The 48,789-nt window shown below is 60.8% G+C and carries 42 protein-coding genes and 4 tRNA genes (1 of these 46 running past the window's edge); 12 read left to right on the forward strand and 34 right to left on the reverse strand.

What is annotated here, in order from left to right; all coding sequences use genetic code 11:
- The 18 genes from HY896_07655 to HY896_07740 all read right to left on the reverse strand — a co-directional run.
- Positions 1 to 437 carry the start of an efflux RND transporter periplasmic adaptor subunit gene (locus HY896_07655; GenBank protein ID MBI5576226.1) on the reverse strand. It extends 733 nt beyond the left edge of the window, so the window shows 437 of its 1,170 coding nt (coding positions 1-437); it begins with the start codon at positions 435 to 437; its stop codon lies beyond the left edge, outside the window.
- On the reverse strand, positions 434 to 1,159 hold the full coding sequence (locus HY896_07660; GenBank protein MBI5576227.1) for a TetR/AcrR family transcriptional regulator: 726 nt from the start codon (positions 1,157 to 1,159) through the stop codon (positions 434 to 436). The genes HY896_07655 and HY896_07660 overlap by 4 nt, the downstream gene beginning before the upstream one ends.
- A gap of 177 nt (positions 1,160 to 1,336) precedes the next feature.
- Positions 1,337 to 1,756: a thioesterase family protein gene (locus HY896_07665; protein MBI5576228.1), complete on the reverse strand. Its 420-nt coding sequence runs from the start codon at positions 1,754 to 1,756 to the stop codon at positions 1,337 to 1,339.
- A 138-nt stretch (positions 1,757 to 1,894) separates the two neighbouring features.
- Positions 1,895 to 3,151, reverse strand: a complete 1,257-nt coding sequence (locus HY896_07670) for a DEAD/DEAH box helicase (protein MBI5576229.1) — start codon at positions 3,149 to 3,151, stop codon at positions 1,895 to 1,897.
- 167 nt (positions 3,152 to 3,318) lie between these two features.
- Complete coding sequence (locus tag HY896_07675) at positions 3,319 to 3,840, reverse strand: ATPase (GenBank protein ID MBI5576230.1); 522 nt, start codon at positions 3,838 to 3,840, stop codon at positions 3,319 to 3,321.
- A gap of 95 nt (positions 3,841 to 3,935) precedes the next feature.
- A complete protein-coding gene (locus HY896_07680) occupies positions 3,936 to 6,314 on the reverse strand; it encodes an ATP-dependent Clp protease ATP-binding subunit (GenBank protein MBI5576231.1) in 2,379 nt (792 codons plus the stop codon).
- 433 nt (positions 6,315 to 6,747) lie between these two features.
- Positions 6,748 to 9,687: a Cache 3/Cache 2 fusion domain-containing protein gene (locus HY896_07685; GenBank protein MBI5576232.1), complete on the reverse strand. Its 2,940-nt coding sequence runs from the start codon at positions 9,685 to 9,687 to the stop codon at positions 6,748 to 6,750.
- A 315-nt stretch (positions 9,688 to 10,002) separates the two neighbouring features.
- Positions 10,003 to 10,914, reverse strand: a complete 912-nt coding sequence (locus tag HY896_07690; protein ID MBI5576233.1) for a sugar kinase — start codon at positions 10,912 to 10,914, stop codon at positions 10,003 to 10,005.
- 143 nt (positions 10,915 to 11,057) lie between these two features.
- Positions 11,058 to 11,966: a protoheme IX farnesyltransferase gene (cyoE, locus tag HY896_07695; protein MBI5576234.1), complete on the reverse strand. Its 909-nt coding sequence runs from the start codon at positions 11,964 to 11,966 to the stop codon at positions 11,058 to 11,060.
- Positions 11,954 to 12,823, reverse strand: a complete 870-nt coding sequence (locus HY896_07700) for a heme A synthase (protein MBI5576235.1) — start codon at positions 12,821 to 12,823, stop codon at positions 11,954 to 11,956. Before HY896_07700 ends, cyoE begins: the two co-directional genes overlap by 13 nt.
- Before the next feature lie 28 nt (positions 12,824 to 12,851).
- Positions 12,852 to 13,130 carry a cytochrome C oxidase subunit IV family protein gene (locus HY896_07705; protein MBI5576236.1) on the reverse strand — a complete coding sequence of 93 codons (279 nt, stop codon included), beginning with the start codon at positions 13,128 to 13,130 and terminating at the stop codon, positions 12,852 to 12,854.
- Positions 13,131 to 13,137: 7 nt separating this feature from the next.
- Positions 13,138 to 13,749, reverse strand: a complete 612-nt coding sequence (locus HY896_07710) for a cytochrome c oxidase subunit 3 family protein (GenBank protein ID MBI5576237.1) — start codon at positions 13,747 to 13,749, stop codon at positions 13,138 to 13,140.
- 4 nt (positions 13,750 to 13,753) lie between these two features.
- Positions 13,754 to 15,364 (reverse strand): cytochrome c oxidase subunit I, encoded by a 1,611-nt coding sequence (gene ctaD, locus HY896_07715; protein MBI5576238.1) that lies wholly within the window; start codon positions 15,362 to 15,364, stop codon positions 13,754 to 13,756.
- A 111-nt stretch (positions 15,365 to 15,475) separates the two neighbouring features.
- Complete coding sequence (gene coxB / locus HY896_07720) at positions 15,476 to 16,417, reverse strand: cytochrome c oxidase subunit II (GenBank protein ID MBI5576239.1); 942 nt, start codon at positions 16,415 to 16,417, stop codon at positions 15,476 to 15,478.
- Positions 16,418 to 16,452: 35 nt separating this feature from the next.
- Entirely contained in the window at positions 16,453 to 17,280 is an 828-nt protein-coding gene (locus HY896_07725) for an SCO family protein (protein MBI5576240.1), read from the reverse strand.
- A gap of 83 nt (positions 17,281 to 17,363) precedes the next feature.
- Positions 17,364 to 17,861 (reverse strand): VOC family protein, encoded by a 498-nt coding sequence (locus HY896_07730; protein ID MBI5576241.1) that lies wholly within the window; start codon positions 17,859 to 17,861, stop codon positions 17,364 to 17,366.
- A 91-nt stretch (positions 17,862 to 17,952) separates the two neighbouring features.
- Positions 17,953 to 19,353: an MBL fold metallo-hydrolase gene (locus tag HY896_07735; protein MBI5576242.1), complete on the reverse strand. Its 1,401-nt coding sequence runs from the start codon at positions 19,351 to 19,353 to the stop codon at positions 17,953 to 17,955.
- Positions 19,350 to 19,688 (reverse strand): phage holin family protein, encoded by a 339-nt coding sequence (locus HY896_07740; GenBank protein ID MBI5576243.1) that lies wholly within the window; start codon positions 19,686 to 19,688, stop codon positions 19,350 to 19,352. Before HY896_07740 ends, HY896_07735 begins: the two co-directional genes overlap by 4 nt.
- 104 nt (positions 19,689 to 19,792) lie before the next feature.
- Between HY896_07740 and HY896_07745 the strand changes: the two genes are divergently transcribed.
- Positions 19,793 to 20,011 (forward strand): hypothetical protein, encoded by a 219-nt coding sequence (locus tag HY896_07745; GenBank protein MBI5576244.1) that lies wholly within the window; start codon positions 19,793 to 19,795, stop codon positions 20,009 to 20,011.
- 104 nt (positions 20,012 to 20,115) lie between these two features.
- Here the strand turns inward: HY896_07745 and HY896_07750 are convergent, their stop codons facing one another.
- On the reverse strand, positions 20,116 to 21,387 hold the full coding sequence (locus HY896_07750; protein ID MBI5576245.1) for an OFA family MFS transporter: 1,272 nt from the start codon (positions 21,385 to 21,387) through the stop codon (positions 20,116 to 20,118).
- Between the two features lie 328 nt (positions 21,388 to 21,715).
- Here HY896_07750 and HY896_07755 point away from each other — a divergent pair, with 328 nt between their 5' ends.
- A complete protein-coding gene (locus tag HY896_07755; protein ID MBI5576246.1) occupies positions 21,716 to 22,414 on the forward strand; it encodes a Crp/Fnr family transcriptional regulator in 699 nt (232 codons plus the stop codon).
- Positions 22,415 to 22,429: 15 nt separating this feature from the next.
- Here HY896_07755 and HY896_07760 read toward each other — a convergent pair whose 3' ends face one another.
- Positions 22,430 to 23,671, reverse strand: coding sequence for a ChaN family lipoprotein (locus HY896_07760; GenBank protein MBI5576247.1), 1,242 nt, complete (start codon positions 23,669 to 23,671; stop codon positions 22,430 to 22,432).
- 125 nt (positions 23,672 to 23,796) lie between these two features.
- Here HY896_07760 and HY896_07765 point away from each other — a divergent pair, with 125 nt between their 5' ends.
- A complete protein-coding gene (locus HY896_07765; protein MBI5576248.1) occupies positions 23,797 to 25,512 on the forward strand; it encodes a PAS domain S-box protein in 1,716 nt (571 codons plus the stop codon).
- Positions 25,513 to 25,669: 157 nt separating this feature from the next.
- Here the strand turns inward: HY896_07765 and HY896_07770 are convergent, their stop codons facing one another.
- Positions 25,670 to 26,596, reverse strand: a complete 927-nt coding sequence (locus HY896_07770; GenBank protein MBI5576249.1) for a lysophospholipid acyltransferase family protein — start codon at positions 26,594 to 26,596, stop codon at positions 25,670 to 25,672.
- Between the two features lie 132 nt (positions 26,597 to 26,728).
- Between HY896_07770 and HY896_07775 the strand changes: the two genes are divergently transcribed.
- Positions 26,729 to 27,886, forward strand: a complete 1,158-nt coding sequence (locus HY896_07775; protein ID MBI5576250.1) for an FIST C-terminal domain-containing protein — start codon at positions 26,729 to 26,731, stop codon at positions 27,884 to 27,886.
- 1 nt (position 27,887) lies between these two features.
- The gene (locus tag HY896_07780) at positions 27,888 to 29,501 is read left to right on the forward strand and encodes a response regulator (protein ID MBI5576251.1); all 1,614 of its coding nucleotides are present in this window, start codon (positions 27,888 to 27,890) and stop codon (positions 29,499 to 29,501) included.
- Positions 29,502 to 29,760: 259 nt separating this feature from the next.
- Here HY896_07780 and HY896_07785 read toward each other — a convergent pair.
- Together HY896_07785 and HY896_07790 are read right to left on the reverse strand one after the other, a co-directional pair.
- Positions 29,761 to 29,836 (reverse strand) — tRNA-Arg (locus tag HY896_07785).
- A gap of 44 nt (positions 29,837 to 29,880) precedes the next feature.
- Positions 29,881 to 30,276, reverse strand: a complete 396-nt coding sequence (locus HY896_07790) for a nuclear transport factor 2 family protein (protein MBI5576252.1) — start codon at positions 30,274 to 30,276, stop codon at positions 29,881 to 29,883.
- A gap of 100 nt (positions 30,277 to 30,376) precedes the next feature.
- Here HY896_07790 and HY896_07795 point away from each other — a divergent pair, with 100 nt between their 5' ends.
- Genes HY896_07795 through HY896_07805 form a run of 3 tightly spaced genes read left to right on the forward strand, consistent with a single transcriptional unit; the run spans position 30,377 to position 34,550 of the window.
- Positions 30,377 to 32,131 carry an aldehyde ferredoxin oxidoreductase family protein gene (locus tag HY896_07795; GenBank protein ID MBI5576253.1) on the forward strand — a complete coding sequence of 585 codons (1,755 nt, stop codon included), beginning with the start codon at positions 30,377 to 30,379 and terminating at the stop codon, positions 32,129 to 32,131.
- Positions 32,128 to 33,297, forward strand: coding sequence for a class II aldolase/adducin family protein (locus tag HY896_07800; GenBank protein ID MBI5576254.1), 1,170 nt, complete (start codon positions 32,128 to 32,130; stop codon positions 33,295 to 33,297). The genes HY896_07795 and HY896_07800 overlap by 4 nt, the downstream gene beginning before the upstream one ends.
- Entirely contained in the window at positions 33,294 to 34,550 is a 1,257-nt protein-coding gene (locus HY896_07805) for an AmpG family muropeptide MFS transporter (GenBank protein MBI5576255.1), read from the forward strand. Before HY896_07800 ends, HY896_07805 begins: the two co-directional genes overlap by 4 nt.
- A gap of 55 nt (positions 34,551 to 34,605) precedes the next feature.
- On the opposite strand, the gene infA is transcribed toward HY896_07805, so the two are convergent.
- Positions 34,606 to 34,827, reverse strand: a complete 222-nt coding sequence (gene infA / locus HY896_07810) for a translation initiation factor IF-1 (GenBank protein MBI5576256.1) — start codon at positions 34,825 to 34,827, stop codon at positions 34,606 to 34,608.
- Between the two features lie 230 nt (positions 34,828 to 35,057).
- Here infA and HY896_07815 point away from each other — a divergent pair, with 230 nt between their 5' ends.
- On the forward strand, positions 35,058 to 35,837 hold the full coding sequence (locus tag HY896_07815) for an epoxyqueuosine reductase (protein MBI5576257.1): 780 nt from the start codon (positions 35,058 to 35,060) through the stop codon (positions 35,835 to 35,837).
- Here the strand turns inward: HY896_07815 and HY896_07820 are convergent.
- Positions 35,820 to 36,110, reverse strand: coding sequence for a hypothetical protein (locus HY896_07820; protein MBI5576258.1), 291 nt, complete (start codon positions 36,108 to 36,110; stop codon positions 35,820 to 35,822). The two genes, HY896_07815 and HY896_07820, sit on opposite strands and share 18 nt — an antisense overlap.
- 515 nt (positions 36,111 to 36,625) lie before the next feature.
- Here HY896_07820 and HY896_07825 point away from each other — a divergent pair.
- Together HY896_07825 and HY896_07830 are read left to right on the forward strand one after the other, a co-directional pair.
- Entirely contained in the window at positions 36,626 to 37,885 is a 1,260-nt protein-coding gene (locus HY896_07825; protein ID MBI5576259.1) for an ABC transporter substrate-binding protein, read from the forward strand.
- A 15-nt stretch (positions 37,886 to 37,900) separates the two neighbouring features.
- Positions 37,901 to 40,375: a hypothetical protein gene (locus HY896_07830; GenBank protein MBI5576260.1), complete on the forward strand. Its 2,475-nt coding sequence runs from the start codon at positions 37,901 to 37,903 to the stop codon at positions 40,373 to 40,375.
- Positions 40,376 to 40,465: 90 nt separating this feature from the next.
- Here the strand turns inward: HY896_07830 and HY896_07835 are convergent.
- From HY896_07835 to HY896_07845, 3 genes are all read right to left on the reverse strand, one after another.
- Positions 40,466 to 40,542, reverse strand: a tRNA-Lys gene (locus HY896_07835).
- A 203-nt stretch (positions 40,543 to 40,745) separates the two neighbouring features.
- Positions 40,746 to 40,820: transfer RNA gene (locus tag HY896_07840), tRNA-Arg, on the reverse strand.
- A gap of 7 nt (positions 40,821 to 40,827) precedes the next feature.
- Positions 40,828 to 40,903: transfer RNA gene (locus tag HY896_07845), tRNA-His, on the reverse strand.
- A 196-nt stretch (positions 40,904 to 41,099) separates the two neighbouring features.
- On the opposite strand from HY896_07845, the gene HY896_07850 reads away from it, so the two are divergent.
- Entirely contained in the window at positions 41,100 to 41,537 is a 438-nt protein-coding gene (locus tag HY896_07850; protein MBI5576261.1) for a ferritin-like domain-containing protein, read from the forward strand.
- A gap of 57 nt (positions 41,538 to 41,594) precedes the next feature.
- On the opposite strand, the gene HY896_07855 is transcribed toward HY896_07850, so the two are convergent.
- The 6 genes from HY896_07855 to HY896_07880 all read right to left on the reverse strand — a co-directional run bounded on the left by HY896_07855 (position 41,595) and on the right by HY896_07880 (position 48,653).
- A complete protein-coding gene (locus HY896_07855) occupies positions 41,595 to 42,248 on the reverse strand; it encodes a response regulator transcription factor (GenBank protein MBI5576262.1) in 654 nt (217 codons plus the stop codon).
- Positions 42,249 to 42,252: 4 nt separating this feature from the next.
- Positions 42,253 to 44,121, reverse strand: coding sequence for a HAMP domain-containing protein (locus HY896_07860; GenBank protein MBI5576263.1), 1,869 nt, complete (start codon positions 44,119 to 44,121; stop codon positions 42,253 to 42,255).
- A gap of 73 nt (positions 44,122 to 44,194) precedes the next feature.
- A complete protein-coding gene (locus HY896_07865) occupies positions 44,195 to 44,998 on the reverse strand; it encodes a cytochrome b/b6 domain-containing protein (protein ID MBI5576264.1) in 804 nt (267 codons plus the stop codon).
- 7 nt (positions 44,999 to 45,005) lie between these two features.
- Entirely contained in the window at positions 45,006 to 46,469 is a 1,464-nt protein-coding gene (locus HY896_07870) for a hypothetical protein (protein MBI5576265.1), read from the reverse strand.
- A 37-nt stretch (positions 46,470 to 46,506) separates the two neighbouring features.
- Positions 46,507 to 47,748 carry a polysulfide reductase NrfD gene (gene nrfD / locus HY896_07875; protein ID MBI5576266.1) on the reverse strand — a complete coding sequence of 414 codons (1,242 nt, stop codon included), beginning with the start codon at positions 47,746 to 47,748 and terminating at the stop codon, positions 46,507 to 46,509.
- On the reverse strand, positions 47,745 to 48,653 hold the full coding sequence (locus HY896_07880; protein ID MBI5576267.1) for a 4Fe-4S dicluster domain-containing protein: 909 nt from the start codon (positions 48,651 to 48,653) through the stop codon (positions 47,745 to 47,747). Before HY896_07880 ends, nrfD begins: the two co-directional genes overlap by 4 nt.
- Positions 48,654 to 48,789: the final 136 nt, after the last annotated feature.

Consider the following 48,789-nt stretch of genomic DNA (forward strand, 5'->3'; position numbering starts at 1 on the left):
TCCTTGAGTTTGCGCGCCCGCTCCAGCTCCCTTTCGGCGCGATTGGCCGCGGCCCGGGCCTCGAGGAGGCCCGCCTTCGCCATTTCGACGGAGGCCTCGGCCCTTTTCTTGAGAACCTCCGTCTCCCGTGCGTCGACCTTGGCAAGCGGCGCCCCCTTCTTCACGCGGACCCACTCCGCCACGTAGACGTCGGTAACGGTTCCGCCGACTTCGGACTTCACGTCGGACTGGAACCTCGCGGACAGGGCTCCAGTCACATCGATCCCTTCCACGAGGTCGGACGCCGCCGCACGGGTCGTCTCCACCGCCACGACGGGCTTCCCCGATTCCTTCCCCGGAGTCTTGCCGCCTTCCGCCCCCGCCCCTGTCCCCGAGCAGCCTGCCTGGCAAAGTGCGAACGACAGCAGGAAACTCCCCGCGATCAACGAACGTTTCATCTTGCCTCTCCCCGCCGAATTTTCTTCCGATCCCGCGACGCCGCTCTGCGGAGGAATTTCCCCCTGTCACCGGCGATTCCCGCGAAGATGACGTCCAGAACCCGGCCGAGCCCCTCTTTGCCGAGGGCGATCTCCGGGTGGCACAACTCCATCTCCATTGCGACATTGACCGCGCCGATGACGGCCCACGTCATGTCTCCCGCGTCCCCCTTGCGGAATTCGCCGGTTCGTATCCCCTCCTCGACCAATTCCTGGACGTTTTCCTGGAATTTGATGTGGTATGCGTCGAAGTCGAAAAACGGCGCCCCTTGAGGCGGGCCGTAATAGATGGCGTACATGAGCCGCGGCACCTCGATGTGCTCGCGGAAGAGCACGTACGCGCCTCCGCAAAGCCTGCGGATCCTCTCAGCGGCGCTCCCGCCCACGCCGCGCGAGGCCTCGAGGAGGGCGTCGAACCGGGAGAATTCCTCCCGCATCAAGTCGAGGTAGATACCTTCCTTGTTCCGGAAATAGTAGTAAAGGACCGGCTTGGAGACCCCGGCCGCCGCCACGATCTCGCGTACGCTGGCCGACGCATACCCTTTCCGGTTGAATAATCCGAGGGCGCTTTTCAGCAGCCGCTTCCGGGCCGCTACGTCCTGCGCCGCGGCCGGCGCCGCCGCCCCCGCCGCCGATTCCGTGGACGCCGCCTTCTTTCCCGCCGCATTCCGCTTTCCGCCCAAGAGATGACCTCCGGCTTGATTCTACCTACCGGTAAGTACACCAGGAAGAAGCGGCTGTCAAGAAAAACCTACCGGGCGGTAGGTAATCCGCTGCCGTCGGGCTTGCACGCCTCACGGGGTACCCCTTCGCGGGGCGTGCGAAGCCCGCGGGATGAAATGGTTGGCCGTACGGGCGGGTTACGCCCCGCCGGTCTTTTTGGCGAGCCGCGCGTTGAACTTGGCGAAATCGACGGAGAACCGCTCGTGGGTCCCCTTGCCGATCGCCTCGACCTCGTCCTTCGCCTCGATCTCCCAGACCGTCCGGCGGCCTTCCACGCCGATGCACCGGACCTGGACCGTCACTTCCATTCCAGGCGGGGTCGCGGCCGTGTGCGTCACGTTTATCAGGGTCCCTACACTGCCTTCCCCCGGATCCATGTGGGGGGCCATCGCCTCTATGCAGGCCCATTCCATCAGCCCCACCATGAAGCCGGTTGCGAACACTTTCGGCATCTCCTGGAACGCTTTGGACTCCGGGTAAAGATACGGTACCGTCTTGTTCTCCGGGACGCGGAACTTGTGGGTGTGCGTCAGGCCGGCTTTCAGCGTGTCTTTCATTTCGCTCTCCTTCGACCCCGAACCGGGATATAGATAGGCGCTACCCGAAAAGATAAACGATCCGGGCGCGGAGGTAAAACGAAAGAATAAGAACCGCTGTTCGGAACCGTGACCGGGAGAAGAAGGCCGCCCCTTTTATCAGACGGCCCGGAACAACTCCGTGGCGGGGATCATGAACCGTGCGTTGACTGGACGCGCGGGGCGGTTGTCCAGCCTCGTGGGGATGCCCGGCCTAAGGAAAGAACGGAAGGGATGGTCTTCGACCACCTTCAGGTGCTTGCGGATCATTCGCTCGATCGCGGTCAACAGCGCGCGCTCCTCTATTCCGCAGAAGGAGACGGCGGTCCCCGACGCGCCCGCACGGCCTGTCCGGCCGATCCGGTGCACGTAGTTTTCGGGCTCCGCCGGAAGGTCGAAATTGAACACGTGGGAAAGTTCGGCGATGTCCAGCCCCCTGGCCGCGACGTCGGTGGCCACAAGGACGCGCGTCGCTCCGCTCTTGAACTTCGCCAGTGCGCGTTCCCTGGCGCTCTGGGAGCGGTCTCCGTGAATGGCTTCGGAGCGAATGTTCGCCCGGACGAGCTGGTCGGCGAGCCGGTCGGCCCCTCTCTTCGTCCTGGTGAACACAAGTGCGTTGCGCGCGGCTCCTTCAGACAGCATGCGGCGAAGCAATTCCGCCTTGTCCTGCTTTTCGACGTAGTAGACGAGGTGCTCGACGTTTTCCGCAGCCGGGGATGAAGCCGACGAAACGGTAACGCGTACCGGGTCGCGCATTATCTTGCCCGCGAGCTTCAGGATCTCGCCGGGTATCGTGGCCGAGAACAGGAGAGTCTGGCGGTCTTCCGGAACCAGTGAAATGATCCTGCGTACGTCCGGCAGGAACCCCATGTCCAGCATCCGGTCCGCCTCGTCGAGGACGAGCGTGCCGACGGCGCCGAGATGCAGTATCTTCTGGGATTCCAGGTCCAGGAGCCGGCCCGGTGTGGCGACGAGTATGTCCACGCCGCGGCGAAGCGCCTCCTCCTGGCGGCTCTGGCTCACCCCGCCGTAAACGGCCGCCGTTTTCAGGCCGGTATGCTTTCCGTAGGCCGCGAAGCTTTCGGTGACCTGCCCGCAAAGCTCCCGGGTAGGGGTAAGCACCAGGACCCGTATTTGCCGGCGAGGTCCGCATTTCCTGCCGGTATTCCGCTGCGGCGCCGCCGGGATAAGCCGCTGAAGGATGGGAAGCGCGAAGGCCGCCGTTTTGCCGGTTCCAGTCCGGGCGCACCCGAGCAGGTCCCTGCCCTCCAGCAACCGGGGGATCGCCTCCTTTTGGACGGGCGTCGGCGTTTTGTGGTTCATGCCCTCGAGGGCGCGCAGTATTTCGGGGCGAAGCCCCAGATGTTCGAAACTCATACTTCTCCTTTTTCGGATTTTCACTTGTCGCAGCCCGGCGAAACCATACCGTCAACCGGGTTTGACTCTTCCTTCATGCAGGGAGGGTGTTTGCGATTCGTGAGGATTCAATATTTCAGGAATGTACCATGCCCGGCGCCGGGATGCAACAAAATACCTCCGTGCGCCTAATCTTCCTCTCTCGCCCAGTTTACCCGCAGCAGCTTCGAGTCTTCGGACCACTTGAACACAAGGGTGCCCCTGCAAGCCTTGCGCAGCTCGCGTCCGATCCGCTGGGCGAGTTTTTCGTCGGTCGTTGCGATTTCGATCTTTCCGTTCCCTTCCTCGATGGAAATGATGCGTTCAAGAGGATTGAACCCGATGGCCCGCTTTTCCTCGTTCCGAACGAGTTTCAGTATTTCGTCCCTGTGCTCCCGGAGATAACCCCCGCGAAGCAGCACGACCCCGGAGGGGAAGCCGTCCGCTATCTTCCTGCAGGCCGGGCAGCGCTCCGGGACCGCCGCGCCCCGCTTCCGGGTCAGCGCCGCGTATTCCTTTTCGTCCAGGTGCCAGCGCTTGTTCCGGCGTATGGCGTGGCATCGTGTGCATACACCGATGTCCGATGCGCTTTTCCGTGGAATATAGGGATCAGTCTCGTTGTCTACGTTCTTCCTGCTCGCGGGGCTGAAACGTCCGAGAAGGGCCATCATGTTTCCCACCTCCCGTTTCTATGGAACGGTTGGGTGCGGGTACCGCCCTACTCTTAGGATACTTCTTCCGGGAAAAAGTTCCCTCCCGGCGCGGATCAGAACAAACGGACTTCCTCCCCCTCCTTTCGCAGGACGAGGGGAATTCCCGAAAACGCCCGCCTTGCGAGCTCCCCCTCGGCGCTCAGGACGCCGATCGGTCCCCGCACATACCGGTCGACCACACGCCCGAGTTCGCGTATCCCGTATTCCGCGCTGTAGCCTGCGACGGCGAGCCAGTCCTTCGCGTCCGGCTCCACCAGAAGGCTGACACCGTTCACGTTCAGGAGATGTTCGACCAGCGCCGACAGGTGATGGTCGAGCACTTCGCGGACATCGTCCCGGGACAGGGGACGGAAGACTATCTGCTCGTCTATCCGGTTCAGGAACTCCGGCCGGAATCGCTTGCGGGCCTCCGTGAGCGCGCCGGCGGCGAGTGCGGCCCGGTCTCCCGCGTGGAAGCCCATTTCCTTGCCCACGCGGATATTCGCCGTCATGACGAAGACGGCGTTGCGGGCGTCCGCTGTGCGGCCCTGCCCGTCGGTTATCTTCCCCTCGTCGAAGAGCTGGAGGAACAGGTCGTATACCCGCGGCGCCGCCTTCTCCACTTCATCAAGGAGGACGACGGAGTACGGCGTCGTCCGGATGCGGGCGGTCAGCTGCCCGCCCTCCTCATAGCCGATATAGCCGGGCGAAGCGCCCACGAGGCGGGTGGCGCTGGAGTCCTCCTGGTATTCCGACATGTCGAGCCGGATGAAAGCGCGCTCGTCGGAAAAGAGGTACGCCGCCATCCGCCGCGCCAGTTCCGTCTTTCCGACGCCCGAGGGCCCGAGGAAGAGAAACACTCCCAGGGGGCGGCTGCGGTCCCCCAGCCCGGCGTGGGCGAGGAGAAGCCTGCGGCAAACCCGGGAAACGGCGTCCTTCTGGCCGACGATATGCCGGTTAAGGTACTCCTGCATTCCCCGTATCCTGGACTCTGTGATCCCGCCCATTCCGCCCCGCACCACTTCCATGGGGAGACTCATCTTTTCCGCGACCACTCTCGCCACCACATCGGGCTTGACCACGGCGACCCCCATGGGCCCCATCCCTTCGGACTCCACCACCCGTGAGAGCAGGGGCACGCGGCAATCGGCGCAGGCGCGGTCGAGGAGATCTATCGCCTTGTCCGGCATGTAGTGCATCGGGTCGAACCTTGTGGAGAGGTCGACCGCCGCTTCTACCGCCTCGTCCGTAATAGTGACGCCGAAGTGGGATTCGCGATGGGCGCGCAGCCCAAGGAGTATTTCCAGCGTTTCATCCCGGCTGGGCTCGTTGACCTGGATAGGCTGGAAGCGGCGCTCGAAGGCGGGATCCTTCTCGACGCTTCGGCGATACTCCGCGATCGTCGTCGCGCCGATGCAGCGCAGCTCCCCCCGGGCCAGGGCCGGCTTCATGATGTTCCCGGCGTCCATCGGCGCCCCTTCCGCGCGGCCGGCCCCCACAACGGTATGGAACTCGTCGATGAAAAGGATAACCTCGGGATGGCTCCTCACCTCATCGATGAGCCTGGTGAGCCGTTCCTCGAATTCTCCGCGGTATTTCGTTCCCGCCACCAGTTCCGCCATCGAAAGCTCCACAAGCCGCTTTCCTCCGAGCATCTGGCGGTCCCGGCCCATGGCGATGCGCTCCGCGAGAGCCTCCACGATCGCCGTCTTTCCGACGCCCGCTTCGCCCACGAGGACGGGATTGTTCTTCGTCGGCATCAGCAACACTTTCAGAAGCTGCCGCAGGGTATTGCGTGTGCGGTCGGAATCGACGAACGGCATAAGCCGCCCCTCTCGCGCCGCCCGCGTTATGTCCCTGCCGTACCGGTCCAGCATCGGCGTGTCGGAAGTGCGGGGCTCCTCCAGGGAAGCCACGCCGACGGCCTCCTCGCTGCCGACCTTCTGCTTGCTCTCCTCGCTGTCTCCCGATATGACTTCCTTCCCGAGCGTCGCCGGATCGATCCCCGCGCCTACCAGGACCGCGGATACGATAGGCCCGGGGTCCTCGAGTATGGCCCCCAGCAGGTGAGAGGCTCGTGTCTCTCCCTCGCCGGCACGCTCCGCCAGCTGATCGGCCCTGCGGAAGAACGCCTTGCATTTCTCGCTGCGGTGGACCGCCTGCTCGAATTGGTGGGCGTAGCCGGGCCTGAGCCTCGACCGGACCCCCCGGCGAAAGGACATCGAAGTTATCCCCATGCCGCCGATGATCCGCTCCACCCCGTCCGCCTCGCCGCGGATGGTTTCCGCGGGGAAGGACTCCGCTTTCGAGAACCGCAGAAATCCAAGCGCCTTGTGAAGGCTTAGGATTCCGATGACAAGGTGCTCCCGTTCGATGAACGGATGCCTTGCGGTTGCGGCCTCGGAAGCGGCGATCTGCCACGCCAGCCCTGCAGCGGCGGATAGTTTGGGCATTATCGTCTCCTAAAAGTAAAACGTCCGGAAAGGTCCACGGCGAGGGAAAATGGATATCCAAAATCGCGCATTTGAAATTTTATGCCCCCTTGAGCGATCGGGTCAAGAAAAGCTCTTCTTAAGATGCCGTCCACGGCATCGGTCACTCACGGAAATTCAGAATTGTCGCCGCTCATGCCGATCCAGGGACTCCGCCATTTAAAAAAAACGACGGCTCCGCGTGGAGGGGCGCGGCGCCGTCGTTCGAACCCGGAGGGAAGGGACGCCCCGGGGAATCGGCCATAGCCATTCGGCTATGTGATGCCGAAAATTCTAACAAGTTTCATGCAATTGATTCCAAGGGCGGAAAAACATTTGGATCAGGGGAGTTATCAGTATACAAAAAGAACCATCAAACGACGTTTGTCATATGCAATTGCAAATTTGTAATGCTTTACACCGTCTCGGTGGCATCAAGTACTTCGCGGATCTTTCGCACCAGGTCGCCGGGGCGGAAGGGCTTCTGCACGAAATGCATGCCCGGATCCAGAACCCCATGATGTATGATCGCATCTTCGGTGTAGCCGGAGATGTAGATCACCTTTATATCCGGCCTCGAAGCCAGCATCCGGCGAGCCAGTTCCCTCCCGTTCATCTGCGGCATCACCACGTCCGTTATAAGCAAATGGATCGGCCCTTCGTGCTTCTCGGCGATCCTCATGGCATCCACTCCATCATGGGCCGGGAGAACGGTATAGCCCGCCTGATTCAGGATCTCTATCACGAGTTCACGGACAAGGTCCTCATCCTCGGCCAGAAGAACCGTTTCCGCCCCCCCCTGCATGGCGGCGACGGCGCCCCGCGCGACATGGGGAAGTTCCATCTCCCCGGCAAGCACTCTCGGCAGGTATATCTTGAATGTCGTGCCCCTGTCCGGCTCGCTGTACGCCCAGATGTATCCCGAGCTCTGCTTTATGATTCCGTACACGGTGGACAGGCCGAGCCCCGTTCCCTTTCCGACCTCCTTGGTCGTGAAGAACGGCTCGAAGATCCGGGACCGGACGGACTCGTCCATCCCGCACCCCGTGTCGGTAATCGCAAGCATCATGTATGGGCCCGGCTTGACGTTCAGGTGCGTCTGCACGTATGTTTCGTCGAGCATGACGTTGTCGGTTTCGATGGTGAGCTTGCCGCCCTCCGGCATGGCGTCCCGTGCATTGACCACGGTATTTACGATAACCTGCTCGATCTGGGCGGGGTCGATCCGCACGTTCCAGAGATCCTCGCGCAACGATGTCTGCAGGTCGATGTCCTCGCCGATCAGCCTGCGCAGCATTCCGTCCAGGTTTGCCACGACGTCGTTCATGTCGACGTCCTTGAGCTGAAAAACCTGCTTGCGGCTGAACGCCAGGAGCTGCCGCGTCACCGCGGCCGCCCGGTCGGCCGCATTCTTGATCCCCTCTACTTCGTGCCGCCAGGGACCGTGTTTCGGGAGCCCGTACAGGATGAGGTCGCAGTAGCCCGTGATGACCGTCAGAAGGTTGTTGAAGTCATGGGCGACGCCCCCCGCAAGCTTCCCGATCGCCTCCATCTTCTGGGATTGGCGGAGCTGTTCCTCCATTTCGATCTCGTGTGTGAGGTCGCGTTTCACGGCGACGAAATTCACGATGCGCCCCGAGGCGTCCCGGACCGGGGAAATCACCGCAAACTCCTCGAACAGGTTCCCGTCCTTGCTCCTGTTGACGATTTTCCCCGACCAGACCTTGCCTTGCGTGAGGATGTTCCACATGGTCCCGTAAAAATCCTTGTCATGTTTTCCGCTCTTGAGGATTCGCGGGTTCTTCCCGAGGACCTCGTCGCGGCCGTAACCGGTAAGCCGCTCGAACGACGGATTGACGTACTGGATCGTGCCGTCGGCGTCCGTGATGACGACGGCTTCTCCCGCCTGCTCGACCGCCATGCCGAGCCGCGCGAGGTCTTCTTCCGCCTGCTTCCTGATAGTGATGTCCTGCGCAACGCAGACGACGCCCTCGAACCCGCCCGACGGACCGTACATCGGGGAAGCCGAGAGCAGCATGGGTATCTCCCGCCCGTCCGCGGTCCTGTAGGCGAGCTCCCGGTTACGCAGGAACCCTTGCCTGCGGACTTCCTCGACGATCGACCCCCGGCTTTTTCCGCTCTCCCCCAGGATCGACTCCACCGATTTTCCGATCAGGTCCCTCTCCTTGTATCCAAGGAGGGAACAGATGGCGGCATTGCAGTTCCGGATCGCGCCGTCCGGCGATACTATGAGCAGCGTATCGATCATGCTGTTCAATATGTTGTTTACATAGTTCTTGGACACGGTGGTGTTCTCGAGGTCGACGGCCAGCCTGTTGAAACTTTCCACGAGAAGAGCGACCTCGCCGCTTGCCTCCGCCTCGACCTGGGTGGAACGGTCCCCCCTCGCGAGCCTGTCGGCGGCGTCCGCAAGCTTGGTCACGGGCCCCAGCACTTTCCTCGAATAGGAATACATCGTCGCCAGGCCGAGCGTCATGCATCCGAGCAGGGCGGCCGCAGAGAACAGAACGATCGATTGAACGGGGGAGAAGCACTCCCGCGCGGGGACCTGGGAAACGACATACCAGTCCCACGGCTCGAAGTACTGCCAGGAAGCGATTATGTCCTGGCCATGCCGGGTATACCGGATCGAGCCTTCCCGTTTCTTAAGGATTTCCGCGACGGGCGCGATGCGGGAAGCGTCTTCCTCGGCATCGGCGTCGGGGTGGAACACGATCTTTCCGGCCGAGTCGATTACGTAGGTATAACCGGTCGTCCAGGCGCGCATCCCGGCAAGGACGTTGCGCAGCGAGCTCAAGTCCTGAAGCTTCACCCCGACGTACAGGCATCCGACAACCTTCCCGTCCACGAAAACGGGATCGTACTGGGTCGCGCACCAGTCGTTCACGACCTTGTTGCGGCCCTTGTAAGTTTTTCCCGCCTTCACCGCCTGGAAAACCGGGCTGTCGGAATCGATCGTCGTACCGACGGCCCGCGATCCGTCGTGCTTCCGGACGGTCGTGGCGACGCGCAGCATGAAGGTGTTGTGCATCCGGAAAATGGTGGCAAGGGAACCGGTCAGGTCGCTGGTGTGGTCCACGATGGAGAAGTCTTTCCCCTCTTCGGGGATGATTCTCCCGCCGTACTCGAACAGTTCCCGAAGCACCTTGGCATCCTGCCCGAGCTTACCCTGGGCGAACTCCTCGTTCATCCGGCACATCTGGACCACCTTGCCGGTGATCCCTGCCAGCCGGGCCTCGGCCTCCGCTTCCAGCGTCGCTTTCGCTTTAAGGGTAAGAAGGACCGCCGTGACGACCAGCGGTATTATGATGGCAAGCCCGCCGATGAGCACCATTCGACGGCTTATGGAACTTCGCCTTCCCCAAAAACCCACCGCGCACCCCCAATCAAGGCTGCAACAGGCGATCCATAACCGCGAATGGGCAAACGACAGTAAAGCTGCCTCTATTAATTATCGGTAAAATGACGATAAAAATAAATCGCTTTATTGCGGGTCGGCAATTGTTTTGCGACCCTGATTTGCTTATGTTATCCGCCAGATATGGATTTATCCGACCGCGGCGAGCACTCATTCAAAAGAATATTTATTTGTTTCCTGCTTATTTAGTCGATAAAGATTCTTGTTGGCGGGAGAAATAACGATGATTAATCAGACCCGGAATTCGGTGAGCGCCCGGAAAGCGTCGACGCGCTCGGCGATTTCACCTGGGGAAAGATTCTGGAGCCGCTCCGTACTGAACGCTTCCACGGTGAAGGAGGCGATGGCGCTCCCGTACATCGTCGCCGTACGGTAATCCATGTCGGTAAGCTCCTCCCCGTCCCGGGAGGCGAGATAACCCATGAAGCCACCCGCGAAACTGTCGCCGGCCCCCGTCGGGTCGAAGATAGTCTCAAGCGGATAGGCGGGAGCGGCGAACATGGTCCCGTCCGAAAGGTGCAGAACCCCGTATTCACCGCGCTTGACGACCACCCTGGCCGGCCCCCAGCTCATGACGGCGCGCGCGGCCTTTACGAGGTTGTACTCCCCCGAGATTTCCCTTATCTCGCTCTCGTTGAAAACCACGATGTCCACCTTCGAGATCACCTCGCGCAACGGTCCCGGGCTGTTTTCGATCCAGTAGTTCATCGTGTCGAGCGCGACCAGCTTCGGATTACGCACCTGGCCGAGGATGTCCATCTGGAGCCCCGGAGCGATGTTCCCGAGAAACACGTACGGGCTGTCCCGGTACTCTTCAGGGAGAACGGGCGCAAACTCCTGGAATACGTTGAGTTCCGTCTTGACGGTGTGCGCGGTGTTCAGGTCGTACTCGTAATATCCTTTCCAGCGGAACGTTTCGCCGTCCGCGATCTTTAGCCCCCGGGTGTCGATGGCTCGGGCCGAGAGCATCCCGATGACGTTCTGCGGAAAGTCCTTTCCCACCACGGACACCAGCCGGACCGGCGCCAGGTAGCTGGCTGCCAGGGAAAAGTAGGTGGCGGATCCGCCGACCACCCGCTCCACCTCCCCGAAAGGGGACTTGATGCTGTCGAACGCCATCGAACCGACGACTAACAGGCTCATTTCCGCTCCTTGAATGCGCGTTTCATTAATTGATGATAATAACCCAACAAAAGCGTTGCTGCCATCGGGAGGGACGGCGAAGACCGGATTCTTGACGGGCTGCCGAGGCGGTGTGCCCCGCGAGGCGTGCCGAGCCCGCAGGGCTAGCCTGCGGCGACGTCGACGATGACCGAGAGGAGGAGGCCGAGGATGTAGATGATGGACGCGGCGAACGCCTTGCCGAACCGGCGGCTCGCGACGATATTACGGTAGCAGGATACAAGGAACCACGCGCCGAGGAACAGCGCGGCAGCGGCAAAATGCGGCGAGCAGAACCCAAGCCACCACAAACCGAGGGAAAGTGGCAGCAGTGCGGTCGCATAGAGAAAAACAAGAATCTTCGTATATGGCTCCCCCATGGCCACGGGGAGGACGGGGACGCCCGCCGCCCGGTAATCGTCCTGGCACTTCAGCGCCAGCGTCCAGAAGTGGGGGGGTTGCCATAGCAGCATCAGGAAGAAAAGCAGGAAGCCGTCCGCGCCGATGCGCGGCTCGATCGACGCGTAGCCGATGAGGACGGGAAGCGCCCCGGGGATTCCGCCGGGCACCGTTCCGTAGGGAGAGCGCCGCTTCAGATACAGGGTATACAAAAGGGCGTAGCCCGAGACCGCCCCAAGGAGAAGCAGCGTCGCCGTCGGGTTCAGGAATAGAACGGAAATCGCCAGGGATGCCGCGATCAGGCCCAAAGACAGGAAAAGCGCTCCGCGGCTGCCTACATTTTCCAGCGCCGCCTTTCTTGCCGCGACGCGGCTCATCCGCGAATCCATCTCCCGGTCCAGGATTCCGTTCAGGATTGCCGATCCGGATGCCGCCATGAGAATGCAGGAAAGGCAGATAAATCCGAAACCGGCCGGCGGAAGGCTCCGCCCCGCCAGCACCATGCCCGAAAACCCCGCAAGCGTAACGCCGCCCGCGATACCCGGTTTCGATATAAGCAGCGCGGATGCCGCAACGCCATCGGAGCGGGACTCCCTTCCGGCTACCGGTCTTGCATGGACCGTTACCGGTTCCACGGCAGCAATTCCTCCCTCTTGACCTCCCTGGCCCACATGTGGAAAAGAACGACCAGCATCCCCAGGGCTATCGCCATGTGCAAGGCTGTGGACAGGTAGTAAAGCTTCGTCAGGACCACCAGTCCACCGACGGCGACCTGTCCCGCGGCCAGCAGCAGGAGGGCCCGCGCAAGGCCCCTGCTCTCGTCGAGCCGCCGGTCGAGGACCACCGCTGCGTACAGGGCGATGACGGTGAGAAACACGAGGGCCGCCAGAACGCGGTGGGAAAAGTGGATCAATACGTGGCCCGTCAGAACCTTCGGAAAGAGCCCGTCCGCGCAGAGCGGCCATTCCGCACAGGCAAGCCCGGCGTCCGCGTGCCTCACGTAGGCTCCAAGGCCCGCCAGCAGGAAAACCAGGATGCCGATTCCGAAAAACAGCGCCGACCGCCCGGACAGGGAGAAGGCGGGAGGATACCGGACGCCGTCGAAGGATGCCATGTAGACCGCAAGCAGGAATACGGCGAGACCGAGCATGAAATGCACCGTCGTGAGCTGCACCGGTATGCCGAAGAGAACCACCGCGCCGCCGAGAACGACCTCCACCGCCAGGAACCCTGCCGCCAGGATGGGAACGGCCTTCGCCGAACCTCGATAGTCCCTGAAACGCCGAACGCAAAGGGCGATGAGCGAGATGCCCGCTACGGCGGCGATCACGCGGTGGAGGAATTCCATGTAGATGTCCAGCCGAAGGGGCGGCAGGACCTTTCCGTGGCACAGGGGCCAGTCCGGGCAGGCGAGTCCCGCCTTCAGGCCCGCCACGAGATTCCCCCAGACCAGGAGCAGGAACAACAGGCCGACCGTCATTCTGCCGCGCATCTTGCCCTCCGTTCGTACGGCATCCGCGCTAACGGAACAACGTGTCCGAAAGCGTCCCTGCGACTATAAGAAGGAGAAAGAGGACAGGCACCAGCGCGAACGTCCACACCAGCACGCCCTCGTGCTTCAGGTGCATGAAGAAAAGCGCGACCAGCGACGCTTTCACCGAGGCGATGAGCAGAGCCGTTGCTACATTCCAGAATCCGAGGTCGACATAGGAAACCGCGACGGTCGCGCCGGTCAGGACCAGCAGAGCCGCGAAGACCGCCAGGTAGACTGCATATCCCCCGCCGCGCCCCTTCATCATCGCTCCCCTATCCGATAAGGTAAAACAGCGGAAACAGGTAGATCCAGACGAGGTCCACGAAATGCCAGTATAGCCCCGAAATCTCGACCGGAGTATTGTAGCTCTCCGAGAACCTGCCCCGGCCCGCCAGGAAGAGCATCGCCCCGAGGACCGCAATCCCTCCCGCGACGTGCAACCCGTGCAGCCCCGTCATCATGAAATAGAGCGAGAAGAAGATGTCCGTCCCGGGGAACAGCCCGTGGGCGAACTTCTCCGTCCATTCGAAGTACTTGATCACAAGGAAGACGCCCGCCAGAAAGATGGTCAGGGACAGGAAAAGTTTCAGGAGCCTTTGCTCGCCCTTGCGTATCGATGCTATGGCCAGAGCCACCGTCAGGCTGCTGGCGATGAGCACGACCGTGTTGGCGGCCCCGAGAACGCGATCGAGATGCAGATAATCCCTGTGGAACATCTCAGGGAACTTGAGGCGGAACACGATGTACGTCGTGAACAGGCCGCCGAACAGGAGCACCTCGGTTGCGAGAAACGCCCAGATACCCAGCTTGGCGGCCTCGTACGCAACTGCGGGGCTTGCGTGCACGGACGGATGCCCGGCGCTTTCCGCCGCCGAATGGGCCATATGGTCAGCCATCGCCCGCCGGTTTCCTCTTTACGTACCCGTACGGCCAGTCGGTGACGACCGGCACTGTCCCGAAATTCTCCTCCGGCGGCGGCGAAGAGGTCTGCCACTCCAGGGTCAGCCCCTTCCAGGGGTTGGCGGGGGCCGGATCGCCCCGGAAAAGCCCACGGATGAAATTCGAAAACATGACGAGGATCCCCCCGGCGAGAATCCACGATCCCACCGTGGACACGATGTTCAGCGTCTGGTACTGGGGCGGGTACTCCGCCCACCGCCGCGGCATTCCCTTGAACCCGAGGTAGAACTGGACGAGAAAGGTGAGGTTGAAGCCGATGAAGGTCAGCAGCCATCCCCATCGCGCCGTCTTTTCGCTGAGCATCCTGCCTGTCATCTTGGGCCACCAGTAGTGCAGTCCGGCCAGGAGTCCCATCACCGTCCCCCCCATCATCGTGTAATGGAAGTGGGCGACGATGAAATAGGTGTCGTGGACGTGGACGTCCGTCGCCAACGCCCCGAGGAACATCCCGGTAAGCCCCCCGATGATGAACAGGGAGATGAAGGTGAGGGCGTACAGCATCGGCGACTCGAAGGTGATCGATCCCTTGTACATCGTTGCGATCCAGTTGAAGACCTTGACCGACGTCGGGACCGCCACGAAGAACGTCAGGAAGGAAAAGATGATGCTGGCCGTCTTCGACATCCCGCTGACGAACATGTGGTGGCCCCAGACAAGGAACCCGATGAATGCGATGGCCAGTGAGGAGTAGGCGATCGCCTTGTATCCGAAGATGGGCTTACGCGAGAAGACGGGTATCACCTCCGAGATGACCCCCATGGCGGGCAGTATCATCACATACACCACGGGATGCGAGTAGAACCAGAAGAAGTGCTGGAAGAGCAGCGGGTCCCCCCCCTTCGCGGGATCGAAAAACCCGATCCCGAAAACCCGTTCCATCGCGAGGAGCAGGAATGTGATTCCCACTACCGGAGTGGCCAGGACCTGGATGATGCTGGTGGCGTACATACCCCATATGAACAGGGGCATCCGGTGCCAGGTCATTCCCGGCGCCCTCAACTTGTGGACGGTGACGATGAAATTCAGCCCCGTCAGGATGGATGACATCCCCACAAGGAATATGCCGAAGGAAAGCAAGGCGATGTTCGCCCCGGTCTTCGCCGAATACGGGGTATAGAAGGTCCAGCCGGTGTCCATCGGCCTTATGAGCGAACCCAGGATGACCAGGATCCCCGCGACGAAGATCCAGTAGCTCGCAAGGTTCAGCCTGGGGAATGCGACGTCCCGCGCCCCAATCAGCAGGGGGATGAAAAAATTCCCCAGCCCCGAAGGGATACCCGGGATAATAAAGAGGAAAATCATCATGGAGCCGTGGAGGGTGAACAGGACGTTATACGTCTGGTTGCTGAAGATTGCCTGCCCTGGGTACATAAGCTTGATCCGGATCAGGAGACCGAAGATCCCGCCCAGCAGGAAGAAGAAGAGCGTCGTATAGAGATAAAGCGCCCCGATCCGTTTATGGTCCAGCGTCAAGGCCCAGGACCGGAAGCCCCTTGCCGCGAGGTACCCGCGGGAACGGCCGTTTTCCGGCAGCGCCATTCCGTTCGCTGTGGCTTCCGTCATTCCTCAACACCCCCGACACAATACCGCGTTCACCATTGCGATGATGTCGGGGGAGTCGAGGTTGCGCCTTTTCCGGTGTATGCTCCGCTATTTCTGCGTTTTGAGAAAAGCGACGATAGCCGCCATGTCGTCGTCCGAGACCGACCCCTTGAACGTCGGCATCGCGTTCGGGAATCCTTTCACGACTTTCGCCCCGGGATCCACGATGGACTCTCTTATGTATTCCTCGTCGGCTTTCGCTTCTCCACCCGCCTCAAGGAGCACCATCCTGCCGAACAGCCCTTTGAAGGTTGGGCCCACCTTGACGCTGCCGTCGACCGAATGGCACCCAAGGCAGCCGAACCTTTCCAGGAGCTCCTTTCCCTTCTCGAAAAGCGGCAACGCGGCTTTCGCGCCTTCCGCCTCCGCCTTCCAGGTGGAGTAGGCATCCGGGGACATCACGATCAGCTTTGCGCGCATGTTGGAATGGCCGACGCCGCAATACTGGGTGCAGAAGATGTCGAACGTCCCTTCCCGGTCCGGCTGGAAATAGAGATACGTGTACTGCCCCGGCAGAATGTCCTGCTTGATCCGGTATTCGGGGATGAAGAACCCGTGGATGACGTCCCTTGATGTCATTATCAGCTTCACCGGCGGGCCGATGGGCACGCGCAGCTCGTTCACCGCAGTGCGGCCGTCCGCGTACTTGAACTCGTAAAGGAACTGCCCCGCCGTTACGTTGACGTCGGAAGCCCCCGGCTGCGGAGCGGTAACGTCCCGGAAGACCACGTATCCGTAGGTGAAAAAAGCGAGAACCGCGAGCGACGGGACCAGTACCCAAACGATTTCGAGGAGGGTGTTGCTCCTTACGTCCGACAGGGCGGCATCCTCCGACGCCTTCCTCCTGCGATACCGGATCGCGAAATAGATCAGCAATCCCTCGACCAGGAGGAAGAAGAAGAGCGATACACAGGCGATGAAAAGAAAGACGGCGTCGATCTGCCAGGCCGACGGCGAGGCCGCGGCGCCCCCGGCGAATGCGTTCGTCATTTCACCCCCTGGACCCCTGGCCCCCTATCCAGACTTCATGATAGCTGCTCAGGCTTACGCCGCTTCATTATGGCGAAATATATCCCTCCGAGAAAGACAAGGGTCAACACGCCGCCCGCCTTCATGATGTTCCGGGCGTAAAGGGCGTATTTCCTCTGCACCGGGTCGTAATGGAAACAGAACAGGAGTGCGCGGTTAAACGCCGAAGAATCGCCTATCCGGCCTCCCGCCGCTTCGATGAGCGCAAGTTTCAGGTCACGCGGCTCCTGCTCGATCCCGTACAGGTAGCGGGAGATCCTCCCATCGGAAGTAAGGACGACGACGACGTTGGGATGGGCGAATTCTTTCCCGACTTTCGCATACCGGAAGCCGACGGCCTGCGCCAGCCTGTCGATTTCCTCGCGTTCCCCGAACAGGAAGGGCCATCGCGAAGCGGGTTCCTTCACCCCTTTCATCATCGCGTGCATCTCGCCAGCCCGGTCCCGGGCCGATTCGGGCCTATCATCCGGATCGATGCTGACCGTGACGATCCGGTAATCGCGTGAAATGGAGATCCCCCCCATCCGGTCCGCGGCCGCGAGGAGGTTCCGCAGGATCAGGGGGCAAAGCATGGGGCATGTGTAATAGTTGAGGGTCAGCAGTACCGGCCCTCCCCCGAAGAAATCCCCCAACCGGACGCGATTCCCCGCGGAGTCGGTGAAAAGAAGCCCGGGAGGCACTTGTCCTCCGGGCTTCTCGTCCACTCCGATGCGCTTCAGGACATCGTCCGGCGTTTCCCTTTCATGCCCGTACGAGGCTTGCGCCGGAAAGATCAGCGCGCAGACGGCTGCAATCGTAATCGTCAGGAACGCTTTTCGAGCCACCCGTCTCCACCGCCTCGGGATGGACCCATGAATAAGAAAGGCGGGCGGGTCCTCTCCCAAAACTCATGATGCGGGCGGGCCGGTCATTGTTTCCCGCCTTCCGCCTGTTTCCTGAAGAATTCCTCCGCCCCGCGGCGGATTTCCTCCTGCGTCAGGTCCTGCTTGCGGGTAGCCAGGCCCCATTCGTACCCGAACGGGTCCGCGACCTTGCCGTACCGGTCGCCCCAGAACATGTCCGCAACGGGCATCCGCACCTGCGCCCCAGCCACCACGGCGCGGTCGAATACGGCGTCCACGTCCTCGACGTAAAGGTGGACCGAAACGGGGGAGCCTCCGTATTTCTCGGGTGCGCCCGACCCCATTCCGGGAATCTCGTCCCCGAGGAACAGGAACGAATCGCCGATCCGGATCTGGGCATGGACGACGCTATTGCCGTCGGGGCCGGTCAACCGGTCCAGAAGTTCGGCGCCGAACGCCTTCTTGTAGAATTCGATGGCCCGGTCCGCGCCCCGGAACATCAGGCATGTAGTAACCGTGTGAAATCCCTTGGGGATCGATGCAACCCCATGGACAATCTTCATCTTTTTCGCCGCTTTCATCCCGGTTCTCCCTTCCTGAGATCTCCAATAGTAGATGAAAGGGATACCCAAAGGTTCCAGGGCCCGGCGGCGTTCAGATCTCCATCGGTTGCCCGGGGTCGGGAACGACGGCACTCCATCCGAAGCGGTCACGCAGAGTCTGCGCGAATCCGATGGAGACCGATTCCTCGCCGTGCGCCACGCATACCCTGGCGGGAGGGGTTCGGAAATTCCCGGCCCAGGCAAGCAGGTCGTCCCGGTCGGCATGGGCCGACAGGCCGCCTATCGTGTAGACGTCGGCGGCCACCGCGATGTCCTCCCCGAAAACGCGGACCCACTTCGCCCCGTCGACGATCCTGCGGCCGAGCGTTCCTTCCGCCTGGAACCCGACGATCACTATGCTGCACTCCTTGCGCCACAGGTTATGTTTCAGGTGGTGCTTGATCCGGCCGGCCTCGCACATGCCGCTTCCAGCCATGATGATCGCGCCCCCCCGGAGGGAATTCAGCGCCATCGACTCCTCGGTGCTCGTCGTGTAGACCACGCGCAGGGCTTCGGGATGCTCCTCCCTCCATTTCATCACGCTCAACGTCTCCTCGTCGAAGCACTCGGGGTGCCGCAGGGTGATCTGCGTGGCCTGCGCCGCCAGCGGCGAATCGATGTAAAGGGTAAGCCCTCTCAATCGCCCCTTGCGGGCAATGTCCGCAAGCAGGTACAGGATGTCCTGCGCGCGGCCGACAGCGAACGCGGGAATGATGACGTTGCCGCCCTTCCTTTGAAGCGTGTCCGTCAACGCATGAACGAACTCCTCGATCGAGTCTTCCATGTGCTTGTGCACCCGGTTTCCGTAGGTGGATTCCATGACGAGCAGATCGGCGTTCTCCACCGGCGCCGGATCCCGCACGATCGGAAGGCCTCGGTGGCCGAGGTCCCCCGTGAAGACGAGATTCCGCTCCCGGGCGCCGTCGCGGACGGCCACCGTCACGATCGCCGACCCGAGGATATGGCCCGCATCGAGGAAGCGTGCACGTATTCCCGGAGCAGGCTCGGCTTCGGCCCCGTATTGCGTCCGCTTCAAACGGGGCAGCACGGCCAGCGCGTCCTTTTCCGTATAGAGCGGCTCGCCGTTCCATCTTCCGGATCGCTGCGCCTTTTTCCTTCGCCACTCCGTCTCCCGCTCCTGGATATGCCCCGAGTCGGGAAGCATCACCCCCAGCAGGTCGGCGGTGGCCGGGGTGGCGTAGATCGGTCCCCGGAATCCGTCCCGGACGATCTTCGGCAGGAGCCCGGAATGGTCCAGGTGGGCATGCGTCTGGAGGATGAAATCGACCGAAGAAGGCGGGACCGGAAACGGCCTTGCGTTCTTCCTCTCGCTCTCCGATCCGCCCTGGAACATCCCGCAATCCACAAGAAAACGTTTCCCCGCGGTCTCGACGAGGATGCAGGAGCCGGTCACCTCCCGCACGCCGCCCAGGAACGTCACGGTGACGCTCATGGGACCGCTCTCGTAAGTATCCAGGATATGACGCTGATGAGAAGCGAGCCCGCCACCGCGCCCGGGAACCCGCTGACGTGGAATCCGGGGACGATGGAGGAGACAAGCAAGAGTAGCAGCCCGTTTACCACGAGGAGGAACAGACCAAGGGTCACAACCGTGACAGGTAACGTGAGAAGCACAAAGATCGGGCGGACGACCGCGTTGACCAGGCCCAGCACGAACGCCGCGGCGAGCGCAGCAAGCGCGCCGTCCGCCGACATGACAGACGGAAGCAGGTATGCGATCAGAAGGATGGCTATGGCGTTGGCGCCCATTCGGACCAGGAACGGCATGGGACAAGTATATCGCGGGAAAATTTCCAGTGTGAAAGGTTATACGGATGGCGGCGCGCCGCAGGCATAGAGTGAAATCAGAAGGGGAGAAGGAGGTGAGAGAGATGGAAGGAATCCTGCTTGAAATCGAGTCGATACTCTCTCCGTTCGCCGTCCTGTCCGGCCTTGCGCTTATCGTGGTCGGCGCATGCGGCATCCTCCTGGGCCACATGAGCGACGAGGAAGCGGAGGGAAGAAAGGTTTACTGGGCGGAATCGCCGTTCACCGACGTCAGTGAACCGACGGCGCGCGAGGAGACCGTCAAGTATCCGCGGGCCGCTTAACGGTCCCGCAAACCATATAAAACAACAGGGGCGCGGGAAACATCCCGCGTCCCCTTTTTTTGCCGCAGCCGGGGGGAAGGCCGTGAGCTGCGGGACCCCTTGCTTTATGCCGCCCGGGAAATCCTTCCCGGCTCTTCCGCGCCCGCAATGATCGGCGCAACCGGCCGCTTCGCGAGCAGCAGGCTCCCGAGCGCCACGACGCAGATCGCGGAGCCTACATAGAACGCGTTGGTGTAGTTCCCGAAAATATCGAACAGGCGGCCCGCGATGATCGGGCCGATGACGCCCGCTACGCCCCACGCCGTGAACACGAGGCCATAGTTAACACCGAGGTTCTTCGTGCCGAAGAAGTCGCCCGTCGTGGACGCGTACACGGAAAGCTGCGTCCCGTAGCAGTAATAAACGATGAAGACCATCGCGTACAGGGCCGCGACCCCTCCGATGTGCGGAAGGACCACGAAGGCGAGGATGGACACGCCCACCATGAGGCGCAGCGTCTGCAGCCGTCCGAACGCATCGGACAGCCATCCGGAGAATATCCGCCCGGACGCGTTCCCTACGGCGCCCACGGCGATGGCAAGGTTGGCGGCAGTTTCGACGATACCCAACTGCTGCCTTCCGAACGGGACCAACTGGCTGATGAGCATGAGACCGGCGCCTGTGGCCAGCGCATAAGCGATCCACATGAAATAAAACGTTGGAGTTCTCACCACTTCGCCAGGAGTGAATTCATGCCTGGTGGCGGTCACTTTCGCCGTCGCCGCCGCCGGCTCCCAACCCGCCGGCTTCCAGCCCGCAGGCGGATTCCGGAGGATGAAGGCCCCGATCATGGTAGCGATGAAGTATCCGATCCCGAGGTACAGGAAGGTGTCCCGCCAGCCGAAAGCCGTGAGCATCGGCTTACCTATAAGGGAGACTATGAACGATCCGCCGCCGTATCCGGCGACCGCCAGGCCGACCGCAAGACCCCGCCGGTCGGGGAACCATTTGGAAAGCACCGGGATCGGCGTCGCATATCCGAACCCGCTGCCGATGCCGAGGACGGCCCCCATGGTCAGGTAAAGGTACGTAAGGTTTCTGGTGTACGTAGCAAGTATCCATCCGAGGCTGAACAGGACCGAGCCGGTAACGGAAACCCAGAAAGGTCCCTTCTTGTCCTGTATCCGTCCCGCCGCGATGAAACTCAAGCCGAAAACGAACACCGCGATGGTAAACACCCATGAAGTCTGAGTCCGGCTCCAGCCGAACTCATTTTCCAGCGGCAGCACGAAGATGCTCCATGCGTACAGAGCGCCCAGGGGCAGGTTCATCAACAGGGCCCCGCCGACGCGCCACCACCGGTTCATCATTTTTTCTCCTGCGAACCCCGCTTCCATCGCATGCGCCTCCTTGTCGCTACAAATCTTTCGCCGATCGGGTTGAAAATGAATGCCCTCCCCCACGTTCATCGACACGATTTAATCGTAGAACCGCGTCCCGGATCGCTCTGTGAAACCTTTCACATTCGGTGTGAAACCTTTTACTCCGCGCCACTTTGCGGCCGCACCTCTCTGACTGTAAAAGCTTTCACGGATCTTTTTGACGGGGCCCTGCAACCTGAAATCGCAGTCAGGGAAGTCGAGACGCGATGACGAAGAACATGGGAAATGCGCCCGGGATCCCGCCTCGTTGATTCGGTGGGTGAGCCGGTTGTAGAGTAGGGGTATGCCCCTCTCCTACACCTCCGCCGACGAACTGTTCGAGGGGATCTCCGACGCAGAGGCGCAGAAGGTCGCGCACCTCTGCGTCGAACGGAGATACCGCAAGGGCGCTACGATCTTCTCCAAGGGTGATCCCGCGGATTCCCTCTATATATTGAAAGAAGGAAGGGTGCGCATGGTTTTCCTGTCGGGCAAGGGGGCAGAGACGATTCTGCACATACTCAAGCCAGACGCCGTATTCGGGGAGCTTCTGCTTTCGGAGGAGCGGCGGGCGCTTACCGCCATCGCGGGAACGGAAGTCATTGCCACCGCCCTTCCCAAACGCGGCCTGGTGGAGCTGTTGACCACCATTCCCGCAATTTCCAGGAACTTCCTCCGGATCCTGTCGAGGCGTCTTGCGAAAGTGGAAAAGGAATTCGGGGATTTCGGCCACACCTGGTCCTACCACCGGCTTGCGCAGATTCTGCTGCAGCTGGCCGACGAGCACGGCCAGGAAACGGCTCAGGGCACCGTCATATCCCTGCGCCTGACGCATGAGGACATCGCGAACCTGATCGGGACGACGCGTGAGACGGTCACGACACAACTGAACCGGTTCCGGCGTATGAAGCTTGTGGGAAGGCAAGGGAGTAGCATCGTCGTCCACCGGCGCCGATTGGAGGATTTCGCGTCATCGGTCGAGGCGCGGCGCCCCCTTCCCTGAGGCGAAAACCGCCTCCTATTCGTGCGGCTTCTTCCCCGGCAGAGGAAAGAACAGCACGTCGAGCTGCATCCTGATCCCGCCGCGCAGGACGGCCACCGCCGCCCGGTCGCCCTCCTTCTTCGCGCGAACTCGAAGGTAAACGTCCGACATGTCGGAAACCGGCTCCCCATCGATGTAGACGAGACGGTCCCCTTTAAGGATGCCGGCCTTCGCGGCAGGAGACCCTTCCCTCACGCCTTCCACGAGGACATCGTTATCCTTCGCGGAAAGGACGACGCCCAGAGCCATGCTCTTCCCTTCCAGGTCTTCGTAAGCGACCATCCAATGGAAATCGGCCGGCAATAGAGGTATTTCCGGGAGCTCGACCTTCATCAGGCGGTCCTTCTTGTCTTCGGGGATGCTGATTTCCTCCGGCATGACGATCGTGTACGACAACGGCATCCTTCGGAGAACCTTCTTCGGGATGCCGAACCCGTACCTGACGTGCCATCCGCCGGTAAGGGTCACCATCTTCTTCCCTTCCCCCCGACGGCTGCGCAGGTAGTCGACGACCCGCACCGCCATCGTCTCCTCCCACAAGAGCTGGACCCGGAAGAACGCGTCGAATTTCCCCTCGGTGGCGAGGTGCCCTCCATATACCCCCTTCATGGCCGCGCGCTGGTAGGGGTCGGGCTCGCCGACCACCGGCAGCTTCGCCTTCAGGGTTTCGGGAATGTTGTCCAGCCCCGCCTTGCGCACCTCCTGCTGCAACTCCCTCGATGGATTCAACGCGATGACGTCGATCCGGCGCTCACGGGCGAATTGCAGGATCTCCCGGTAGTATCCGAAATCGGAGCCCCAGTTCTCGTACCATTTCGTCGCCTTCAGGAACTCTATCTCCGTCATCTCCCCTTTCGTCCACCGGTCCAGCGCATCCTGGTCCGGCTCGCGGAACATCTCCATTCCGACGGCGACCTTGCCGGGGAAGCGCCTGTCGAGCTCCCGGATGATCGCCAGCTCCACGCGATGGGCGTTCATGTTGTCGTGCGTCTCGCCTATGCAGATCAGCCGCGCCGCCGAGATCATGTCCATCGCGCCGTCGAAGGAAAGCGCCAGCCCGGTGGGAAGATGGCGGATATCATCAGCCCTGGGCGGTTCCTTCGGAGGGTACGGCACGTCGATCCCACCCCTGTACGTCGCGTGCGTGCCGGCGCATCCCGCCATCGCAAGCATGAAATATGCCGACAAAATCATGAAACGGCCCCGAACGAAGATCATCCCGGCTTCCCCCGCTGCTTGTAGGATGTAAGGTTCCCGCCTTCCGTTACGATAACCCGATTATCGCCGGGAACGGACATCGAAATCCTGTGGCGGGAATCGACTTGAGGTATTATCATCGTACAATGACGAATAAATTCGAAGCGATGCCCGATTTCTTCTCTTCCATCCTCGATAACATCGTCGAGCAGATCAAGGTCGTGGATCCGCGCGATTGGAAGATTCTTTATGCGAATCGTTCCTACTTGAATGTTTTCGGTGAAACCCTCGAATCGGCATCGGGGAAAAGCTGCTACGGAACGACGCATAACAAGACGGAACCTTGTCATATGGCCGGGGAGGAATGTCCCGCGAAAATCGCGTTCGAAACCGGCAAACCAGCGTCGGTCGTCCATGCGCATGAAAACCAGGACGGGATGACGGAATATGTCCGGCTGAATGCCTACCCCGGCCGTGATCCGGACGGAGCAGTGGCTTATGTGATCGTCGTCTCTTCAGACATCACAGAGCAGATGCATCTGCACGAAGAACTCCAGAGAAAATCGGAGCTCTTCGAAATGATCCTGTTCACCAGCCCGGACGGCATCATCGGGAACGATAAAAAAGGGAATATCTTCCTGTTCAACGCGGGGGCGGAAAGCATATTCGGGTACTCCCGCGACGAGGTCATCGGCAAAATTCACGTTTCGCAAGTGTATCCTCCGGGGATTGCGGCGGAGGTCAAGCGTGCAGTCTATTCGGAGCATTACGGAGGCAGGGGGCAACTCCACGACTTCGAAACCGAGGTGATCCACAAGGACGGAAGGAGAATTCCCATCCGGCTTGCCGCCAACCTTCTGTACGACAACGGCAACGAGATCGGGACGATCGGGTTCTTCCACGACATATCGGTGAAGAAGGCGCTCCGGGAACTTCTGCTTGAATCCGAAGAAAGCTACCGTGGAATTTTCGAATCCGCAAAGGACGCGATACTTACTGTCGGGGAAGACCGGACAATCACGAAGGCAAACCGCGCCGCCGAGGACATGCTGGGATACGGGACGGGAGAACTTGCGGGAAAGAGCATAATCGACGTGCTGCCCGCCGAGTACATGGAACGCTGGGATTGCATCCGCGCCCTTACCCCCGGGAACGCGGCGGGATCGGGGCCGAATCACTCGGAATTGACGGCCACGAAGAAAAACGGGGAAAAGATCCCGGTTCACGTATCGCTGTCGGAAAACAGGACCCGAACGAAAAACATCGTCACGATCATCTTCCGGGACATATCCGAACGAATCGCCTTCGAAGAGGAGCTGCGGATCCTCTCGATAACCGACGCGCTGACGAAACTCTACAACCGGCGGCACTTCCACTCCCTCGCGGAAAAAGAAATTCTTCGGGCGAACCGGACGGGTGTTCCGTTCTCCATACTCCTGCTCGACCTGGACAGGTTCAAGGGTTACAACGACGCATACGGACACCACGAGGGGGACAAGCTGCTCGTCGCTTTCGCGGACCTGATCCGGGATTCTTTCCGGTCTATGGATGCAGGCTTCCGGTTCGGCGGCGAGGAATTCGTGATCCTCCTGCCGGACACCGATTCCATCGGCGCGATGATCGCGGCGGAACGGTTCCGCATCCGCCTTTCCGAAAAATCATTCACGCCGGGACCGTCGGGAATGCCCGTCACGGTGACGGCATCGATCGGCATCTCCGAATACCGGAAGGGCTATAGCCTCGACAAGCTGGTATGCTACGCGGACCTTGCCATGTACGCCGCGAAGAACGGCGGGAGGAACCGCAGCGTCAGCTACGAACAGCTGATCGCCCAAACCATGAAACCGTTCCCTCCAGAGTGATACGACGCCGAACCCTAGCCCGCATTTCTCACCAGGCTTCTACTGCGGCGGCGGAGACGGGCATGTCTACTGCGTTGCGCTCGGTCGCGACGCCTTGCATCTATACCCGTCTCCACCGCCTCGCTACGAACCCTGGTGAGAGATGCGGGCTTGCGGGCTACCGGCGGACCCCGTCGTACATCGCCCGCACTTCGGGATTGGACTTCCATTTCCTGTGGAACCAGAAGTACAGCTCGGGGGCTTCCCGCACCTTGGCCTCGAGACGGCGGGAATATTCGTCGAGCACTGCGCGCCCGGCTTCTTCCTGTGTTTTCGCGCCCGATAGATCGATCGGCGGCTGGATTTCGACGAAGGGTTTGCCGTCGACCCGGGTCGTGAACGCGGTGAGCGCGACGGCTCCCGTCCGGACGGCGAAGCGCGACGGGCCGGCGGGGATGGAGGTCTCCCGCCCGAAAAACACCGACCTGTACCCGTCGGGGCCGGCATCCTGGTCGTTCAGAACGACAACGATCCCCCCGCCCTTCAGGTGACGGAAGATTTTCATTCCTCCCGAGGAGTCGTTCTGCATGCTGCGGATAGGGATGATGGAGTTGCCGTACCGGGTATAGATCTTCTCCAGTTCGACCCGCATGGCGGGGTTGAAAACGGGCTTGGAGACATATGCAAGCGGATACCCCGCCCGCGCGATCAGGTATCCGCCGAGAACGTAGTTCCCGAGGTGGCCGGTGAATATTATGACGCCCTTCCCCTTTTCCACTCCCGCCCGAAGATGTTCGAGTCCGACGATCCCGGCGTATTCTCCCGGATTCCCGACGATTCTCTCCTCCCCCAGGATCTCGGCGATCAAACGCCCGTGCTCCCGATAGCAGCTGCGCGTCGCGGTCCTCACTTCCCGGTCCGTCGCCGTTCCTCCGAGCGCAACGCGCAGGTTCGTCGAAACGACGTGCCTCCGGAGCCCGAGAGCATGGAAAAGGTCCGCAAGTACCCGGAAAAAAACGTCCAGAAAGGAAAACGGCAACAGGCGTACCAGTCCGTAGATGGCCTTGAAGAGTCCGTATTCGATGTGGTAGCGGAGTTTCATCATTCCGTCCCTGTCCGACGAAATATTTATATCAGCGAAACCGATAAAGATGTCGGTTTTCGATCCGATATTATAAAGTAGAGACGGATCCCACCATGTATAAAACGCCATCGATATCCCACATCGGAGGCGAACATGCGCTACCGATCGGCAAGCAGCATCAGCACCGATGCCTACCTGGCGGGGCTCGAAATCGGTGAATCCCTCAAGGAAATATCCCCTGAGACCGTAATTTTTTTCGCCTCCATCAGCTACGAGAGGAATTTCGCGGAGCTGTTCGATGGAATGCGGGACGGCCTCGGCTCCGAGGATGCCGTCCTCTTCGGCGGAACGGGGGACGGATTCTACGAGACCTCGCAAACCGCGAATTACGGCGCATCCGCGCTGGGCATCCACAGCGGGGGGAAAATCAGATGGTCGGCCGCCTCGGCGGTCGGGGTCGAGGAGGATTCCTTCCTTGCCGCCAGGTCGTGCGCACTCGCCGCGGCAGCCGGGACAGGGAGTCCGCCCACCTTCGCATTCGTCCTTGCGGACGGCACGAAGGCCGACGGCAGCGGGATCGTCGCAGGCGTCGAGAGCGTGATCGGAGCCCCTTTCTTCGGCGGGCTGACGGGAGACGACCGCAAGTTCAAGCGAAGCCGGGTTCTGCTCAACGGAGCCGAACTCGAAAACGCCGTGGCCATACTGGCTGCATCCGGGGAAATCCCGTTCGCCGTGAACGCGGCGAGCGGCTGGACGCCGATCGGCGCGCCGGGAAACATAGAAGACGGCGAGAGCGGCACGATCCGCCGCATAAACGGGATGACCGCCCAGGCTTTCATGAAGGAGCAGCTCGGAAAACCGCTGGGCGAAGCCGACCTCGGAATCGTCCCGCTGGCCGCTTACAGGCAGGCCGACGACGAATATTTTTTCTTGAGAACGCCATCGCATCTCGATCGGGAATCCGGCGCCATCGCCACGTTCGGCAGCATCGAGGCCGGTACCGCCGTCCGGGTCTGCACGGCGACCCGCCCGGATGTTCTCGACGGGGTCCTGCGGGCCGCGGAAGGCGTGGAGGCGCGGGGGTTCACTCCCGCCGCCGCGCTGGTCGTAAGCTGCGCGGGGCGAAAGTGGCTGCTGAGCGATTCGGGAAAGGAAGAAGTCGACCTTGTCCTTTCGGCCTTCGGGGGCAAGATCCCGATGGCCGGTTTTCCCTCGTTCGGGGAAATCAGCCCGTTCCGGAAGCCGGGAGGTGCGTACACGCAAACGTTTTTCCACAACGTCACGTTCGTGGTCTGCCTCCTCGGAGAGTGAAGTGAAACACCCGCTTCTATCTCTTGCCGAAAACCCCCCACGGGGATTCGTGCACAAACCGGACCTGTCCCGGCGCGACGTACGGTCGAAGACGTTCGCCCTTTTCACCGGATCCGTCGGCGAAGCCGAACTTCGCCTCCGGGAATTGACGACACGTCCGAACGGCATCTTAGTGACGTGCTCCGGCGATTTCCTGTGGGAACGGCGTGAGGGCTCCCTCTTCCACATGGGCGTGCCCGAAGCATTGCGGGAATATATCCACCTGATCCTGCCCGTGTGCCTCGATCTTCTCGAGACGATCCATCGCCAGGCGGACAACGAGAAGAGACTTTACTTCGAACTGACGCGGGCCGTCGACGATCTCCGGATGTTGAGCGGCGATTTCAGCATGTCCCGGAAGAGTCTTCTCGAGGAAATTTCCGAGCGCAGGGCCGCGGAAGCCGCCCTGCGCGAATCCAGGGCGCAGCTTCTCCACGCACAGAAGATGGAGGCCGTCGGAACCCTCGCCGGGGGGATCGCGCACGACTTCAACAATCTACTCCAGGCGATCACCGGGTTCACCTCGCTGGCCCTTCTCGAAATTCCCGAAGGAAACGACAGCCGCCACTTGATCCGGAAAATCGGGATGGCGTCCGACCGGGCGTCCGAGCTGGTGAAGCGCCTCCTGACATTCAGCAGGATGGAGCCTCCGGAAAAGAGGCCTCTCGATCTGAACCGGGAAATTTCCCACACCGTGAGCCTTCTGGAGCGCGTCATCCCGAAGATGATCGGCATCGAAACCCGCCTGTATCCGAACCTTGTCCCGATCGAAGGCGATCCGACTCAGATCGAACAGGTAGTGATGAACCTCGGGGCGAACGCCAGGGACGCGATGCCGGAAGGCGGATGCCTGTTATTCGAAACGGAAATCACGGAGGTGACGGCCGGTGCAGTGCCGGAAACCGCGGATATGCCCCCGGGGGATTACGTATTGCTGCGCGTCAGCGACACAGGCGTCGGGATGAGCCCGGAAACCGTGAATCGCATTTTCGACCCCTTTTTCACGACGAAGGAGATCGGATCGGGAACGGGGCTCGGCCTCTCCACCGTCTACGGCATCGTACGGGGTCACGGAGGCTGGATCCGTTGCAATAGCTCCCCGGGTTCGGGCACGAGTTTCGAAATCTTCCTTCCGCCTTTCCGGTCGACTGATTTGATTACCGCCTTGGAGATCTCCCGGGGAATGGAGGTAGATCCTTCGGGCGGAACGGAATCGATCCTCATCGTCGACGATGAGTACATGGTAAGGGACGTCGCGAAAATCGTCCTCGAGGGACGCGGTTACACGGTCCGTTGCGCCAGGAGCGGTGAAAACGCGCTGGAGATGTTCCTCGCCGACGGGTGGAGCCCGGATCTGGTACTTCTCGACCTGGGCATGCCGGGCATGGGGGGCCGCAAGTGCCTCGCGGAAATACTCAAGCGGAAACCTGACACAAAGGTTCTGGTAGCCAGCGGCTATTCGACGGATCACCAGGCAGCCGGGATCGTGGACGCCGGCGCCCGCGGGTTCATCGGCAAGCCTTATAAAACCATCGAGCTGGTCCGTAAAGTGAGGGACATTCTCGACGGTCCCTGACGCCCCCCTGAATTTCGAAAACCGCGGCAAAGACATCAATGAAACTATTGGCGGCGCCTTGGAGTTCGAGTCCGGCCACGGCACGGCAACGAAAGAATGGCGCGCCCTGAGGGACTCGACCGGCTCGCGCTCGGGCATCCTTGCCCTCGCTCCGCCGGCGGCCGCGGCGCCTTACGCTGCCATCCATGGCAGCTCTTCCTCCCTGATCGGTCGGCGGCGCCTTGGGTTCGAGTCCGGCCACGGCACGGCAACGAAAGAATGGCGCGCCCTGAGGGACTCGAACCCCCAACCTTCTGATCCGAAGTCAGAAGCTCTATCCGTTGAGCTAAGGGCGCGCGCCCGTGACCGTTTTCATCACAAGGAAACGTTTGCGGTCCGATTATTCCTGGCAGCAATCGGAAAAGCAGCCGCCGGTCCCGGATTCCGGCAGCAGGGAATAATGCGCGGTTACGATCCGCGGCGATCCGTCGGAGATGGAAACCCACAGAGTGGCGCGGATCCGGGCCTCGGAGATCCCTTCCTCCTCGTCCTGCTCCTCGATCCTCTGCATCGCGTGGATCACCGCGAAATCGCCGAACCGGTCGCAGCGAAGGAGGTCGAACGACATCTCCGCCGTGGCGTCGAATACGGACTCAAGGATAGCCCGGTAATCGCCCCCGTCGAACAGCTTTCCGGAATAGTCCTCGAATACGGCGAACCTGTGGTCGTCGAGCGCGAAGAACGTGCGCAACGCCTCCGGGTCCCGGGCGTTATAGGCGTCCGCGTACTCCGCCAAGAATATCTGCGGATCGAATTCCATAGTATCGCAATTATCACACGTTTCTCCCCGCCATGCCACCGGAGGCAGACCCGCATTCTGCTATAGTGTAATATCGATGAACGGCTCCCCCACCATCGGCTGGCGCGGGAAACTCCTGCACATCGATCTTGCCCGCGGCACGGCGCGCACCGAGGATATTCCGCGCGATTTACTTCTCGGCTACCTTGGAGGCAGGGGGCTCGGCGTCCGCCTGCTTCGTGAAACGTATCACCTGGACCCTTTCCATCCCGGCATGCCGCTGGTGTTCGCCGTGGGCCCGCTCTGCGGCACGGCTGCCCCGACGTCCGCGCGCCTTGCAGCCGTTTCGCGCTCGCCGCTCACGGGGACCGTCTACGATTGCTCCGCCGGCGGCCGGTTCGCATATCGTTTGAAGGCGTCCGGTTACGACGCCGTGCGGATCGTGGGAAAAAGCCCCGTCCCCGCGATCCTGTCGATCACGCCCGCAGGCGCGGAATTGTCCGCCGCGGGCGCCTTGTGGGGGAAACCCATAGGCGAAACGGTACGGGCGCTGGAAGGCGGCGGAAGCGTCGCGGCGATCGGCCCCGCGGGCGAGAACCGGGTTCTCTTCGCCTGCATCATGATGGGCGAGGGCAATGCGATCGGGCGCGGCGGGCTGGGCGCGGTCATGGGCGGGAAAAACCTGAAAGCCGTCGTCGTGGACGGAGACCTGCCGGTAGCAGTCGCGGACAAAACCCGCTTCGGACGCGCGCGTCAGGACGTGATGCGCCTCTTCAGGGCCTCTCCCGTCATCTTCGGCGAACTGGGCATCGCGGAATTCGGCACGCCGGCGCTGGTGGACCTGATGCGGCAGCGCAGGATGGCTCCCACCGAAAATTTTCGCAGGACCGTCTTCGAGGGATCGGGGAATTATTCCGGCCCGGCGATCCGGAAAGCGTATCGGCCGAAAAAGGACGGCTGCTTCGGCTGCCCCATCCAGTGCAAGAAAAGCACGCAGGAGGGAATGCACCTCCCGGAATACGAGACCGTCTCCCATTTCGGAGCCCTGAACGGAATCGACGACCTGCACGCGATCGTGCGCTCGAACGCGCTTTGCAACGAACTTGGAATGGACACAATCTCCGCGGCCGCCACCCTTGCGGCGTGGGGAGAAGGAAGAGGCAGGTTCCCCGCCGCGGAAGAGGTGGAAGGGTTACTCGCCGACATGGGATACCGGAGAGGCGAAGGCGACCTGCTGGCGCAGGCATCGCGCCGCGTGGCCGAGGCGATGGGACATCCGGAGCTTTCCATGAGCGTCAAGTCGCTTGAGCTTCCCGCCTACGATCCGCGGGGGGCTTACGGAATGGCGCTCGCCTACTGCACCAGCAACCGCGGGGGGTGCCACTTGCGCGCCTACCCGATCTCCCACGAAATCCTGCGAAAGCCCGTGGCGACGGACCGCTTTTCCTTCTCCGGAAAAGCGCGCATCATCAAGATCGCGGAGGATACGAACGCCGCGGTCGATTCACTGGTCGCCTGCAAGTTTTCCTTTTTCGGGGCGACGCTCGAGGAATATGCCGAACTTCTCTCGGCGGTTACCGGCGAAGAGTACGGCCCTCAGATGCTGAAGGAAATCGGAGAGCGGATATACATGACCGAGCGGTTCTACAATTGCGCCAACGGGTTCGATGCGCGGGACGACCGGCTTCCCGCCCGCTTCTTCCGGGAGCCCGGCTCGGGCGGGGAGGGGATCGAAATCCCCCCGATCGACGAAAAACGGTTCGAGGAAGAACTGCTGAAGTATTACCGCATCCGTGGTCTCACGCCGGAAGGCGCGTTTTCCGATCCGGATTTCCTGGGGAAACTGCCGTGAGGGACCAGATCGAGAAATATGAGGCAAGGCTGCTCGCCGACCGGTCCGCGTTCCCCGGAAAGATAGCCTTCGCGGCGCAGGACGACACGCTGCTTGCGGACGGGAACCCGGAACTTGCCCGGCTTTGCGGGGATGTCCTTTCCTCCCTGTCGTGCCTCGGAATCGTTGCGGCCCGCCCGTCGCTTCCCTTCGCGGACTTCCTGGTTCGCCGCGCTCCTCGCACGGAATCCCGCATCGTACCGCGCGACACGGAAACCCGAACGTTCCTCCACGACATCCCTTTCCTGCGCCGCGAGGAACTCGGTGACGCCGCGGCGGAGAAAATCGCCTTGTTGCTCGGCAATCGCAAGGGAGTGATCGTCGAGGGGATCGGAATCGTCGCCAACGGGACAGTGACGGTGGAACACGCCTACATCAACTATTCATCGGTCTTCCACGCCGTCTTCGTCAAATACCTGCTGGATGCGCTTGCCGAAGGGTTCCTCCTGCCGGGAGAAAGGGACGCTTTCCGGGCGTTCCGCGAAGAATGGCTGCAGCCGATTTCCGCGGAGGGGATACCATTCCGCAGCGGGCCGCTGGCGGACACCGGGGAGATCCTGGAGGAGATCGCGGCGGTCGGGCGGCACACCGTCGAGCGTGGGCTCGTGGACTCGTTCTTCGGCAATATTTCCTACCGCTCGGGGAACATAGTTTACATTTCCCAGACTGCCGCAAGCCTCGACGAGCTGCCGGGGCGCATCGATCCGGTCCCGATGGATAACTCCTCCACCACGGGGATCACCGCCTCCAGCGAGCTGCTTGCCCACCGCAGGATATACGAGGCGAGCGGCGCAAGCGCCATCCTGCACGGGCACCCGAAGTTCACCGTCGCGATGAGCATGCTGTGCGAAGAGAAGGATTGCCCGATAAAAGACTGCTGGAAGGAATGCGACCGGGTCAGGTCCCTGGCCGGCGCGCCGGTTGTCGCAGGCGAGATAGGGGCGGGCGGACTGGCCAAACGCGTTCCTCCCGTAATCTCATCGCCGCGGAAAGCGGTGGTCTACGGCCACGGGGTCTTCACGGTGGGTGAAACCGGTTTCGCCGAACCCTTCCGGGATATGGTCGCGCTTGAAGGCCTGTGCCGGGAGGAGTATTTCAGGCGCCTCGACGAAAAGCTCTCCGGATGAAGTCGTTTCTCGCGGTTTTCCGCAGCCCCCGCCTTTTCTGGATCCTGCTGCTCGGGTTTTCGTCGGGCATACCCCTGGCTCTCACGGGAACGACGCTCCAGGCGTGGATGTCGAAGGAAAAGATCGACCTTGCCCTCATCGGCGTCTTCTCGCTGGTGGGACTTCCCTATACGGTAAAGATCCTTTGGGCGCCCCTTATGGACCGGTTCATCCCGCCGTTCCTCGGAAGGCGGCGCGGCTGGATTCTCGTAACCCAGTTCGCCCTTGCCCTCGTCATCGCCGCGATGGCTTTCTCCGACCCGAAGGGAGCCACTACTATTTTCGCGGTCCTCGCTCTTCTTGTGGCGTTCGCGAGCGCAAGTCAGGACATCGTCGTCGACGCATACCGCACCGAAGTCCTCGAACCGCGCGAACTTGGCCCGGGCGCAAGCGTCCACATCCTGGGATACCGCATCGCCATGCTGACCTCGGGAGCGATCGCCCTGATCCTGGCGGACCATCTGCCGTGGAAAACCGTCTACCTCCTGATGGCGGGATCCCTCGGAGTGGGTGTCGCAGCCTCTCTTCTTGCCCCCGAGCCCCGCCTTCCGGAGCAGCCGCCGAGAAGCATGAGGGAGGCGGTGACTGAACCGTTCGCCGAGTTCCTTTCCAGGCCGGGAGCTTTGGAGATACTGCTGTTCATCGTTCTATACAAACTCGACGTCGTGATGGCGACGGCTCTTATGACCCCCTTCATCCTGGAAATGGGATTCTCGATGACGGACATCGGCGCCGTGACCAAAGGGTTCGGCATGGCGGCCACGATCGCGGGAACGCTGGCGGGAGGGGCCGTCGTTGCCCGGGCCGGAATGAAAGCTTCACTATGGATCTTCGGAATCCTTCAGTCCGTTTCCACCCTGTCGTTCCTCGCGCTTGCGCGCCTGGGGCATCATTACCCCATGATGGTCACCGCGATCGGGCTGGAAAACCTCTGCAGCGGGATGGGGACGGCAGCGTACGCCGCTTTCCTGATGAGCCTGTGCGACCGGCGTTTTACCGCAACGCAGTATGCGCTTCTGACAAGCCTTATGGCGCTCACGAGGGTCTTTGTCGGCGCGCCGACCGGTTATCTCGTCAAGACTTACGGATGGGAGAGGTACTTCCTGATCAGCGCGCTCTCGGCCGCGCCGGGCTTGCTGCTGCTGCTACGGTATCCGCGCTGGACCGAACGCCCATCCGGAGAAGCCGCCGCGACGGTCTCCGCGCACCGGTAACGCGCAAACCCGCCAGTATCCGCAACCGTGGATAATACCTGGCGGGAAGTTCCGGCTAAACATTCTGGCGGTGAATGATGAGGCCGTGCGTCGGATCGTACGGGGAGACGCCCACGGTGACCTTGTCCCCGACCAGGACCCGGATCTTGAATCGCTTCATCTTGCCGGAAAGCTTGGCGGACAGCGTCACGCCGTTTTCCATGGTGACTATGTAGACTCCCCCGCCCCTCGTGTCCGTGACGGTCCCTTCCACCTTCGCCAGGTCGTCCTTCGCCATGCTAGTTCTCCCCTTTGGCGAACACTCTACCATTATATTCCCCGGGAAAGAACCCATTCCCTGTTCCGCTTTTTCCGCAATTATCGAAGATCGAATCCGCCGCCGCTTATTTCCTGCTCTCACCCGAAATTTATTGACATGGTGTCTGCCCCCCTGATATAAACAGACCGGTCGGTATATTATGAACAACTACGGTGAGGCGGCATGACCGCCGGAGGGGGGCGATCTTGGTGAAACAGGATATCCGTTCCTACATACTGGGGCTCGGAGCCGACGATGCCGGGTTCGCCGCCGCCGCCGATTACGACAGCCCGAGGTCCCCCCGGCTCGAGACGATCTTCCCGGGGATCCGGTCCCTTGTCCTGCTCGCTTACCGCGAGCTCGAGAGCTGCGCAAGCCCGGACCCGTACATCGCACAGAACGGGCGATACGACCTTATGGAATTCTCGCGCGGGTGCAACTACCGTCTGGCCAGGTTTCTCGAAAGGGAGTACGGCGCCCGCTGCATGACGGTGCCGGTGTCGTATCCGATGGCGATGACGCGGGAAACGAAGGGCACGGCAGGACAGGTGTCGCTGCGCCATGCCGCGGTGGTAGCAGGTCTGGGGGCGATCGGCCGCCACAACCTCGTCGTTCATCCGGTTTTCGGAACCAGGGTCATATTTTCCGCGGTCCTCACCGACCTGGATCTTCCATCCGACAGGCGGTTGGATTCGACGCCCTGCACCGATTGCGGCATCTGCGTGGAGAATTGCCCCGGCCGGGCGCTCGACGTTGCGGGCCGGACGGACGTGATGAAATGCATCAGGAATTCCCAGCCCTACGGATTATCCGGCGCGATCGGTTTCTGGGGCCGTCACGCAGAGGCTTCGGAAGATGAGCGAAAGACGATGTTCAGGGACGATTTCTTCTGGAAGATGTACCAGGCAGGTCACATCGGACCGCAGTATTTCTGTTTCAAGTGCCTGAGCTCCTGTCCCGTGGGGCGACCTTCACTTGATATGCCGTGATAAGCACCATACCGGCTCGCCGTTCAGCAGGATCTTCCGCGTCTCGTTCCCGCAGGCGTTGGTGACCGCGATGGACGGTTTTTCTTCAACCCTGTAACATATGCCGGATTCGATAAGATCGTTCTGTTTCTTTTCGTCGCCGGAATCAAGAGCCGACTTGTAGGATTTGATGCCGTCCTTCGTTTTGCAGACGACGGCACCCGATGCAAGCGTTTGCGTCCAGGCGACATTAGCCGACAATGCGACAAGGATCGCCACGTATACGATTCGCAAGTTGTTACCCGCTCCACGTTTTAAATATCTGCAACCAGTCAAAACAATCAACGGTTACAAACATAATCAGGCATTCTAAAACGGCGATCGACAAAATACAATAATCTATTACATAATAATCGGCATCAATACTGGACAAACCGGCACCGCCGCCGATATGCCCAACCTTCTGTCAGTACTCTTTACGGTTTGAAAGGGATCTTGCTTAAATGAGAATTGCAACCAAGATTCCCCACCCCATTAAACATTAATCAACAGCAACATCCAGACCAAATCATGAATATGTCACAAAGCCTCATAAACATTAGCAAATAAATCATAAATGCACATGGCTTCTGTTAGCAAGGGGAGAATATGGTAATTCTTTTCTTTTTTTTGTGAACCCGCCTTCACTTTTTATGCATGTCGGTAACAGCGTTTGGATATTCCCGCTTAAGGCATTCAAGTTAACTCCGATAAGTATCACGGCAACTTTTGCAAAGCCTAATTGGCTTCAATGAAAGGAGACCGTAGAGATGAGCAAAAAAACGTTGTTTTTATCGGTTCTGTTCATTTCCATCGCAACCCTTGTTTCCGCAGCCGATGTGGTCAAGATCGGGCTCACGGCTCCTCTCGACATCAAGCCGCTTGAAGAGAGGGATCCCTACTGGAAACAGGGTCTGGACCAGAAACGCGCCGCGGATATGGCCCTGGAGGAAATCAATGCGGCCGGCGGGATCAACGGCAAAAAGGTGGAGCTTGTCGTGGTCGACACCCCGAGCAAGCCCTCCGAATCCAAGGTCATCCTCGAAAAGATGTACAACGACGGAGCCATCGCGGCTCTCGGCGGAAGTGCGTCCTCCGTCGCGATCGCCAACGGGAAGGTTGCGAAAAAAGCGAAAAAGCTCTTCTTCGGAACGCTGACCTACTCGACGGAAACTACCGGTGAGGAAGCGCACAAGTACATCTTCAGGGAGTGCTACGACAGCGAAATGGCGGCAAGGGTTCTCGCGAACTATATGAACAAGAATTTCAAAAACAAGAAATATTTCTACATCACGGCCGATTACTCGTGGGGTTACACGACGGAAGATTCCTTCCGGAAACAAACCGGCACGACGGACAAGGACGCGCACCGCGGCGTGCTCACCAAGCTGGGAACCAAGGACTTCACGCAGCCATTGAACGCCGCAAAGGAATCCGGCGCGCAGGTGCTGGTGCTGGTCCAGTTCGGAAGGGACATGGAAAATTCGGTAAAAAAGGCCTACGAGATGGGCCTCAAGAATTCCATGCAGATCATCGTTCCCAACCTGACCGAAGACATGGCGGAAGGCGGCGGGGCGGAAGCGATGGAGGGCGTCATCGGCGCGACTCCGTGGATATACAAGGAAGCGATGAAATACGAGAAGGGGAAGAAGTTTGTTGAGACATTCGAAAAGAAATACCAGCGCTACCCGACGACGTCGGCCGCTTCCGCCTACGTGATCCTGTGGCAGTACAAGGAGGCCGTGGAACGGGCGAAGTCGTTCGATACCGGAGCGATCATCAAGGCGCTGGAAGGGCACAAGTACGTCGGGCTCAAGGATGAGCAGCAGTGGAGGGATTGGGACCACCAGTCCGTACAGACCGTGTACGCCGTCAAATGCAAGCCCGCCTCGGATGTGAAAGCCAGCAAGTACGGCCTCGACTTCTACGAAGTGATCGCCACGATGAACGGTGGGGAAGCGGCAATAAACAAGGACGAATGGGTTGCGGCACGTGCGAAAGTCGGGGCGCCCGCATCCCTCGAAGATTAGACGGAGACCTGTGATATGACGATCAAAAGCAAACTCCTTCTCAACACGGCGATCGTCCTGGTCAGCATGATCGCCGCGGTCGGGGCGGCGGTCGTCGGTATCCGATCGATAAAAGGCAATATCAACCAGCTGACCGAAAAGACGACGCCGTACCAGGTAAAGGCTCTCCGTCATCTCCAGTTGCTTCAAGGGCACGCGGCGAACCTCATTGCCCTGGCCTCTTCCTCGACACCGGAAGAAGCCGGAAAGCAGGCGGCTCAAGCCAATGATTCGCTGAAGCAATCCCTCGATGCGGCGGACGCCCTGGCCAGGATGAAGGACGAGGAGTACGCCGGCAAAAAGGCCATCTCGGAATTCACGGCGTCCATCTCGGAAGGTGCGCAGCGGAAAACCGCGGCACAGAAGGATGTCGCCGCCGCCTCGGCTTCGATCAAGGCGAGGATACAGGCGACGACCTCGAAAATGCGCCAGCTCGACGAATCCGTGAGGAAACTTCAGGGGCAAAGCTCGACGGCGATGGTCGGCTCGATCGGCGGCCTGATAACGGCCAACCGCCAGACCCACAGCTTCATGCTTTCGCAGGAAGGGATCGGAAAGCTCCAGATATTGATCGGTGAAATCGTCGCATCGAAGGACAAACGATCGGTGGGCGTCCGCCGGGATGCGTTCGATGAGACCGTCCGGAAAATCGGCGAAGCGCTGAAATCGACGAACAACGCCGACAAGTCCGTCGCCGACATCATGAAACCTCTTCATGCGATCAACGAAAAAATGAAAAACCTGTCTTCCCGCCAGATCAAGCGCATCAACGACGAAGACGAGGGCATGCGGAACGAGATCGATAATTTCGCCGGCGACATCAAGAAAGAGCTCACGTACATCGTTCCGACGGTGGAGAAGGAAGTGGCCCTCGCCTCCAAGTCGATGAAGAGCAATACCCAGAGCATGGAAACCGGGATCAATGCCTTCTCCGCTACCAACCAGATCCTCACGCACGCCTCCAGTCTCACCGTGCTCGCCACTTCCATCGAATCCCAGATCAACCGGAGCCTGAACGAGAAGAACCTGAAGGATTTCAACACGGTCTCCGGCGGCGTGGAAAGCATGTTCGCCCAGGCCTTCGACCACGGAAAGAAGCTGAACGCCCTTCTCGCGAAGGAAGGCGGGGGCGGGAACGAAGCGAAGCTCCTCGCGGAAGCCTCCGGAGCGCTTTCGGCGGTCCGCGGCGATTACGCCAAAATTTCCGACAAGATGCGCTCACTGATCAAGGTGACGAACGACCTCGACGGCCTCAACGATCGTATGCGCGGCATGGTTTCGGAAGAGATCCAGAAGCGGATGAAAGACGTGTCGAGCGCCGGCACGCTCCAGGAAGAGGCCGTGAACTCCGTAAACTCCGCATCGAGGACGACATTGACGACCATCGTCGCCGTAGGCGCCCTGGCGATCGTCGTATCGCTGCTCCTGGGGTTGTGGATGGCGGGGTCTATCGGCCGCGGATTGAAAACGATCGTGGCGAAGATCAACGAGCTTTCCGGAGACAACGCAGACCTGACGAACCGGCTGGCCGTCGGGCACGACGAGATCGGCGAAATCAGCGGCGGCGTAAACACCCTGATGGACAAGCTTCACAGCGTCATCGCAGGCATGCGCGAAAAGACACAGACCATCACAGTATCGATCGGCCAGCTCACATCCATATCCGAAGCGTTCGCAAGGAATGCCGACAACCTGTCCGGCAAGTCCATCTCACTCGCATCCGCCGCGACCGAAATGGTCCAGACCGCCGTCGATGTCGCCAAAAACGCCGAAGCCACAGCCCATGCCACCGAAGAAACCAGGCGTGTCGCAACCGACGGCGGGAAAGAGATCGACAGGTCGCTCACGCAGGTCAAAGGCCTTTACGGCGAGATCGAGTCGATATCGAAAACGATCGACGACCTCGGATGCAGTTCCGCGAAAATCGGCGAAGTCACGGGCGTCATCCGGGGAATCGCGGAACAGACAAACCTGCTCGCGCTGAACGCCGCTATCGAGGCGGCCCGGGCCGGAACCCAGGGGCTGGGATTCGCGGTCGTGGCGGACGAGGTACGAAAACTGGCGGAACGAACCAGGGAAGCGACCGCGGAGATCGGTTCGATCATCGACAAGATACAGAAAGAGGTTACGACATCGGCCGCCGCGATGCAGCACGGCATGGGAAAAACCAGGGAAGTGGTGGAGATATCACAGGGCGTGGGGGACGCCTTCAGCGGAATCCTCGGAAAAATCGGCGAAGGGGCGGACAGGATACACCAGATCGCGTCCGCGGCAAGCCAGCAGTCGAGCACCGCCGACTCTATGTCGAAGGAGGTCGAAACCGTATCCCAAAGCGTGATGCACCTCGCGGAAGGGACGGGGGATATAAAGAAAATCGCCGACGATCTGCGCCGCATGGATTCCGATCTCCAGAATTTCATGCTTATCAGCGGATTCCATGTGGCCGGTTAGGAATCGCCCGGTGGCGCAATAGCATCTAAATATTAGAGGACGTCACGAAAAGGGGACTGCAACCGAAAGGCTGCAGTCCCCTGGTTTTTCTGGTGGGCCATGAAGGATTCGAACCTTCAACCTCCTGATTAAGAGTCAGCTGCTCTGCCGGGTTGAGCTAATGGCCCACGTTGTGAAAGATCATGAACCGATATACGAAAAACTTTGGCGCGCCTGGGAGGAATCGGCTACTACGCCTTCGCCATCCCTGGCTCCGGCTGCGTAGCCTCCCCTCGCCCGCCTGTCGCGCGCGTCCATGCGCGCTTTTCCTCGCTACTCGCTCGGCGGCGTCCTCGCTTCGATTCCTCCGCTGCCGATATACGAAAAACTTTGGCGCGCCTGGGAGGAATCGAACCTCCGCACCCGGCTCCGGAGGCCGGTGCTCTATCCCCTGAGCTACAGGCGCGAAAAAATGGGGTGAGTGATGGGGATTGAACCCACGACACCCAGGGCCACAACCTGGTGCTCTGCCGACTGAGCTACACTCACCATGCATCGAAACGGCAAAAGCGAATTATACAAATCCCCCCCGCACGGGTCAACCGCATTTCCCCGCGGCGATTCCTCCCGGACGACCGGCAAATAATTTCTGCGACAGTTTGGCGCTTCCTGCTATCTTATCATCGTTGACCGGCTTGCCGGGTAGCCGCATCCGCCGCTCCCATTAATCCCGTGGAGGTGCCCGATGAAAGGAAATCCCAAGATTATCGAGGCGTTGAACAAGGTCCTGGAACTGGAGATCGGAGCCATCCTCCAATATCTCCACCACCACTGGACAGGAGACGGAATCGAAAGCGCGTCGATCCTTCCCCTGTTCGAAAAGGTGAGCATGGACGAGATGAAGCACGCGGAGATCGTCGCCGAGAGGATCAATTTCCTCGAAGGGAACCCTTCCACCAAACCCTCACCGGTCAAGACAGGCGGAGACCTTCGAAAAATGATGCAGGACGACCTCGACGCGGAATACGGCGCGATCGAGTTCTACAAGACCGTCATCAAGCTCGCCGACGAACTCGGCGATTCCACGACCCGCCTGATGATGGAGGGGATCGTCACGAAGGAAGAGGAACACGCGGACCTGTGGGAAACGATTCTTCAGAAGACGGGAAAGAAACTTCCGTAACGAACCGCACCACGACGACGCACACGACCGGCGTTCCGGCAGGAGCGCCGGCCGTGCTTATTTCACGATCCCCCGCTGAAAAGCGAACTTGATCAGTCCCGCCCGCGTTCGGATGTCCAGCTTCTCCTGGAAGTTCGCATAGTGGGCGATGACGGTCTTCACGCTGATGTCGAGCATGTTCGCAATTTCCTTGTGGGTATGCCCTTCCGCGATCAATTTCAGGACCTGCTTCTCCCGGTCCGTCAGTCTCTCATAAGGATCCTCGACGGCGGGCTCCCCCTTCCCCTTGCTCAGGTAATCCCCGATCACGGAAGAGGCTATCGCTGAGTACAGGTAGAACTCCCCGCGCGCCACCGCCCGTATCGAGGAAAGCAGGTCCGTCCCCACGGCGTGCTTCAGTATGTATCCCGAGACGCCCGCCTTGATCAGCCGGCTGACGTATTCCTTGTCGTCGTACTGGCTCAGGATCAGGATCTTGATGTCGGGGGAGGACTTCTTGATCTCCAGGGTGGCCTCGAGTCCCCCCAGCCCCGGCATGGCAATGTCCATCAGCACGATGTCGGGCTTGAGCTTCTGAGCTTTCTGGATGGCCTCCATGCCGTCGGACGCCTCACCCACCACGTCTACGTCGTCGTGAAGCGAAAGGATCGCCTTGATCCCCTCGCGCAGCAGGGCATGGTCGTCCGCGACAAGGATCTTTATCTTCGCCATGGAGTCACCCGTTTCCTTCCGACCCGTCCGGTGCAGGTTCGGGCCGTATCGGAATGTACACCTTGATCAACGTCCCCCACCCCGGCTCCGAATGGATCGTCAGCTTGCCGTCCAGCAGGGCGATTCGCTCCTCCATCCCGAGAAGTCCGAACCCCCATTGGTTCTCGTCCCTCACCGGCTCGAGAACCTGCGCCGCATCGAATCCCTTGCCGTCGTCCTGGATTTCCATCCCGATGCCCGTTTCCCAGAATGTAACAGATACCGAGACGTTTTTGGCGTCTGCGTGCTTGCAAATGTTGATGATGGCTTCCTGCGCGACCCTGAACAACACCAGCTCGATCTTCGAGTTGTCGAGGGCGCCCTGGACCTTCGCCTTCATTTCGTCGTAGTTTCCCATCGTGTTCAACTCGAAATGGATTCCCTTTTCCCCCACATGCTTCTCGAGGACCCACTTGATGGCCGATTCGAGGCCGAGATCGTCGAGGATGGGGGGGCGGAGATCCTTGATCATCCTGTGGAGCCCTTTCAGCATCGACATGCACTGCTCCCGGATCTGCTGCAGATGCTTCCGCCGGGGATCGTCGGCGGGGAACCGCATGATGACAGAGTCGAGCGAGATGAGGATGGCGTTCACGCACTGGCTCGTGTCGTCGTGCAGCTCCCGCGCGATCCGCTTCCGTTCGTCCTCCCCGGCGGTGATGATCTCACGCAGCAGCACCGCGAGTTTTCCCCTGCTGCGGTTGAGCTCCTTCGTCCTGTCGGCAACCCGGCTCTCCAGATCGGAACTGTACTTCTGGATGCTTTCGTGCGATTCCGCCAGTTTGATCCGCATCTCGTCGAAGCTCCGGCTCAAGGTCCCGATTTCGTCGCCTGCCGTCGCCTCGATGGGGTCCTCGAGGTTCCCCCGGGCGATCCTCTGCGTGGCGTCGATAAGGGAACGCACAGGCCGGACGATGCTGCGGGAAAGCCCGATCGCCAGCAGCGATGCGGTGATGATGGCTATAACGCTCAGGACCAGGAAGCCCTTCCGCAGGCTGATGGAGGGCAGGAACACGGTATCCTGGGGATCCCGCACTATGATCCCCCAAGGGGCGGTCGAGAGCGGGGCGAAGGCCAGCATGTCCTTCCCCGCCTTGGCGCCGGGAGGCGTCTCCTTGCAACGGTGGCAGCTTAACGTCGAAGCCTTCCTTTCGTTTATCAGGTTGCCCAGGAACTTGTACCGCTCGCTGCAGGTTAGGATGCGCCTCGGGTCGTTGGAGGCGATGATGACGCCGCGGCTGTCCACGAGTTCGATGTAGCTGTCCGCGCCAATGGGTATCGTCCGGATTATCTGCGAAAGTAGATAGTTCGTGGGATCGATCTCCCCCCCCGCCACCCCCACAACGTCCCCGTTCTTGTCCTTCAGCGGAACAAGCGCGAGGATGATTTTCCGGTTCGTGGATTCGACCGTGTGCACCGCGGAGATTACGGGTTTCAGACCCCGCAGCGTCCTGCTCACCTCCGGGATGCCGGAAAGGTTTACGTCCTCCCCTTCCTGGTGCGGGTAGGCTATGACCACGTTCCCGTGCAGGTCCGTCAGGAAGATCCGGCCCGTGAAAATCGAATACTCGATGGCGGCCTTTAACGCCTTCTTCTCCGGCTCCCAGTCCTTGTCCGTGAAGTCGATCTTTCCGGAAAGAGAGACGTCGTAGAGCCGCTTCAGGTTGTTTTCGAGTATGTAGTCGACGTACTTGCCGATGATGTTCGCAAGCGCGAGCCGGTTTTCGAGGGACCGCTGGATACTGGCGTTAACGCTCAGATGGCTGATTATCCCGAGGCTGACCAGTATGATGGCCATGTTCAGGATCAGCAGGAAGATGATCCGTTTCTTCATCGGCTACACCGGCCCGGGCGGGATGACAGGAACGGTTCGCCCTTGGCCAATGTATAGGCCGGTGCCTGCCCCGTCAACGGGGAACGCGCTCCCCGCCGCCTGCGGTCTGGGCGGTCCCGGCCGGGTCCGCCGGGGATTCCTCCTCCTTCAGCCCGTCGCCCAGCAGGTCGTCAGGCCCCACTCCCTCGATCCGCGCCAGCTCGAGCGGGTGCTCCCGCAGCATCCGCTCCCTGGATATGTATCCGGTGAAGATACTCGTGTCCAGGGGGAAGACCTCCGGGCTGAAGATGGAATTATAGATGTGCCAGATGGCGTTGATGAGGAAGATCAGCATCGCCTCGTTGGAATGGAGCACTTTCGCTGCGGGTATGATCTCCCCGGGCAGTATGCGCGTGACGGTCGTCGGCAGCCACAGGACGGCGCCGGTACCGATCATGAGGAAACCGCCGATCAGGATGGTCCAGTACTCGAACTTCTCCATGTAGTCGTACCGGTCGCACCGGGCCGCGTGGTCCTCGAGCCCGAAGTAGTACCGTATATTGTGGATGGCGGCGATCAGGTCGTCCCGGGTGATGAACATCGACGAGTCCCATTTCCTGGCCGCGACTCCCGCGAACGCCACGCCTACGTGAACCAGGATCTCCATTGTGAAAAAGACCCCCGCATACCGGTGGATCAGGCGGACGCTGTCGATTCCCCCCAGTTTAAGGATGAACCATTGGGCGGACTCCACGTGCCAGAACCTCTGGCAGAGGCCCGTGGCCAGCAGGACCGCCGAGCTCATGACGATCATCCAGTGCTCGACGATCCGGAACGTGCTGAACCTCCGGATCTTCCTTTTACCCTTCTCCATGACCGTGTCCTTCCCTGTCGTCACCTCTTCTTCACCGGTTGACGGCATACCGCCAGATGTGCAGGAAGATCTGAAGCAGCAGCCCGAGCCCCATGATCGGGATGAAGATCTTGTAGGCGGTGCTCACCAGGAAGATCAGGGGGAACTTCGTAAGAGACGGCTTGTAATGCGACAGCCAGGCGTTCGGGAAATTCTCGTTGGCGTCCTTATGGCACTTCTGGCACCGCTTGACAAGGTTGGCCTTGACGTACGCCGGATCGGAGCTGATCGAGCTCGCGATGTTGTGTGTCCCGTGGCAGTCGGTGCAGACGGCGATCGGCCGCGCCGGCTTGTATAGCTGCTCCCGCTGCTTCTTGTATAGCCCCAGCGTGACGCCGTGGAAATCGGTGAGATAGGCGTTCAGCACCTCGGTCGACAGCCCGTACTTGCTGACGACAGCCGGGTTCGCGTGGCAGTTCCCGCACATCTGCGGGATCCGCTCGTGGTATTCCAGCGTAAGAGGGTTCTCGGTGTCGTGGGCCGTGTGGCAGTCGATGCAGATCGGGACGTCGGTGTTCTGCTCGTTGAACAGGGCGCTCCCGTGCACGCTCTTGGCGTAAACGCCAAAGACCTCCTCGTGGCACTTCCGGCACCTCTGCGTCGTTAGCACCCTTCCCTTGACGCCCCGGGAAATGTGGGGGATCTGGTGGGAGCCGTGGCAGTCGTTGCATACCGGGGCGGTGAGGTTCCCCTGGCTCAGTATCGTATAGTGGACGCTGTCCAGGGTCTTGGTGTACTTGTCGAAATGGCAGCGGCGGCAGCTTTCCGAGGAGGCGATCGTGTAATCCCGGCGGCTCCTGAAGTTACGCTTCGGATGCTCTTCGGACGAAAAGCCGTAGTGGCAGTCCGAGCACCGCAGCTTGTCGTGGGCGTTCCCCTCGGAAAAGGAATTCGCGACGTTAAGCGCGATCTTGTCCCCGTTCCGGCAGGTCATCGTCATCTTCTGCTGATGGCACTTCATGCAGTACTCGGTCTCGCTCCGGATGATCTTGCCGCCCGCGACGGGAGTGACGGAGTGGGCGTCGTGGCAATCCGTGCAGATGGGAGAGGCCCCCTCCTTCTCCTTCGTCAAAAGGTCGGCATGGACGGACTTCGACTTTATCTGGTCCGGTGTGTGGCAGCCGCGGCAGACCGCCGACGCCTTCACGCGGTACTGCACCTTGTTTCGGAAATTCCGCGAGGCGTGATGGTCGGTCGAGAAATCGGTGTGGCAGCGGGAGCAGCTCAGGAAACCGTGGACCGACATCTTGTACTTCGCCGGGTTGACGAACGCCTCCACGGTCTCGTCGCTCTGGAACTTGTAGACTATGCCCTTTTTGCCGTGGCACTGGAGGCACTTGAGCGATTCGATGGAAAGGTCCCCCTCCTCCTTCGCGTGCCCGGCCGCGGCGAATCCGGCGAGCAGGAGGAAAAGGAGGAGCGCCGGGCCGGCGGCCTGACGCATCCTCCATCTCATCGAAAATCCCCCTTCGAACGGAGCGGGGACCATATCGTCAGTGATCCTCCTCGGGGAAATCCGGGTCCTCGCGGAGGACCGGCATCCGGTTCAGTATCCAGCGGAACAGAAGTATGTGGAACGTTATGATCGAAAGGACGATGAGCGCCTCCTTCGCGGGAGGAACGATGTGGTGGAAATGGTCCGGCAGGTTGTAGTTGAACGTGATGATCGACAGGTTCAGGCGGTTAAGGATGATCCCGGCTATGGCGTGGAAGGCACCGAACCGGACGAGCCCCGCGCTGTTCTTCTTCACACCCACGGAGAGTGTGACGACCGGAAGGGCCACGAACAGGAAGATCTCCACGAGGAACCAGTATCCGTATCCGGTCCCCAGGAGCGCCCAGTTGTCGTCGTGCGCCACCCCGATCAGCTTCAGCACGAAGTAGACGAACATGACGACGGCAGCCGCCTTCCCGAGCCCGACGGTCAGCGGATCGAGGTTGGAAAGGAACGTGTCGTCCGCCTTGTCGCGGAGCCAGCGGGCGCACACCGTGCTGACGGCGATCACCATGCACAAGCCGCCGAAGATGCTGGAGATGAAGTTGAACACCGGGATGAAGGTGGAATACCAGAGCGGGTGGACCTTCCCCGGGGCGAGGAGGAAGAGCGCCCCCAGCGCGGACTGGTGCAGCGTGGAGAGGATCACGCCCGCGATAGTCATCGCAATCGTGATGAGGATCGCCCACTTGCGGACCCTCTGTGCGCGGATCCACTCCAGGATCGCGGGGCTGAATTCAAGAAGCTGGACGGTGAGGTAGGTGGAGACATGCCAGGCAACGAGGAACAGGACGGAAGTCGGTCCGTAGGACACCGCCATCGGGTAGTAGATCCTCCACGGGCGACCTATATCGATCAGGAGGTAGATTACCGCAAAGAGGTATCCCATGAAACCGGTGAGAACGCCGAGCCGGACCAGGGGATGGTATTTCTTGTATCCCAGGATGTACACCGTAGTCGCCATCACGTAACCGGTCGCGGACAGCGGGACGCCCGCGAAGAGCCCCCACCCCAGCAGGATGCTCCAGGGGTACTCGTTGGACGAGTGCGTGACCGCGGCCAGCCCCTTGTAGAACCGCAGGCCGATCAGCGGGAAGCCGACGCACAGTATGATCATGGCGACGATGTTGAACGGCGTGATGAGCTTTTTCGAGTACTCGGCCCAGGACATACCCATCAGGAGCTTGTCCGTGAACCGTGCGGGGAAGCTCTCCGCCTTGGCGATGGTTTCGTCGTTCATTCCTTGCCCTCCTTGTTCCTTGTTGCGGCGTAGCACATCGTCAGAAGCGCCGGCCATATGGTGAGGACCATCGGCACGGCGGAGAGGAACCCTTTCGTCTGTTCCACGAGCGGTTTCTCGGGGATGTTGTTCGGGTAGTCCAACTGATCGAATGGAACGCTGGAGATGTACAGCCAGCTCGTCCCGCCGACTTCATATTCCCCGTAGATGCGGTCGATGTACTTGTCGGGGTTCTTGCGGATCTTGTTCCGCGCGAGCTTGATGAGATCGCTCCGCTTGCCGAAGGTGACCGCACCCGCCGGGCAGGCCTCGGCGCACGCCGGGATGCCCCCCTTGCTTATCCTTCCATAGCAGAGGGTGCACTTGACGATCTTCGGCTCCAGGGCGCTGTCGTAATCGTAGGCGGGTACGTAGAACGGGCAGGCCACCATGCAGTACCGGCAGCCGAAGCAGACGTCCGCGTTGTACAAAACCGACCCCTCGGGGGTCTTCGTGTACGCCTTTACCGGGCAAGCTGCAGCGCAGCTCGGCTCGTTGCAATGGTTGCACTGCACCTTCCGGTACAAGGGTTTGTCCGACGATTTGGGTTCGTACCGGTTGACGACCGTGTATGCCGAGGCGGTGGGCCGCCTCTTCCTTTCGAACACCGATTTTTCGTCGAAGGGAACCTCCGGCCCGGGAAGACGGTTCGCCTCGTTGCACGCCTTTTCACAGGAGCGGCAGCCGACGCATTCCGTAAGATCCGTGAGCATCCCGCGGCGGTCCGGCCATCCGGAGAACTTCCCATCGGCGAACACCTCGGTGGAGGTCCCTATGATGGCAGCGCCTCCCGCGACGGCCAGTCCCTGGAGGAGCTGCCTCCGGCTGACCGTCCCCTTTTTCCCCCCATCCCTCGCTTTTTCCAACTTCGCACTTCCTTCCGCGCCCTCTCCCGCCGGGCATATTTTCGTGGTTTTTGCCACGGAGAACCTCCTGTACCCTGTCACCAGGTTGATGTCACGGTTTCCGGTCGAGCTTTGCCTGGGCCTTCGGGTCGTGGCA

This window comes from Deltaproteobacteria bacterium (genome assembly GCA_016218975.1).
GTDB lineage: Bacteria > Desulfobacterota > Deferrimicrobia > Deferrimicrobiales > Deferrimicrobiaceae > JAENIX01.

What these genes read in the sequence shown, in the direction of transcription:
- HY896_07735 (MBI5576242.1), bottom strand. Translation starts at nt 19,353, where the DNA reads ATGAGCGTCACCGTGACGTTCCTGGGCGGCGTGCGGGAGGTGACCGGC.
- HY896_07765 (MBI5576248.1), top strand. Translation starts at nt 23,797, where the DNA reads ATGACGAATAAATTCGAAGCGATGCCCGATTTCTTCTCTTCCATCCTC.
- HY896_07710 (MBI5576237.1), bottom strand. Translation starts at nt 13,749, where the DNA reads ATGGCCCATTCGGCGGCGGAAAGCGCCGGGCATCCGTCCGTGCACGCA.
- HY896_07740 (MBI5576243.1), bottom strand. Translation starts at nt 19,688, where the DNA reads ATGCCGTTCCTGGTCCGAATGGGCGCCAACGCCATAGCCATCCTTCTG.
- HY896_07755 (MBI5576246.1), top strand. Translation starts at nt 21,716, where the DNA reads ATGCCCCTCTCCTACACCTCCGCCGACGAACTGTTCGAGGGGATCTCC.
- HY896_07860 (MBI5576263.1), bottom strand. Translation starts at nt 44,121, where the DNA reads ATGAAGAAACGGATCATCTTCCTGCTGATCCTGAACATGGCCATCATA.
- HY896_07830 (MBI5576260.1), top strand. Translation starts at nt 37,901, where the DNA reads ATGACGATCAAAAGCAAACTCCTTCTCAACACGGCGATCGTCCTGGTC.
- infA (MBI5576256.1), bottom strand. Translation starts at nt 34,827, where the DNA reads ATGGCGAAGGACGACCTGGCGAAGGTGGAAGGGACCGTCACGGACACG.
- HY896_07870 (MBI5576265.1), bottom strand. Translation starts at nt 46,469, where the DNA reads ATGAGATGGAGGATGCGTCAGGCCGCCGGCCCGGCGCTCCTCCTTTTC.
- HY896_07760 (MBI5576247.1), bottom strand. Translation starts at nt 23,671, where the DNA reads ATGATCTTCGTTCGGGGCCGTTTCATGATTTTGTCGGCATATTTCATG.
- HY896_07685 (MBI5576232.1), bottom strand. Translation starts at nt 9,687, where the DNA reads ATGGTGCTCATCGGCGGGCTTGCCATCATAATACCGCTGGTCGTCACG.
- HY896_07675 (MBI5576230.1), bottom strand. Translation starts at nt 3,840, where the DNA reads ATGATGGCCCTTCTCGGACGTTTCAGCCCCGCGAGCAGGAAGAACGTA.
- HY896_07770 (MBI5576249.1), bottom strand. Translation starts at nt 26,596, where the DNA reads ATGATGAAACTCCGCTACCACATCGAATACGGACTCTTCAAGGCCATC.
- HY896_07855 (MBI5576262.1), bottom strand. Translation starts at nt 42,248, where the DNA reads ATGGCGAAGATAAAGATCCTTGTCGCGGACGACCATGCCCTGCTGCGC.
- HY896_07750 (MBI5576245.1), bottom strand. Translation starts at nt 21,387, where the DNA reads ATGGAAGCGGGGTTCGCAGGAGAAAAAATGATGAACCGGTGGTGGCGC.
- HY896_07795 (MBI5576253.1), top strand. Translation starts at nt 30,377, where the DNA reads ATGAACGGCTCCCCCACCATCGGCTGGCGCGGGAAACTCCTGCACATC.
- HY896_07805 (MBI5576255.1), top strand. Translation starts at nt 33,294, where the DNA reads ATGAAGTCGTTTCTCGCGGTTTTCCGCAGCCCCCGCCTTTTCTGGATC.
- HY896_07745 (MBI5576244.1), top strand. Translation starts at nt 19,793, where the DNA reads ATGGAAGGAATCCTGCTTGAAATCGAGTCGATACTCTCTCCGTTCGCC.
- ctaD (MBI5576238.1), bottom strand. Translation starts at nt 15,364, where the DNA reads ATGGCGCTGCCGGAAAACGGCCGTTCCCGCGGGTACCTCGCGGCAAGG.
- HY896_07850 (MBI5576261.1), top strand. Translation starts at nt 41,100, where the DNA reads ATGAAAGGAAATCCCAAGATTATCGAGGCGTTGAACAAGGTCCTGGAA.
- HY896_07775 (MBI5576250.1), top strand. Translation starts at nt 26,729, where the DNA reads ATGCGCTACCGATCGGCAAGCAGCATCAGCACCGATGCCTACCTGGCG.
- HY896_07690 (MBI5576233.1), bottom strand. Translation starts at nt 10,914, where the DNA reads ATGAGCCTGTTAGTCGTCGGTTCGATGGCGTTCGACAGCATCAAGTCC.
- coxB (MBI5576239.1), bottom strand. Translation starts at nt 16,417, where the DNA reads ATGACGAACGCATTCGCCGGGGGCGCCGCGGCCTCGCCGTCGGCCTGG.
- nrfD (MBI5576266.1), bottom strand. Translation starts at nt 47,748, where the DNA reads ATGAACGACGAAACCATCGCCAAGGCGGAGAGCTTCCCCGCACGGTTC.
- HY896_07705 (MBI5576236.1), bottom strand. Translation starts at nt 13,130, where the DNA reads ATGATGAAGGGGCGCGGCGGGGGATATGCAGTCTACCTGGCGGTCTTC.
- HY896_07680 (MBI5576231.1), bottom strand. Translation starts at nt 6,314, where the DNA reads ATGCCCAAACTATCCGCCGCTGCAGGGCTGGCGTGGCAGATCGCCGCT.
- HY896_07825 (MBI5576259.1), top strand. Translation starts at nt 36,626, where the DNA reads ATGAGCAAAAAAACGTTGTTTTTATCGGTTCTGTTCATTTCCATCGCA.
- HY896_07730 (MBI5576241.1), bottom strand. Translation starts at nt 17,861, where the DNA reads ATGAAGATTGTCCATGGGGTTGCATCGATCCCCAAGGGATTTCACACG.
- HY896_07700 (MBI5576235.1), bottom strand. Translation starts at nt 12,823, where the DNA reads ATGCGCGGCAGAATGACGGTCGGCCTGTTGTTCCTGCTCCTGGTCTGG.
- HY896_07670 (MBI5576229.1), bottom strand. Translation starts at nt 3,151, where the DNA reads ATGAGTTTCGAACATCTGGGGCTTCGCCCCGAAATACTGCGCGCCCTC.
- HY896_07665 (MBI5576228.1), bottom strand. Translation starts at nt 1,756, where the DNA reads ATGAAAGACACGCTGAAAGCCGGCCTGACGCACACCCACAAGTTCCGC.